At 57.2% G+C, this 57,671-nt stretch carries 48 protein-coding genes and 1 tRNA gene (2 of these 49 only partly in view); 23 read left to right on the top strand and 26 right to left on the bottom strand.

Annotated features, from left to right (window positions below; translation table 11 throughout):
• The 3 genes from AU182_RS09965 to AU182_RS09955 form a co-directional block, all read left to right on the top strand.
• Window positions 1–622, top strand: the 3' portion of a protein-coding gene (locus AU182_RS09965; RefSeq protein ID WP_227718208.1) for an ABC transporter permease. It extends 1,775 nt beyond the left edge of the window; the window shows 622 of its 2,397 coding nt (coding positions 1,776–2,397); its start codon lies off the left edge, out of view; it ends in the stop codon at window positions 620–622.
• An 83-nt stretch (window positions 623–705) separates the two neighbouring features.
• Complete coding sequence (locus tag AU182_RS09960; RefSeq protein WP_066964403.1) at window positions 706–1,932, top strand: efflux RND transporter periplasmic adaptor subunit; 1,227 nt, start codon at window positions 706–708, stop codon at window positions 1,930–1,932.
• Window positions 1,933–2,183: 251 nt separating this feature from the next.
• Complete coding sequence (locus tag AU182_RS09955; RefSeq protein WP_066964400.1) at window positions 2,184–3,059, top strand: mechanosensitive ion channel family protein; 876 nt, start codon at window positions 2,184–2,186, stop codon at window positions 3,057–3,059.
• Between the two features lie 15 nt (window positions 3,060–3,074).
• Here the strand turns inward: AU182_RS09955 and AU182_RS09950 are convergent, their stop codons facing one another.
• Both AU182_RS09950 and AU182_RS09945 read right to left on the bottom strand, forming a co-directional pair.
• Complete coding sequence (locus AU182_RS09950) at window positions 3,075–3,278, bottom strand: zf-HC2 domain-containing protein (RefSeq protein ID WP_227718310.1); 204 nt, start codon at window positions 3,276–3,278, stop codon at window positions 3,075–3,077.
• Window positions 3,278–3,988 carry an RNA polymerase factor sigma-70 gene (locus AU182_RS09945; RefSeq protein ID WP_066964394.1) on the bottom strand — a complete coding sequence of 237 codons (711 nt, stop codon included), beginning with the start codon at window positions 3,986–3,988 and terminating at the stop codon, window positions 3,278–3,280. The genes AU182_RS09950 and AU182_RS09945 overlap by 1 nt, the downstream gene beginning before the upstream one ends.
• A 301-nt stretch (window positions 3,989–4,289) precedes the next feature.
• Between AU182_RS09945 and modA the strand changes: the two genes are divergently transcribed.
• From modA to arsH, 9 genes are all read left to right on the top strand, one after another.
• Window positions 4,290–5,144 (top strand): molybdate ABC transporter substrate-binding protein, encoded by an 855-nt coding sequence (gene modA, locus AU182_RS09940; RefSeq protein WP_227718207.1) that lies wholly within the window; start codon window positions 4,290–4,292, stop codon window positions 5,142–5,144.
• Window positions 5,134–5,826 carry a molybdate ABC transporter permease subunit gene (gene modB / locus AU182_RS09935; RefSeq protein WP_066964386.1) on the top strand — a complete coding sequence of 231 codons (693 nt, stop codon included), beginning with the start codon at window positions 5,134–5,136 and terminating at the stop codon, window positions 5,824–5,826. The genes modA and modB overlap by 11 nt, the downstream gene beginning before the upstream one ends.
• Window positions 5,816–6,967, top strand: coding sequence for a molybdenum ABC transporter ATP-binding protein (modC, locus tag AU182_RS09930; RefSeq protein WP_082859347.1), 1,152 nt, complete (start codon window positions 5,816–5,818; stop codon window positions 6,965–6,967). Before modB ends, modC begins: the two co-directional genes overlap by 11 nt.
• Window positions 6,968–7,352: 385 nt before the next feature.
• The gene (locus tag AU182_RS09925; RefSeq protein ID WP_066964383.1) at window positions 7,353–9,455 is read left to right on the top strand and encodes a carboxy terminal-processing peptidase; all 2,103 of its coding nucleotides are present in this window, start codon (window positions 7,353–7,355) and stop codon (window positions 9,453–9,455) included.
• Window positions 9,456–9,573: 118 nt separating this feature from the next.
• Complete coding sequence (gene xthA / locus AU182_RS09920; RefSeq protein ID WP_066964382.1) at window positions 9,574–10,389, top strand: exodeoxyribonuclease III; 816 nt, start codon at window positions 9,574–9,576, stop codon at window positions 10,387–10,389.
• Between the two features lie 199 nt (window positions 10,390–10,588).
• Window positions 10,589–10,957, top strand: coding sequence for a metalloregulator ArsR/SmtB family transcription factor (locus AU182_RS09915; RefSeq protein WP_066964379.1), 369 nt, complete (start codon window positions 10,589–10,591; stop codon window positions 10,955–10,957).
• Between the two features lie 17 nt (window positions 10,958–10,974).
• Entirely contained in the window at window positions 10,975–11,451 is a 477-nt protein-coding gene (locus tag AU182_RS09910) for an arsenate reductase ArsC (RefSeq protein WP_066964375.1), read from the top strand.
• A gap of 2 nt (window positions 11,452–11,453) precedes the next feature.
• Window positions 11,454–12,494: an ACR3 family arsenite efflux transporter gene (gene arsB / locus AU182_RS09905; RefSeq protein WP_066964372.1), complete on the top strand. Its 1,041-nt coding sequence runs from the start codon at window positions 11,454–11,456 to the stop codon at window positions 12,492–12,494.
• 4 nt (window positions 12,495–12,498) lie between these two features.
• Window positions 12,499–13,203, top strand: a complete 705-nt coding sequence (gene arsH / locus AU182_RS09900) for an arsenical resistance protein ArsH (protein WP_066967859.1) — start codon at window positions 12,499–12,501, stop codon at window positions 13,201–13,203.
• 88 nt (window positions 13,204–13,291) lie between these two features.
• Here arsH and AU182_RS09895 read toward each other — a convergent pair whose 3' ends face one another.
• The 16 genes from AU182_RS09895 to AU182_RS09815 all read right to left on the bottom strand — a co-directional run bounded on the left by AU182_RS09895 (window position 13,292) and on the right by AU182_RS09815 (window position 29,344).
• Window positions 13,292–15,496 carry a hybrid sensor histidine kinase/response regulator gene (locus AU182_RS09895; RefSeq protein ID WP_066964369.1) on the bottom strand — a complete coding sequence of 735 codons (2,205 nt, stop codon included), beginning with the start codon at window positions 15,494–15,496 and terminating at the stop codon, window positions 13,292–13,294.
• A 56-nt stretch (window positions 15,497–15,552) separates the two neighbouring features.
• Window positions 15,553–15,759 (bottom strand): DUF2788 domain-containing protein, encoded by a 207-nt coding sequence (locus AU182_RS09890; RefSeq protein WP_066964366.1) that lies wholly within the window; start codon window positions 15,757–15,759, stop codon window positions 15,553–15,555.
• Between the two features lie 433 nt (window positions 15,760–16,192).
• Complete coding sequence (locus AU182_RS09885; protein ID WP_066964363.1) at window positions 16,193–16,462, bottom strand: acetyltransferase; 270 nt, start codon at window positions 16,460–16,462, stop codon at window positions 16,193–16,195.
• A gap of 266 nt (window positions 16,463–16,728) precedes the next feature.
• Window positions 16,729–17,217 carry a type II secretion system protein GspM gene (gene gspM, locus AU182_RS09875; RefSeq protein WP_066964357.1) on the bottom strand — a complete coding sequence of 163 codons (489 nt, stop codon included), beginning with the start codon at window positions 17,215–17,217 and terminating at the stop codon, window positions 16,729–16,731.
• Between the two features lie 56 nt (window positions 17,218–17,273).
• Window positions 17,274–18,632, bottom strand: a complete 1,359-nt coding sequence (gene gspL, locus AU182_RS09870; RefSeq protein WP_066964354.1) for a type II secretion system protein GspL — start codon at window positions 18,630–18,632, stop codon at window positions 17,274–17,276.
• The gene (gene gspK / locus AU182_RS09865; RefSeq protein ID WP_255359345.1) at window positions 18,633–19,598 is read right to left on the bottom strand and encodes a type II secretion system minor pseudopilin GspK; all 966 of its coding nucleotides are present in this window, start codon (window positions 19,596–19,598) and stop codon (window positions 18,633–18,635) included.
• Between the two features lie 29 nt (window positions 19,599–19,627).
• The gene (gene gspJ / locus AU182_RS09860; RefSeq protein WP_082859346.1) at window positions 19,628–20,461 is read right to left on the bottom strand and encodes a type II secretion system minor pseudopilin GspJ; all 834 of its coding nucleotides are present in this window, start codon (window positions 20,459–20,461) and stop codon (window positions 19,628–19,630) included.
• A complete protein-coding gene (gene gspI / locus AU182_RS09855; RefSeq protein ID WP_066964348.1) occupies window positions 20,458–20,883 on the bottom strand; it encodes a type II secretion system minor pseudopilin GspI in 426 nt (141 codons plus the stop codon). Before gspI ends, gspJ begins: the two co-directional genes overlap by 4 nt.
• On the bottom strand, window positions 20,873–21,502 hold the full coding sequence (locus AU182_RS09850) for a type II secretion system protein (RefSeq protein ID WP_066964346.1): 630 nt from the start codon (window positions 21,500–21,502) through the stop codon (window positions 20,873–20,875). Before AU182_RS09850 ends, gspI begins: the two co-directional genes overlap by 11 nt.
• 23 nt (window positions 21,503–21,525) lie before the next feature.
• Window positions 21,526–21,954 carry a type II secretion system major pseudopilin GspG gene (gene gspG, locus AU182_RS09845; RefSeq protein WP_066964344.1) on the bottom strand — a complete coding sequence of 143 codons (429 nt, stop codon included), beginning with the start codon at window positions 21,952–21,954 and terminating at the stop codon, window positions 21,526–21,528.
• 61 nt (window positions 21,955–22,015) lie between these two features.
• On the bottom strand, window positions 22,016–23,233 hold the full coding sequence (gspF, locus tag AU182_RS09840; protein WP_066964342.1) for a type II secretion system inner membrane protein GspF: 1,218 nt from the start codon (window positions 23,231–23,233) through the stop codon (window positions 22,016–22,018).
• Between the two features lies 1 nt (window position 23,234).
• Window positions 23,235–24,713: a type II secretion system ATPase GspE gene (gene gspE / locus AU182_RS09835; RefSeq protein ID WP_066964340.1), complete on the bottom strand. Its 1,479-nt coding sequence runs from the start codon at window positions 24,711–24,713 to the stop codon at window positions 23,235–23,237.
• Window positions 24,713–26,677, bottom strand: a complete 1,965-nt coding sequence (gene gspD / locus AU182_RS09830) for a type II secretion system secretin GspD (protein ID WP_082859345.1) — start codon at window positions 26,675–26,677, stop codon at window positions 24,713–24,715. Before gspD ends, gspE begins: the two co-directional genes overlap by 1 nt.
• Before the next feature lie 90 nt (window positions 26,678–26,767).
• A complete protein-coding gene (locus AU182_RS09825) occupies window positions 26,768–27,451 on the bottom strand; it encodes a type II secretion system protein N (protein WP_066967854.1) in 684 nt (227 codons plus the stop codon).
• A 214-nt stretch (window positions 27,452–27,665) separates the two neighbouring features.
• Window positions 27,666–28,595: an electron transfer flavoprotein subunit alpha/FixB family protein gene (locus tag AU182_RS09820; RefSeq protein ID WP_066964338.1), complete on the bottom strand. Its 930-nt coding sequence runs from the start codon at window positions 28,593–28,595 to the stop codon at window positions 27,666–27,668.
• Window positions 28,595–29,344, bottom strand: a complete 750-nt coding sequence (locus tag AU182_RS09815) for an electron transfer flavoprotein subunit beta/FixA family protein (RefSeq protein ID WP_066964335.1) — start codon at window positions 29,342–29,344, stop codon at window positions 28,595–28,597. The genes AU182_RS09820 and AU182_RS09815 overlap by 1 nt, the downstream gene beginning before the upstream one ends.
• A gap of 458 nt (window positions 29,345–29,802) precedes the next feature.
• On the opposite strand from AU182_RS09815, the gene AU182_RS09810 reads away from it, so the two are divergent.
• Complete coding sequence (locus AU182_RS09810; protein WP_227718309.1) at window positions 29,803–31,425, top strand: electron transfer flavoprotein-ubiquinone oxidoreductase; 1,623 nt, start codon at window positions 29,803–29,805, stop codon at window positions 31,423–31,425.
• Between the two features lie 165 nt (window positions 31,426–31,590).
• Here AU182_RS09810 and AU182_RS09805 read toward each other — a convergent pair whose 3' ends face one another.
• The 4 genes from AU182_RS09805 to AU182_RS09790 form a co-directional block, all read right to left on the bottom strand.
• Complete coding sequence (locus AU182_RS09805) at window positions 31,591–34,314, bottom strand: TonB-dependent receptor domain-containing protein (protein ID WP_066964328.1); 2,724 nt, start codon at window positions 34,312–34,314, stop codon at window positions 31,591–31,593.
• 110 nt (window positions 34,315–34,424) lie between these two features.
• Window positions 34,425–36,080, bottom strand: a complete 1,656-nt coding sequence (locus tag AU182_RS09800; protein WP_066964318.1) for a serine/threonine protein kinase — start codon at window positions 36,078–36,080, stop codon at window positions 34,425–34,427.
• Window positions 36,081–36,422: 342 nt separating this feature from the next.
• The gene (locus AU182_RS09795; RefSeq protein WP_153039204.1) at window positions 36,423–36,977 is read right to left on the bottom strand and encodes a DUF1285 domain-containing protein; all 555 of its coding nucleotides are present in this window, start codon (window positions 36,975–36,977) and stop codon (window positions 36,423–36,425) included.
• A complete protein-coding gene (locus AU182_RS09790; RefSeq protein WP_066964315.1) occupies window positions 36,970–37,668 on the bottom strand; it encodes a TetR/AcrR family transcriptional regulator in 699 nt (232 codons plus the stop codon). The genes AU182_RS09795 and AU182_RS09790 overlap by 8 nt, the downstream gene beginning before the upstream one ends.
• Before the next feature lie 574 nt (window positions 37,669–38,242).
• Here AU182_RS09790 and AU182_RS09785 point away from each other — a divergent pair.
• Window positions 38,243–40,693 carry a M9 family metallopeptidase gene (locus AU182_RS09785; protein WP_066964312.1) on the top strand — a complete coding sequence of 817 codons (2,451 nt, stop codon included), beginning with the start codon at window positions 38,243–38,245 and terminating at the stop codon, window positions 40,691–40,693.
• A 159-nt stretch (window positions 40,694–40,852) separates the two neighbouring features.
• Complete coding sequence (locus AU182_RS09780; RefSeq protein WP_082859343.1) at window positions 40,853–42,658, top strand: collagenase; 1,806 nt, start codon at window positions 40,853–40,855, stop codon at window positions 42,656–42,658.
• Window positions 42,659–42,752: 94 nt separating this feature from the next.
• Here AU182_RS09780 and AU182_RS09775 read toward each other — a convergent pair whose 3' ends face one another.
• Entirely contained in the window at window positions 42,753–45,707 is a 2,955-nt protein-coding gene (locus AU182_RS09775; protein ID WP_066964308.1) for a TonB-dependent receptor, read from the bottom strand.
• Between the two features lie 142 nt (window positions 45,708–45,849).
• Here AU182_RS09775 and AU182_RS09770 point away from each other — a divergent pair, with 142 nt between their 5' ends.
• A complete protein-coding gene (locus tag AU182_RS09770; RefSeq protein ID WP_082859342.1) occupies window positions 45,850–47,262 on the top strand; it encodes an MFS transporter in 1,413 nt (470 codons plus the stop codon).
• 27 nt (window positions 47,263–47,289) lie between these two features.
• A complete protein-coding gene (locus tag AU182_RS09765) occupies window positions 47,290–48,387 on the top strand; it encodes a Xaa-Pro peptidase family protein (protein ID WP_066964302.1) in 1,098 nt (365 codons plus the stop codon).
• Here AU182_RS09765 and AU182_RS09760 read toward each other — a convergent pair.
• Together AU182_RS09760 and pepQ are read right to left on the bottom strand one after the other, a co-directional pair.
• Window positions 48,371–49,636 (bottom strand): FAD-binding oxidoreductase, encoded by a 1,266-nt coding sequence (locus AU182_RS09760; protein WP_066964299.1) that lies wholly within the window; start codon window positions 49,634–49,636, stop codon window positions 48,371–48,373. The two genes, AU182_RS09765 and AU182_RS09760, sit on opposite strands and share 17 nt — an antisense overlap.
• Before the next feature lie 87 nt (window positions 49,637–49,723).
• Window positions 49,724–51,106, bottom strand: a complete 1,383-nt coding sequence (gene pepQ, locus AU182_RS09755; RefSeq protein WP_193754323.1) for a Xaa-Pro dipeptidase — start codon at window positions 51,104–51,106, stop codon at window positions 49,724–49,726.
• Window positions 51,107–51,310: 204 nt separating this feature from the next.
• On the opposite strand from pepQ, the gene AU182_RS09750 reads away from it, so the two are divergent.
• The 3 genes from AU182_RS09750 to AU182_RS09740 all read left to right on the top strand — a co-directional run bounded on the left by AU182_RS09750 (window position 51,311) and on the right by AU182_RS09740 (window position 54,851).
• Window positions 51,311–52,210, top strand: coding sequence for a dihydrodipicolinate synthase family protein (locus tag AU182_RS09750; RefSeq protein WP_066964294.1), 900 nt, complete (start codon window positions 51,311–51,313; stop codon window positions 52,208–52,210).
• Between the two features lie 4 nt (window positions 52,211–52,214).
• Window positions 52,215–53,810, top strand: a complete 1,596-nt coding sequence (locus tag AU182_RS09745; protein WP_227718205.1) for an aldehyde dehydrogenase (NADP(+)) — start codon at window positions 52,215–52,217, stop codon at window positions 53,808–53,810.
• 69 nt (window positions 53,811–53,879) lie between these two features.
• Window positions 53,880–54,851 (top strand): proline racemase family protein, encoded by a 972-nt coding sequence (locus AU182_RS09740; RefSeq protein WP_066964291.1) that lies wholly within the window; start codon window positions 53,880–53,882, stop codon window positions 54,849–54,851.
• A gap of 57 nt (window positions 54,852–54,908) precedes the next feature.
• On the opposite strand, the gene AU182_RS09735 is transcribed toward AU182_RS09740, so the two are convergent.
• Window positions 54,909–55,781: a GntR family transcriptional regulator gene (locus AU182_RS09735; RefSeq protein WP_066964289.1), complete on the bottom strand. Its 873-nt coding sequence runs from the start codon at window positions 55,779–55,781 to the stop codon at window positions 54,909–54,911.
• A 103-nt stretch (window positions 55,782–55,884) separates the two neighbouring features.
• Between AU182_RS09735 and AU182_RS09730 the strand changes: the two genes are divergently transcribed.
• From AU182_RS09730 to AU182_RS09720, 3 genes are all read left to right on the top strand, one after another.
• Window positions 55,885–56,733 carry an acyl-CoA thioesterase II gene (locus tag AU182_RS09730; RefSeq protein ID WP_066964286.1) on the top strand — a complete coding sequence of 283 codons (849 nt, stop codon included), beginning with the start codon at window positions 55,885–55,887 and terminating at the stop codon, window positions 56,731–56,733.
• Between the two features lie 154 nt (window positions 56,734–56,887).
• Window positions 56,888–56,964: transfer RNA gene (locus AU182_RS09725), tRNA-Pro, on the top strand.
• Between the two features lie 343 nt (window positions 56,965–57,307).
• On the top strand, window positions 57,308–57,671 hold the beginning of the coding sequence (locus tag AU182_RS09720) for an ornithine cyclodeaminase family protein (protein WP_066964283.1). It continues 614 nt past the right edge of the window; the window shows 364 of its 978 coding nt (coding positions 1–364); the start codon lies at window positions 57,308–57,310; its stop codon lies off the right edge, out of view.

The raw sequence follows: 57,671 nt of genomic DNA, 5'->3' as shown, positions 1-57,671 counted from the left end.
CGGGATCGTGAAGACCTATATGGGCACCAGCGCCTACATGGACCTTGCAGAAATGAACCGGATGATGCGCGACGACGCAATAATTTCCGGCACCTACCTGCTTATTGACCCTGAACAGACCGATGCGTTTTACCGCGCACTCAAGAACACCCCGGTGGTCGCCGGGGTCAGTTTGCAGGAACAGGCGCAGGATGCGTTTTACGAAACACTGCAGGAAAGCCTCGGCACCTTTGTGTTTTTCAATACCCTGTTTGCAGGCCTGATCGCGCTTGGGGTGGTGTACAACAGCGCACGGATATCGCTCTCGGAACGGGGGCGGGAGCTCGCCAGCTTACGGGTGCTTGGACTGACCCGCGGGGAGGTTTCGTATATTCTGCTGGGAGAACTGGCATTACTTACGGTGTGCGCCCTGCCGTTGGGGGCGCTGCTGGGCTACCTGCTCGCCTGGACGCTGGTGCAGTCGTTCAGCACCGAACTGTTCCGAATTCCGTTGATCATCAGCCCTTCTACCTATGGGTATGCCGCGCTGGTGGTGCTGCTTTCGGCGCTGGCCTCGAGTCTGCTGGTGCACCGACGTATTCAGCAGCTTGACCTGATCGCGGTACTGAAAACCCGGGAGTAAGCTAGCGGTGCTTTGTAGCGGGACGGTAAAGAATCAGGCACCCGGCAAAAAAGTAGGACCAAGGGGGAAAACACAGAAGCGCTATGGGCCACAAACTGTTCAAACGTATCACCGGTCTGCTGATTGTACTCGGCCTGCTGGCGTTCTTTATCTACGCATTTTCCCCCAAACCGGTACCGGTCGATATGACCGAGGTCTCCCGCGGGCCGATGCAGGTTGCCGTTTCCGATGAGGGCTACACCCGGGTGCACGATGTGTTTGTGGTGTCGGCACCGGTCACCGGCTACCTGCTGCGCATACAGCGCGAAGTGGGCGATGCAGTAGAAACCGGCGCTACACCACTGGTGGAATTACTGCCCACACATCCGCAGTTCCTCGACGAGCGTGGGCGCAGCCAGGCGCAGGCGGCAATCCGCAGTGCCGAGGCGGCTCTGAAGCTTTCCAGCGCGGAGCGCCGGGATGCGGAAGCCCGGCTTAATTTTGCCCGCGCTGACGCCAGGCGCGCGCGCAAGCTGGCGACCAAGGGTCACATATCCCAAGTGGAAGTCGAGCGCATTGAGCTGGCACTGGACAGCGCCGAGGCTGCCCGGGATACCGCCCGCGCCGCCGAAGGGGTAAGTCAGAGCGAGCTCGAAAATGCCCGTGCGGCCTTGATCGAGCCCCAGCCGGGGGCACCCTTGATGCGCAAGGAAAAGCTCGTCCAGGTTACCGCCCCGGTTTCCGGGCGTGTACTGCGGCTGCTGCAGGAAAGTGAGCGCGTGGTACCGGTGGGCACACCGCTGCTGGAAATCGGCAACCCCGCTGAACTGGAAATTGTCATCGACCTGCTCTCCCGGGATGCCGTGCGCGTGCAGCCGGGCGCACCGGTCAAGATCACCAACTGGGGGGGCGATGCGCCACTGCATGGGCGGGTGCGGCTTATCGAGCCCTTTGGGTTTACCAAGATCTCGGCACTGGGTATTGAAGAGCAGCGGGTCAATGTGATCGTGGATTTTGTGGACCCGAAAGACACCTGGTCACGGCTGGGACACGGTTACCGGGTGGACGCTGCCATTGAAACCTGGCGCGCTGACGATGTGGTACAGGTACCGACTGGCGCCCTCTTCCGCCACCAGAAATCCTGGGCATTGTTTCGGGTCATCGGTGGCCGCGCGGTGCGCACGGAAATAGAGGTTGGCCACAATAACGGGCAAATGGCCGAAGTACTGTCGGGGGTGACCCCCGGCGAAGTCGTCGTCCTCCACCCCAGTGAACGGATTGCGGACGGTGTGAAGGTGGCGCGGCGCGCGCAGCCAGGGTCGGCGTTGTAATATCAGGATAGTACCGCTGCATTATCGCGCCGCCGCTTCCGTTGGGTCCCCCGGCCCGGGGTTGATCCACAAAACAGGTCGCTCCCGGTTGCGGCAATTTCATCGACTCGGATACACTCCCGCCAAATTTCACCCGGACCTGGTTCCGGCACGCCATAATTTTCAAAGATTCCGCCGTTCGGGATACCCGCGAGCCTGCGCTTGGCGCGGGCGATAACGGCCGTCCCCTGCACAGCATTACCGAGCCCCCGATGAATACTGAAGTCTTGCGCCAATTCCTCGAAAACAAACTGGCCTGGAGCCTGCTGCTCCTTGTGGTGGTTCTGGTGTTTCGCTACCTGCTGGCGTCCCTGTTTCGCCGCTCCAGCTGGCAGCGGCAGGATATTCGCCGCCGGGTGCATATGGTGCACAACTTCGCCAACCTGGCCATTGTCATCGGCCTGTTTGCCATCTGGGTTTCCGAGCTGCGCGACTTTGCCTTATCCATCGCCGCATTCTCCGTGGCGATCGTGATCGCCCTACGGGATGTGGTGGCGTGTCTGGTCGGGGGTATTTACCAGGCGAGCATGCGCTCGTTTACCATCGGCGACTGGGTGCGTATCGGCGATCAGTTTGGGGAGGTCATCGACAATAATTGGCTGAGTACCACGCTGCTGGAAATCGACCCGCACGGTCTCGGTAACGGCTATACCGGTACCACACTGTACGTGCCCAACAATGTGTTCTTTACCCAGCCGGTGAAGAACCTAAACTTTATGCGGCGCTATATCGAGCACAAGTTTTCCATTGTGCGCGAGAGCAAGGGCAAGAATCCGTTCGACATCAAACCGTTTATTACCGAGCGGGTGCTGGAGCACTGCGAATCGTTCAAAGAGGTTGCCGAGCGTTACTGCAAATTGATCGAAAGCCGTATGGGGGTCGACCTGGCAGGCACCGAACCCAAGATCAAAGTCAGCACCAGCGAGTTAGGCCACGATGTACTGACCATTACCCTATTCTGTCCGCGGGAAGACGCCTCAGAAATCGAGCAGAAAGTGACGGAGGATTACTACCGGTTCTGGTACGGGGATGCCGACCAGAGCCTGGAATCCTCCGCTGGCATCAAGGCGGGTGCCAAGGCCGGGTGAAAACACGGTTTCCGCTCAGTGCGATTCACGGTCATCGGATGCGGGGGGCTCGCCTTTGGCATAGCGCCTGGAAATCGTGCGCAGGGAATCCATCTGTGTCGAAAAGTTCCTGCACGCTTTGCACAGCATCAGGTGAAACCGCAGGCTGAATTTTTCTCGGCGGCTCAGTGGGCGCTCCTGCTGCAGGGACAGTAGCTGCGTCGCCTGTTTACAATTCATCACTGGCGCTCTCCTTGTTTCGTTAGGCCGGTGTCGCTTGCCTTCCCGCTGGCCGACGCCTGGAACCAGCTGTTTTCCAGACACTCCCGCAAACGCAGCCGCGCGCGATACAGCAATACGTGAAGATTGCTGGTGGAAAGGCCCAACTGATCGCAGATCTCATGGGACTCCAGCTCGATGAACTCGCGCATCATAAATACGCGGGCCTGCTTCTCGGGCAGCCCGTTCAGGCAAGCATCAAACACCCGCCAGAAGTGGTCGCTCTGAACACCGCCCTGCGGACCGCTCCAGCTGGTGGGACGCTCGGCGCGGTGCCAGTGCCCATTGGCGTTGAACAGGCCATCCATCATTGCCTGATCCTGCTGCTCGGTGTCGCCCAGCTCGCTGGTGGCGATGACCCGCTGACGGTAGCGCAAGATGTCGGCAATCTTGTACTTGAGAATTGAAAATACCCAGGTGCGCAGGGCCGACTGGCGAGCGAACGAATCTGCATTCTTGAGCGCCCCCGCGAGCGCTTCCTGTACCGCGTCTTCCGCCTGGTGCTCATCGCGCAGCTGGAGCGTGGCAAAGCGGATCATCTGATTGCGTAACGCCTCCAGAAATTGCGGATCGGAAAGCGACTGGGCATCGGCATTCTGGGCAGCCCCGCCGGCAGAGTTTGCTGAACGGTCGGGCGCGGAGCTACCGGGCGCAGAAGAGTTGTCGGGCATCGTTTGTTGGCTCAGTCAATACGCAACAATATCCATGCACGGCTCTAAGGCCGCATATAGATGGCGACGATAAGGATGAGTCGATCGACTCGCGGGTTTCTTACAACCCGCGAGCCGTGACTTACCTCACCGGGATGCGGGCCATTAAAACCCAGACACTTTCCCACTGTAAACCGCGCAGGCAGCTGTTCCATGACACGTGCAAACAGCGGCGCGCAGAGGTTGCGAACTGCCGGCGCATCGTCAACCATAGAGCCAATGCCGGGTGCACCGGCTTCTCTTGTGGTCAATGAGTAGATCGATGGATAGGCAGCTCCACACCCACCGACGACGTCCCTTGTGGGGCAAGCGCAGCATGAAAGCGCGAATGGTAGCCTTGGTTGCCGGCGTGTTAACCATGCTCTCCGCGGCTGCAGCCCACTCGCGGGAAGTGACCATCGCGGTCGCCTCCAATTTCACCGCGCCCATGCAGGCCATCGTCGCGCGCTATGAGGCACGCAGCCAGCAACGGATAAAACTGGTCTTTGGTTCTTCTGGCAAAATCTACGCGCAGATTCGGTATGGGGCACCGTTCGATGCATTTTTCTCCGCCGATCAGGAGAAGCCCGAGCGTCTCATTGATGAGGGGCTGGCGGAACCCAATTCGCGCATCACTTACGCCGAGGGGAGACTGGCGGTGTGGTCCCGGCATGAGAACCTGCCAGAAAACATTGAGGTACTCCTGAAAACCGCGCAATTTGACAGGCTCGCCCTCGCCAACCCGAAACTCGCGCCTTATGGAACCGCAGCCCGGCAAGTACTGCACAACCTGCAGCTGGACGCGCGCACTCGCAGCCGCTGGGTACAGGGGGAGAATATTTCCCAGACCTACCAATTCGTCGCCAGCGGCAATGCCGATCTTGGGTTTGTTGCACTGTCTCAGATCATGCGCGACGGTGAGATAGTCGTGGGTTCTGCCTGGGTGGTACCGCAATCGCTGCATACACCCGTCAGGCAGGACGCGGTCATTCTCACGCGCGCGGCCGACAACTCCGTGCTGGCCGATTTCTGGCGCTATATGCAGGGGGCTGAGGTGGAGACTCTGCTGGCTTCTTACGGATACGCGAGGCGTCAGGCGGCAACGCCTTCTCGGAAGGAAGACACCTATGCTGAGTGAGTCTGACCTGGGTGCGATCTGGTTAACCCTGCGTCTCGCTACCACCGTCACTATCCTGTTACTGCTGCTGGGCACACCGCTGGCGTTATGGCTGGCCCGAACCCGTTCGGTAATACGAGGACCGGTGAGTGCGCTGGTGGCATTACCTCTGGTGCTACCGCCCACCGTACTGGGCTTTTACCTGCTGGTCTTTATGGGCCCCGATGGGCCCATGGGAAAACTGACCGAAGCGCTCGGGCTGGGTACGCTGCCATTCACTTTCTGGGGGCTGGTTATTGCTTCCCTGCTCTACTCGCTGCCGTTCGTTGTGCAGCCTATTCAAAATGCCATCGAGGCACAGGGGCAGCGCCACACGGAGGTGGCAGCAACATTGCGGGCCGGGCCATGGGATACCTTCTGGCATGTCACCCTGCCCCTGGCAAGGCCGGGCATCATTACCGCAGCCGTGCTGGGCTTCGCGCACACCGTGGGTGAGTTTGGCGTCGTACTGATGATCGGCGGCAATATTCCCGGCAAAACCCGGGTGGTTTCAGTACAGATTTACGATCACGTGGAAGCACTGGAATACACCCAGGCACACTGGCTCTCGGCCACGATGGTCGGATTTTCCTTTGCGGTGTTACTCCTGCTGTATCTGCTGCAGCACCGCAACGCTGCCCGGGGATTGCGCTATGGCGTCTGAGCCGATGTCGAGCAGAGGGATTCGCGGGCATTTTCACCTGCCACGGGACGCCGGTGGCGGCCGCGCGCCCTTCTCCCTGAATGTGCAGCTGAATCTGCCGGGAAGTGGCGTAACCGGGATCTTCGGCCCCTCCGGTTGCGGCAAAACCACCCTGCTCCGCTGTATTGCGGGGCTGCAACCCTGCGCGAACGGCAGTCTTGCCGTTAATGGTGAGGTATGGCAACCCTCGGACAAACCAAAGGAGGCGCTGCCGGTGCACCGCCGGCCACTGGGATTTGTGTTTCAACAACCGAGCCTGCTCCCACATTTGAACGCCGAACAAAACCTGCATTTCGCGCGCAAGCGTGCCTGGCAAACCGTATCCGATGCCGAGTACCGCAACACTATTGATCTATTGGGGATTGAACACCTGTTGTCGCAGCGACCGGGCGCGCTGTCTGGCGGCGAGCAGCAAAGAGTCGCCATTGCCCGCGCGCTGTTGATCAAACCCCGCGTACTGTTGATGGATGAGCCGCTGGCTTCTCTCGACCAGATGCGCAAGCGGGAAATTCTCCCCTATCTCGAAAAGCTGCACCGCGCGCTCGACATCCCGATTCTGTATGTGAGCCACTCGATCGAGGAAATCGCGCGGCTCGCCGACCACCTTTTACTGATGGATAACGGAACCATCACCGACGAAGGCCCGGCCACTACGTTGCTGTCCCGCGAGGATTTTCCGGCACCGCTCGGAGACGATCTGGGTGTGCTGCTGGAAGCCAACATCGCGCAGCGGGACCGCCAGTGGAATCTGCTCAGGGCAGATTTTGACGGCGGTAGCCTGTGGCTGCGGGATAGTGGCGAAGCCGTTGGGGATTCGATTCGGGTGCGCGTGCTCGCACGGGACATCAGCCTGACCCGGGGCGAGGATACGCAATCCAGTATCCTCAACCGCTTGCCGGTAGAGGTAGAGGAGATCTCTGCCGATCGTGATCCAGCTTTGGTACTGCTTCGTCTGAAACCACAATCCACCTCCCCAGGGCCCAGCGAAGCGGCGGTATCACGCCTGATCGCACGCATCACCCGCCGTTCCGCCCATCAGCTGTCCGTATACCCCGGAAGTCGATTGTGGGCGCAGATCAAATCTGTGGCCATCGTGCGTTAATCAGTCATCAACAGAAGCCAGCCTCACCTCGATTGGCCCATGGTGACTCGTCGGACTCGGGCTAGAGCGCGGCTATTGAGCGCAAAATAGGGGCAATTGGCCGCTATAGCCGGTGACTGTCCGTTTTATGAGCGATTTTTTGTTTCACCTGTTGCGGGCATTCGGCAACCAGTGATTCGGTCATCGTAGTTTGACGGGTAAAGCATCCTTAAAGTCACCGCATTGAGGGCACCTTTCGCCTTGTTAATGAAGCAATTCATGCCTTTCGGAGCTTTCAGCCTTTATACTTGTCCTAAGCTATAAGTCGCCACTGCTCCGGAAGACCACGTCCGGCCGAGAATAAACAGTGGGACGCCTTGATGTAGGACGTATAAAGAGACTCCTTATGCTTAGCAATCGAATAGCCGCACTGATTTCCGGCCTTTCCTTCTCTCTCCTGGTACTGGTTTCGCCAGTTTCCCTGGCCGACAACGAAGATCTCAAGCCGCACGAAGACCATGGTGCCACGGCCCGTGAGATCGTCAGCAAGCTCGAGATGCTGCACTACAACAAGCTCAAGGTGGGCGACGAAATGTCCACCGGGCTGTGGGACGAGTACATTGATGGTCTCGACCCGACCAAAAGTTACTTCCTGTCATCAGACATCAGTGAGTTTCGCCAGTGGCGCAACAAGCTGGATGACGATCTCAAGGCCGGTAACGTGGACCGCGGTTTCGAGATCTATAACCGCTACCGCCTGCGCATTTCTGATCGCCTGAACAACATTCTCTCGCAACTGGAAAACGGCCTGCCGAAGTTCGACTTCACCAAGGACGAGTTTCTGGAGCTTGATCGCGAAAAGAGCGAATGGCCCCAGTCCATCAGTGCCGCGGACGACCTGTGGCGCAAGCGCCTCAAGTCGAGCGTGCTGAACCTGCGCCTGACCGGTAAGAGCGATGACGAAATCGCCGATTTGCTGAAGCGCCGCTATAAAGGTCAGCTCAAGCGCCTCAGCCAGCAGAATTCGGACGATGTGTTTGAGTTGTATATGAACTCCCTCACCCGCCTGTACGACCCGCACAGTAATTACCTTTCCCCGCGCTCGCTGGAAAACTTCAACATGAGCATGTCGCTGTCCCTTGAGGGCATTGGCGCTGTATTGCAGATGGAAGATGAATACACCAAGGTTGCGCGCCTGGTGGCTGGCGGACCGGCGGATCGTACCGGCAAAATCAAGCCGAACGACAAAATCGTGGCCGTTGGCCAGGATGAAGAGGGTGAGATGGTGGATGTTGTGGGCTGGCGCCTCGACGACGTGGTCGACCTGATTCGCGGCTCGGCGGGCACGTTTGTACGTCTTGAAACCATCCCCACCGGTGGCGATGGTACCCATCGCACCATCCTGATCAAGCGCAGCAAGGTAAAACTCGAAGACCAGGCGGCAAAGAAAGCCATCTTTGAGTTCTCCGACGGCGAGGAAAACTTCAAGGTGGGGGTGATCAATCTGCCGACCTTCTACATCGACTTTGAAGCCTACCGACGCAGAGACCCGAATTACAAAAGCACCACCCGCGACGTGGCCCGGTTACTGGACGAACTGCAGAAAGAAGGCGTGGACGGCATTATTCTCGACCTGCGCAACAACGGCGGCGGCTCCCTGCAGGAAGCCACCATGCTCACCGACCTGTTTATTGACCAGGGCCCGGTGGTGCAGATCCGGCACGCCAACGAGCAGATTTCCCGCCACAACCGCTCGCGCTCGCGCGCCATGTACCGCGGCCCCCTGGTCGTGCTGATCAACCGCCTCTCGGCGTCGGCTTCGGAGATTTTTGCCGGTGCCATTCAGGACTACAACCGCGGTCTGGTGGTGGGCAATCAGTCTTTCGGTAAAGGTACGGTGCAGACCATGGCACCACTGAAAGACGGCCAGCTGAAAATCACCCAGTCCAAGTTCTATCGCGTATCTGGCGACAGCACCCAGCACGCGGGCGTATCGCCGGACATCAGCATGCCCCAGCTGATCGATAGCGAGAGCGTCGGCGAGAGTGCGTACGACACCGCTCTGCCCTGGGATCGTATTCACGCCGTTCGCCACGCGAAATATTTCAACCTGAAAGAAATGGTGCCGGACCTGGTGCGCAAACACGACAAGCGCACCGAATCCGATCCAGATTTCATCTACCTGCGGGCACAGTTCGATCATCAGACCGAGCGCGCCAATCGCAAGTCCGTTTCCCTGAATGAACAAGCCCGTATTCAGGAGCGGGAACAGATGAATCAGGAAATGCTCGCGCTGGAAAATCGTCGCCGTGAAGCCAAGGGGCTCGAACCCTATGAGAGCTTTGAGGCGCTGGAAAAGAGCGAGTCCGAAGATGTAGAGCCTGTCGGCGGCCCCGTGGAAATCACCCTAGAGGACGACCCGGTGTTGAATGAAGCGGGCTACATCATGGCGGACTTTATCGGCCTAAAAAAGCGCGCTAGCTCACCGCAGGTTGCGAACTTCGACTAACCGCCTGCGCTGAGCAAACTACAGGCCGGTCACTTTACTGGCCAATAATGATTGCAAACCGAGCCCGTTATTTCCTGGAATAGCGGGCTTCGGTTTTTATGATTTCCGGGGAGGGAAAATGAAAGTAGTATCCTTTAACGTCAACAGCATTCGCGCACGCTTGCACCAGATGGAAGCGCTGGTCGAAAGCCAATCTCCCGATATTATCGGGCTACAGGAAACCAAGGTCACCGACGAAGACTTTCCTGTCGACGTCATTCGCGACCTGGGCTACGAAGTCATTTACTTCGGCCAGAAGACCCACTACGGGGTTGCCCTGCTCTCCCGTTATCCGTTTATCAAGAAGCAATACGGTTTCCCAACTGACCCGGAAGATGCACAGCGTCGCATGGTGGTCGGGCAGTTTGATATCGGTGCAGACCAGCCGCTCACCGTGCTGAACGGCTACTTTCCCCAGGGGGAAAGCCGGGAGCACCCGATTAAATTTCCGGCCAAACAAAAATACTACGCGGATCTCGAAAGCTACCTGAATACCGAGTGCGACAATCAGGCACCCGTGCTGTTAATCGGCGACATGAATATCTCGCCTACGGATCTCGACATTGGTATCGGCGAGGCCAATCGCAAACGCTGGCTGCGCGATGGCAAGTGCAGCTTCCTGCCGGAAGAGCGTGAGTGGCTGCAAAAAATCCACGACTGGGGGCTGGTGGATACCTTCCGTGCCCAGAACCCGGAGACTGACGACCTGTTTAGCTGGTTCGACTACCGCAGCCGCGGGTTTGACCGGGAGCCGCGCCGCGGCCTACGTATTGACCTGATTATGGCCTCGAAAGTACTGGCCGATAAGTGCGTTGCCACTGGGATCGATTACGATATCCGCGGTATGGAACGCCCTTCGGACCACGCACCGGTATGGGCAGAGTTCGACATCTGACCCCTTTCGGGTCCATACCCTGTTGAGGCGGATCGTCGATCCGCCTCGGCGCCTTCTCTCAACACCAGCCTCGCCTCCCGCCAAACCTGCGTCCCCCTCCAATAAGCCCCAGCGTCCCGGGCCAGACACAAAAAACATACGATATTCCATATATTCGATTTTTCGAATATCATGCCGCTGGACCAACCGGAGCCACGCTTTGAATCCTGTCGCCTTTTACAAATGTCTCGCAGATGACACCCGTCTACGCAGCCTGTTGCTGATCGCCCATGAAGGGGAGCTGTGCGTTTGCGAGTTGATGGAAGCCCTGTCGCTAAGTCAGCCAAAGATCTCGCGGCACCTGGCGCAGTTGCGGCAATGCGCACTGTTGAACGACCGGCGGCAGGGCCAGTGGGTGTTCTACAGCCTCAACCCATCACTACCAGAATGGGCCCGGCAGGTGCTGGAAACCACCCTTGCCGAAAACGTTACCTTTATTTCCGATAACGTCCAGGCCCTGGCACAGCTACAGCAACGCCCTGCGCGGGAAGCGCGGTGCTGCCCATCGAGAGAGAACAATGAACAATGAATGAACACGGGAAATCCATGAAGCTTCTGTTTATCTGCACCCACAACCGTTGCCGCAGTATTCTGAGTGAGGCCATCACCAATCACTATGGACAGGGGCGACTGGAAGCGCGCAGTGCGGGCAGCCAGCCCTCCGGTGAGGTACACCCCCTGTCCCTGCAGTTTCTCGCAGAGCAAGGCATTCCTACCGACGGTCTTGCCAGCAAGTCGTGGGACGACCTCGATGGCTGGACACCGGATGCGGTCATCACCGTGTGCGACAGCGCCGCAGGCGAGGCCTGCCCGATCTGGCTCAACGATACCGTTAAAGTGCATTGGGGATTGTCCGATCCTTCCAAGCTCGAAGGCAGTGATGCGCACAAGGCCGAGGCGTTTCGCCAAACCATTGGAAAAATTAAGCACCGTGTAGAACGGATGCTGGGCGCACGCGTCGATGAGCAACGAGGTAATAAGTTGCGTGAAGCACTGACCGGACTGTCAACAGAGGAAGAGTGATCGTGGGTATTTTTGAACGCTATCTTTCCCTCTGGGTTGGCCTTTGTATTCTCGCAGGGCTTCTGCTCGGCAATCTTGCGCCCGACGTATTCCAGTCCATCGCAGGCCTGGAAGTCGCCCATGTCAATCTACCCGTGGCTATTTTTATCTGGCTGATGATCTACCCCATGATGGTGCAGGTGGATTTTTCCTCGATCCGCCATGTGGGCGACAAGCCGAAGGGCCTCGCGCTCACCCTCGTGGTGAACTGGCTGATCAAACCGTTCACCATGGCCGCGTTGGGCTGGCTGTTCTTTCGCGTCATTTTTGCCGATCTTGTGGATCCGCAAACGGCGCAAGAGTACATCGCCGGCATGATTCTCCTGGGGGTAGCCCCCTGCACGGCCATGGTATTCGTGTGGAGCCAGCTTACCCGGGGTGATGCGAACTACACCTTGGTGCAGGTCTCGGTCAACGATGTGATCATGATCTTTGCGTTTGCACCCATCGCAGCGCTGCTGCTGGGCGTCAGCGATATCACCGTACCGTGGGATACCTTAGTGCTTTCTACGGTGCTGTACGTTTTGCTTCCGCTGATTGCGGGTGTACTCACCCGCCGCGCACTGGATTCCGCCAATGATCACAGCCGGTTGAATGCATTTTTGGCGAAAGTAAAACCGCTCTCCATCGGAGGGCTGTTAGCGACGGTCGTACTCCTGTTTGGGTTCCAGGCGCAGACCATCATTGAAAACCCACTCGCCATCGTACTAATCGCCATTCCATTATTGATACAGACGTATGGCATTTTTGCCATCAGCTATGCAGCAGCGCGCAGTATGCGGCTCCCGCATAACATTGCGGCACCCGCCTGCATGATTGGCACATCCAATTTCTTTGAGCTCGCCGTCGCCGTCGCCATTTCCCTGTTTGGCCTGCACTCGGGCGCGGCGCTCGCGACAGTGGTTGGGGTGCTTGTTGAGGTCCCGGTCATGTTGTCGCTGGTCGCTTTTGCCAATCGGACGCGCCACTGGTTTAAACAGAGTGAAGAATCCTATGAACACTGACCAGATGCCAAATCTTGATAACACCTGTTTCCACCTTACTGATCACGAGCAGTTGCAGGCACCCATTCGCGATACGCGGCCGAAAATTCTGCTGCTGTATGGATCCTTGCGAAAGCGCTCGTTCAGCCGCCTGGCGGCGGAAGAGGCACAGAGAATTCTCGAAGCACTCGGCGCGGAAACCAAGATTTTCAATCCGTCTGGATTGCCACTGCCGGATGATGCCGATGCGGAACACCCGAAGGTAAAAGAGTTGCGTGAGCTCGCCAGCTGGAGCGATGGTATGGTGTGGTCATCCCCGGAGCGGCACGGTGCCATGACCGGGATCATGAAAACGCAGATTGACTGGATCCCACTGGCGCTGGAAGGTGTTAGGCCCACCCAGGGAAAGACACTCGCGGTCATGCAGGTGTGCGGTGGCTCCCAGTCGTTCAATGCGGTTAACCAGATGCGCATCCTCGGTCGCTGGATGCGGATGGTTACCATCCCCAACCAGTCATCCGTGCCCAAGGCGTGGCTGGAATTTGATGATGATGACCGAATGAAGCCGTCCTCCTTCTATGATCGTATCGTGGACGTCATGGAGGAACTGATGAAGTTCACCCTGCTTTTGAAAGACAAGCGAGACTACTTCACTGATCGGTATTCCGAGCGAAAGGAAACCAGTGACGAATTCCGCAAACGCATCGACCAGCGTGCGCAAGAGAAATAAAAAAAGGCCTGTCGATCGACAGGCCTTTTGATTTTGTCCCTCTAGCGCGCGTCAACAGCGCGCCCTGCTCAACCGTCGCGCCCCCAGTCTACTCTCCCAACCATCGCTCGAGGGTTTCCGCGAGACTGTCTTTACTCAAGGGCTTGGTGAGGTAGTCGTCCATACCCGCAGCCAGGCAGCGCCCTTCAAACTGTTCTTCCGTGGTACTGGTCAAGGCTACAATCGGCAAGCGATCGTCCGGAGAATACTCACTCTCCCAGTGCCGCAGCTGCTCAATAATTTCTGCGCTGTGTACGGTATTCTGCTGGCAATCCACCAGCAACAGGTCGTAGCTGTTATCCGGCAGGCGGACCAGCGCATCTTCTACTGCCGCGACAACTTCCACCTGATAACCAAGTGTCTGCAGCATTTCTTCCGTCACGCCGAGGTGCTGCCGGGATTCCTCAATCAGCAGGAGCCTGCGCTTGCGGTTCACTTCTGCGTTAGAGCCCACAACCCGGCGACTGGCCTTCTTGATGCCGCCGAACAAGCGGATTACCACCGCGTCATGGACCTCCTTGCGAGTTACCGGGCGCGCCAGATACTGCGCTTCAGGCTCAACCGCCGCCAGTGGGCCAAACTCCAGTTTGTGGCCATAACCACCCAGGCACAGCAGCGGGAATTTCTTGGGTGCACTTCCCGTCGAGCTGATCACCTGGGTAACGCCACTCAGCATACGGCCGTCGCCCATCGCGGGGGCCAGCACAACAAGCTGCCCACGGTCCATCGCTTGCAGGAGGTGATCCATGGGCTCGGTACTGCCGTCATCCCAGTGCTTGCTGACCACTTCCATACCGAAGGACTGAAGCATCTGCACGATACCGCTAACAAACAGTCCCTTTTGGTGAAGAACCAGAACCTCAGTGTCCTGCAACCGGCGATCGGGTTGCAGGTAAATGCGCTGATTGGGCTCAATCGCAAATTTAATCACCGCCTGATAGCGGTTGCCGTCCGCAGAAGAGTGCAGTTGCAGATACCCGCCCATCGCCTCTGCGAGCCCCTTGGCGATGTTCAGCCCAAGACCGGTTGTGACCTGCGTGGTGTCCATGCGCGAGAAGGCACCAAACAGTTCGGATTCATCCGGCAGAATCTCACCATCACCGCTGTCCACGAGCTTGAGTGTGAGCTGCCCTTCTTCCGCGCTGAGTGGCTCAAAACTGGCTTCGCCCCAGAGCTCGCCACTTTGCGCGATGACTGTAGCGGAATCTACCAGGTTACGAATCAGCTGCGCGGTTTTGCGATTGTCCCCGGTGACCATTACCGGCAGGTCGTCACTGATCTGGAAATTGAATTCCAGGCGCTGTCGCTGGGCGGAACGCGCGGCAAACTTGAACGCTTTTTCCATGGTGCGCACCAGATTGAATGGCGCGTGGCGCAATTGAATGTCCTTGCGGGCAACCCGGGTGAACATTCCCACGTTATCGACAAGCTTCAACTGCTGGTTGCTGGCATTCTTCGCAAGACGCACCCATTCCCGCTGGCGATCCGAGAGCCGGTCACCCTCCAGCAGCGCCAGCGCGCCCAGGGTATCGGATAGCTGACTGCGGAACTCCTGGCCGACGTTGGCCAGAAACTCATTCGTCACCTCAACCGCGGCCTCCGAGTGCTTGCGGGCAGCCGCCAGATTGCTGGCCTTCTGCTGCAACGCCTGCATCGCCGCCACCCGGTCCCAGTAGTTTTCCGACTCGCGCCGCGCCTGGTGGGCCATCAACCAGACAAATGCCAATGTCAGTGCACCGTAAATGGCACCGAGTATGTCAGCGGTCAGGAATCCCTGTATTGCGGCTGGGACCAGTGATCCGGCAAGGAACCAGGTGAGAAAACGGTGATAGGGGGAAAACACCGAAGCCACACTTGCGCAGAAAACAACCGTATAGATCCACAAAAACTGCGTTGCCGGCGCAAAACCGAGCAGGAAAACGTGACAGAGCAAAATCAGGCCCCACCACACCGCGCCCAGGGTGGACGCCAGGAAATAGCGATGGCGCCAGCGCTTGGGGCCGGTCGCATACAGGTTTTCAAAGCGAAAAACGTAGTAACCCCGCACCATGGTCAGGAGTACCAGCACGATAGCCAGCACCAGAACCAACTTGGGGTGTGTGGTACGGAGATCGCTGATCGCGATCGCTACCGCGAAGGCCACCAGGCTGAATAACATCCCACGACGCGAATACTTGGCAATGCGCGTATCCGTGTTGCGACAGACCCGCCGATCCTTCTGGACCTTGAGTTCGGGGTGATCAAATAACGGCATAAGAAATTCCGGCAAACGCTCCCTGTGACCGATGGGCTTGAGGAGGTGCTGCGGGCTTACTGGCCCAATCCCATGATTTCGACCAGAACGGTTTTAAAAACAAAGCCCAGCAAACCTAGACCAAGGGCGATAAACAGAATGAAGGTACCAAAGCGGCCGGCCTTGGACTCTTTCGCCAGATCCCACACGATAAACACCATGAACAGGATCAGGCCACCGATGCCAAGTACCAGGGAATACTCTTCAAACGTCTCAAAACTCATGACACAAGTCTTCCACTGCTGCATTTACCGGCGCCCCAAAGCAAGTGAGCCCTGCCCCGGCACTTCCGGTGAAAAATTGGCGCGTATTGTATAGGAGGTTAGGAGGTATTGGTACGAAACCACGAATTAGGGGCCGCACACTCTGCGACCGGGCCTGCCGCGGGGAATGTGCGGCGGCGCCGCTAGCCAGATTGCTCGTTCAGCGGGGAATACGACACAAGGCCAGAGCTCGGCCTTGCTGATCGCCCGGGCGCTTTGGACCGCGGAGGGCAGCGGACCAAATACCCTGCTCGCTTCAGCACCCCAAGCCCTTAATATCGAGAGCCATGATGGGCCTTAAAGCGATCGCATCTGCACCCAGGCTCGCGAGACGCCTCGCAATCAGGCGGCCCTACCGCACTTGGCAAGTAGAAGCCACGTCAGCCTCCCACTCTCAGGCGCCCTGATAGTAGTCGCTGTCTTCGATGCGGGTTCCGCACTTGATACGGCGAACTTCCCGGTCACGGTAACGACTGTCGTGCCAGCAGCGCGGTAGCGCCTCACCGGAGAGGAATTCCAATTGCGCCTTGTCGAACACCTCCGGATCCTGCACTTCCTCACCCCAGAGAAATCGACCGACCACCGTCAGCTCGTAAGGGTTGGCAAGGGTAACGATGTCGGCGACATCAATCAGGTGTTTACTCTCGGCATCGCGAAGCAGCATGTTATCGCCCCTGTTTCTTCTCAATACCCTTGAGTATAGGGAGAAAATGACGCCATTCATGTGCGGATTTACCGCCGCGGTGGATGCCGGGAAGACGCCGGCACAGGCGTTACCCACGACAGATTTCGATATTCACACTTTAAACGCGAGATTTTTCCCGAAAAATATCGGAAAAATAGAATAAAAGAGCAAAATTCAGTCTAAACATATCGAATCGTTTGGCGCAGCGGCATTGACTGCGTTTGCCCGGGGCAATCCCGCCCCCATCACCGCTCCAGAGTCAGCCGCGCGGACACCATCCCCTCTTCGCCCAGCGCATCGACACTGACCGAACGGATGATGAAACGCTGCTGCAGCAGGGTGTTCAACCAGGGCTGCAAGTCCTGATAGCGCGCCTCATCAATCCACAGACGGATACGACCATCGCCCTCCGGCTCGAACCGCTTGATGGTCACCTTGTGATTGTTCGCCGCGGCAGTGACCCGCTGCAAGAGCGTGCCCTGTGCCTGCGACTGCCCCCCCATATTGCGCTGCACGCGCTCAAGCTGGGGACGCTGCTGTTCGATCCAGGTGACGAGTTCCCGGGACTGTTGCGCTTCTGCGCGGGCGTTGTCGAAATAGGCCTGCGCCGGCTTGAACAGCCCGAAGACAATAAAGATCGCTCCGAGAAACAGGGCCAGCATAGCCAGTGCACGCTGGTCGCTGGGAGGGAGCGCCACCCATTTCTGACGCCACTGTTCGATCGTTTGCTTCATAGTATTGGGTGCATTTTCTCTGGTTATGCCGCTGCTGGATTGCAATTGGAGTCGACTCATCGCAGCCGGATCCGCCCGGAGACGCCGTCTTCGAGCTCATTGGCCGCCAACAGCTCTGCCTTGAACTGGCCACTGCCCAGCTTTCCGACCACCGCATCGAGCTGACCGAGGTTGGCAGCACGCAGCTGCAACACCAGTTCGCCCCGATTACCGTCAAACCGCAGAGACTGCAGCTTGAGTTCACCGGGCTTTGCGGTCGTCCAGACCTGGCTCAGCTGTTGTAACTGGCCGGCAAACTCTCCGCCACCACCGGATGTTTGATTCAGGTAGCCCATGATCTGGCGACGTAAATCGGCACTGGGGCGATCGCCTGGGAAAATCTCGCTAAACAGGGCACGAGCGGACTCGTCGGCGTACCCGGCCTGCACTTTGTAATAGGTGCCCGCACCGACATAAAACAGCAGCTGCAACACAAAACACGCCGCAACGGCAATGGCCGGCTTTCTCCACCAAGGGCCGGCGCCCGACGCGAGAGTGATCTGGTAATCCCCGGTGAGCAGGTTACCCGGCGTCTTTGCGACCAGCGGTGGGTTAAACAAAGCCTCCGGCGCATCATTGACCGGCTCGAGCACGGTCAGCTGTTCCAAGGTGGCCAGTTCGAGCGCGGTGGGGTCACCGTACACGCGCAGCGGTGCGACCTCCTCTGGCTGTGCTGGCCCTGCCTCTTCCGATTCCGCAACATCCTCGGCAAACAGACTCTCTGCAATAACCCCAGCCAGCGGTCTTGCTACCGAGAGGCCTTTCCCCACGGACAGCCAGAAATGCGCGCGCTCGCCCTCAAACCACACCGCCGAGGTAGCGCCGGCATCGCCGAGAATCCGATACTCCGGTAAGGCGGCCACCACCGGCCACCCGAGGCGATCTATCTGCCCCTTCAGTGCGGCGAGCTTGTCACTGGCGATGGCCATCACGCTGCACAGGTCACCGGCAACGGGCTCGCAAACAAAGTGCAGCTCGTCCACGTCATCCGCGAGCTGCTCCTCCACCATGTACCCAACCGCGCTGCTCTGACGGCGCGCGGCACGGGGTACGTTCTCAAGTCCGTTCCACACCCAGCTGCCGGGCAGCAGCAATACCACACGATCTTGCGGGGCGAAGGTCAGGGCATCCGCGTCCGGGCCATCTGACGCCGCTGGGTGCTCGCCGTGGCCAGGGTACGGCATAGACTCCCCGTAGCCAGGCTCAGAGATACCATTGCGAAATGCTGCCTGGAAACCCGCATCCGTGGCCACCGCGTGCCAGGCGTTATCGCGCCAGCATTGCAACAGCAGGTTGCCGGCTGTCTGCACCTGGTCGCCACTGTGGGATCCCGCGACAGGCTCACGCAGCCTTAGTAATTTCAATTCCTGGCTCAATTAATCCCCCAGTAATTCCTGCAAATATTGCCCGGAAAATTCGCGCCGCTGACGCTGAATGACCTCCACCGCACCGGTGGTGGTGTCAAGCTTGAGCATCGATTCCCAGTACTGTCTGTTTTCGAGGCCCAGCTGCACCGCTATATGCGCCACATAATACGCGCTGTTGAAATCCAATTCTGCACCCCCGGTGATACCAAACGCGGAGAGGTCACCCATCTGGACAAAGGGTGTGCTCTCGCGCTGACTGATGAGCCCCGGAATATTCGCCGAGGGGTACATTGCTGAGAGCAGTTCCTGGGAAGCCGTATTCACGTTTATTTTCGTTCCGGACTCCGGCAGCGCACAAAGCTCCGGCGCTATTGCGCTCCATTCTTTTGGCTCGATACCCTGCCCCGCACTGAGCTCGGAAATGTCGGTGATAAAGGTATCCGGCGTACGGTGGGCCACTTCCTGGCCCAGGTAGCCCGTGTCCTCAGTGCCGGATGAAAGCGGGGTATCCCCCGGGTCCACCCAGTCCTCGATCGCCAGCGCAGTTTCCCGCCTGCCCCCGAGATTGCGTACCAGCCGCTGTAGCACTTTGCTATCGGTGGTATCCGCCTCGGCGGAGGCCCCGCCCGAATCGCCTCCCGCCCTGCCCGTGGCAGCTAAATTATTTACGTTAAAACAGGAATTTAAGTCTTTGATTTGAATGCGAATTTTTCCGTTATCCGGATTAAACTCCACCAACTTTTGCGCCCAGGCCTCGAGCAAATTGTCACTGGCCGAGCTCGCGGTGCGGTCCTCCTCGAAATCCTTCTCCAGCGCGATAATGGCCCAGGCCTCGGCACCGTGCACGAATTCCGCGAGCTGGGTGTTGGCCAGAATGGCACTGGTCCGGGAAATGGCCAGGCGATTGCGGGTAACCGCATGGGTCACGGCAGCCACGGCTATGACCATGACCAGCAGCACCGTGATCAAGGCCACTCCTCGCTGCTGCGGTAAACCGACCTTGCTCATCGGTCACCGCCCCGGCTGCGATCATCAGAGCCACTGCTGCCACCTCGATCGTCGCCGCTGCCGTCGTCGCCACCCCCGTCATTCCCAGAGCCGTCATTCCCAGAGCCGTCGTCCTGGCCTCCGCCGCTACTGCTCGAACTGCCACCACCGGCAACCACGGTATATTCGGGTAACGAAAACACTCGGCGTATCTCGCCACCGGTGCGTGTTACCAGAGTCACCTCCAGCGCTCGGGGCAGGCGAAGATCGACTGCCCCAGGAGTGGTCGCAGACGAGGCCGGAGGCCACTGGGCGAGCCAGGCCTTGGTATCCCGGTCGTAATAGCGAAAATTGAGATCAATGACCCCATCGAGTATCGGCTCCGCGATGGGTTCGGAATCGGGCCCCCGATCCAGCACTTGCCAGCGGCTGCGCAATAGCAGGGCAGTATCGTCGTCAATAGCAGGGGCAATCCGGCTGTCTGAATCCTCGTCGGCGTAGCCAATTCCATAGCGCAGACGCTGCACGTTGCCACGAGGCTCGCCCGTCAGGTTTGCCGCGCCCAGGCGGGTAAATTCAAACTCGCTGGTTACCCCAAGGAAAGCAGGCTCGTAGCCGCTGTAGGCATTTTTGACCGGTCGTACGGTGAGCTGGCGCAGATCATCGTCCATGCGGTACATGGCCATGGAAAGGCGGCGCATCTCATCAGCCCGCGCCGTGAGCACCCGATCGGTGGTAAAGAAGGTTTCGAGCAGGGAATAGGAGCCGATGCCGATGATTGAGACGATCACCAGCACCACCATGATTTCGATCAGGGTAAAGCCCGCGGCAGGTTGTTGTGGGCGCGTCATGACCGCCCTCCCCCAGCGCGTGCACTGGCAGACTGCGCCATCCAGGAGTCGATGGTGAGAATTGGCTGCTCCGCTTCCGGCCAGCCTACCTGCACGATAATGTGCCGCATCTTCGGCTCATTGGTGCTCTTTACTTCAGCGGTGACCTGCCACTCACGGTCACCCAGCAGTACTTTTTCCGTCTTTTTGCCCAGCGGCGGCCAATCCGTACGCAAACGGATTTCGGCCAGTGCCTGCTGCGCCACCCAGTTTGCGGTGAGGCGCTCTTCCAAGGCGACCTGCTGGCGCACACTGTCTTGAAGGGTTTTCAGTACGCTGGCGGCAATCACTCCGAAAATCACCAGTGCTACCAGCACCTCGACCAGGGTGAACCCACGCTGGCTGCGCAGGCGTGAATGGTGTGCGCGAGTATCAGTACTCATCGCTCTGCCACTCCAGTTGCATGCCGTAGAGGCTGCTGTAAGAAATGATCGCGGCGCGTGCGATATCGCCGTTTTTCATCAGGAAGAAGCCGATTTCGACCGGCAACACCTCGCCGCTGGAGAGCGCCGCAAACTGGGGAAGAATTTCTTTATCAGCGCCATTACCGCCCTTGCCCGAGCGGGCGCGATCCCCCTCAGCGCCGCGACCGGCACCGCCAAAACTGCGGTCGTCGCCATTGGCACCGGGCAATTCGGTCTGCGAGAGGACCTCAAGGCGCATGATCGGAGGAAGCTCGTGGGCCGTAAAGCGGCGGGCATTGGCCCCCGCGGGTTGACCGGAAAAGTCCATTTCCTGCCACTTCATGCTGCCGGAATCGTAACGGACTACCTGGTAGCCACTTTCTTCGAACACCACTCCGTAGTGGGCCTTGTCGATCAGGGCACGGTCGGCCACCAGCTGCAGAAGATTCGCCAGGCGCTGTACCTCACCGGTCCAATTGCGGCCATCGGTATTACGCAGAGACAAAGTCGCCATGCCTGCCAGTGAGGCGATGATGACCATCACCACCAGCAGTTCGATCAGGGTAAATCCCCGTTGGCGGTGCGCTGCTCTACGCATATCAGCGGTGACCTGGGCCTGCCTCAGAGTTCAGAAGCAAAAAGATCGGCGGCTTCGCCTTCACCACCCGGCTTGCCATCAGCACCCAGGCTGAACAGATCATAAGGGCCGGAGCTGCCCGGGCTGATGTACTGGTACGCGTTGCCCCAGGGATCCTTCGGCGCTTTTTTCAGGTAGGGTTCATTCCAGTTTTTGGCTTCCGGGAAGCCAGAGGGTTTGGTTACCAGCGCTTCCAGCCCCTGATCGGAACTGGGGTATACGAAATTGTCCATGCGGTACATATCCAGGGCAGTGGAAATCGCACGCAGGTCCACGGTGGCCGCTTTCACACGCGCCTCACCGGTACGGCCCATGATATTGGGAACCACCAGTGCGCCCAGCACGCCCAGAATCACGATGACCACCATGATTTCGATCAGGGTAAAACCCCGACTGTTATGTAGTTTTTTCATCTTGCAACCTCACAAAAAGAGTTTGGGGCCACTGCCCTCAGTCGTTTACCAACCGTTGTCATCAAACAACCAGCTGGTTCATATTCATAATTGGCATCATGATGGCCATCACGATAAACAGCACAATACCTGCCATCACCAGCAGCATGATCGGTTCAAACAGGCTCACAAATGCGGTGACGGCACCTTGCAGATCCCGCTCCTGATTTTCCGCTGCCCGAACCAGCATCTGGTCGAGGGTGCCAGAAGATTCACCGCTGGCTACCATATACGTCATCATCGGCGGGAAGTATTCAACATCTTCCAGCGCCCGCCGCAGGCTGCCCCCTTCACGCACAAACTTCTGTGCAATCTGCAGGCGCTCCTTCAGGTAATCGTTGCTCATTACACCACTGGCAATACCCATGGCCTGCACCAGCGGGACGCTACTACCGGTGAGAATCGCCAGGGTTCCCACGTAGCGGGCACTCTGCCCTCCCCGCACCAGCCAGCCGATGGCGGGCATGTCCAGCAAACGGTGGTGGAACCGGTACCGAAAGCCCGGTCTGCGCAGCAGCAGTATCCAGCCAATCGCCAGTGCCAGGATCGCCGGTGGGATCAACCAGCCCCACGCCGCAATAAAGTCACTGATCGACACCAGTATCCGGGTAGCCAGTGGCAACTGCTGCCCGGTACCGGTAAAGACCTCGATTACATCCGGCACCACATACACCATCAGGCCGGTGACCACGAGTACACAGATCACCACCAGCACCAGGGGATAGATCAGGGCCAGCTGGACCTTTTGCCGAAAGACCTGCTGGTTTTCGGTGTAATCCGCCAGGCGCTCCAGAACATCATCCAGGTGACCGGAGTGCTCGCCGGCTTCCACGGTCGCGCGGTACAGTTTGGGAAACGCCCGTGGGAAACTGGCGAGGGCCTGGGCAAAGCTGTGCCCTTCCAGCACTTTGGCACGCACCGCCAGAACGATACGCCGAACTTTCTGGTTGCGGGATTGATTGGCAATAGCGCCGAGGGTTTCTTCCAAGGGTATACCGGCGCGCAACAAGGTGGCAATTTGCCGGGTCAACAAGGCAAGCGCCTTTACGCTGAGCCCCGGGCTGCCGGACAGGATGCTGGCACTGCCGGCGCTGCTCGATTCGGAGGCGGCATTGACTTCCAGCGGGATCAACCCGCGGGCGCGCAGTTGCTGGCGGGCCGCTTTGGCACTGTCGGCCTCTAGCGTTCCCCGATTCTTGCGCCCACCACTGTTGAGCGCGGTGTACTCGAAAGCACCCATCTCAAGACTCCTGGGTTACTCGAAGCACTTCTTCCAGTGAAGTGATACCGGCAAGGACCTTGGCCATACCGTCGTCGCGAATACTGGGGCCGAGCGTGCGGGCCTCCTGGACCAGCGCACTTTCCGATGCGCGATCATGAATCAATTGACGCAGCTTCTCATTCACGGGCACCAGCTCATAAATGCCGACGCGCCCGAGATAGCCGCTGTGATTGCACTTCTCGCAGCCACCGGGGCGATAAATGGTTGCCCCCTCGCGCTCGTCCACGCCGAGCATTCTGCACTCGAAGCTGTCGGCCGCATGGGCCTGGCGGCAGTCCGGACACAACACCCGCACCAGGCGCTGGGCGAGCACACCGATCACACTGGACGACAGCAGGAAGGGTTCAATCCCCATATCCACAAGGCGCGTAACGGCGCCGAGGGCAGTATTGGTGTGCAAAGTGGAGAGCACCAGGTGGCCGGTCAAACTTGCCTGAATGGCAATCTGCATGGTCTCCAGGTCACGGATTTCACCCACCATGACCACATCCGGGTCTTGCCGGAGAATGGCTCGCAGGCCGCGCGCGAACGTCATATCCGCTTTCGTATTCACCTGGGTTTGGCCGACACCTTCCAGGTTGTATTCCACCGGGTCTTCGACGGTGAGAATGTTCTTTTCGCGGTTGTTGATACTGGCGAGGCCCGCATACAGGGTGGTGGTTTTACCGGAGCCGGTCGGCCCGGTCACCAGCAAAATGCCGTGTGGGCGGCCGAGCAGCTCCGTCATGACCTTCAGGTCGCCTTCGGCCATTCCCAGCTGCCGCATATCCATCTTGCCCGCCTGCTTGTCCAGCAGACGCATCACCACCCGCTCGCCGGCGGAAGATGGCATGGTTGAAACACGTACATCCACCTCACGGCCGCCCATCAGCAGGGAAATACGCCCGTCCTGCGGCACGCGCTTCTCGGCGATATCGAGCTTGGCCATTACCTTGATACGGGAAACCAGCAGTGGCGCCAGCGCCCGTCGTGGCTGCAGCACTTCGCGCAGTACACCATCCACGCGGAAGCGCACCACAAGGCGCTTTTCAAAGGTTTCAATGTGAATATCCGAGGCGCCCTGCTTGAGCGATTCGGCAAAGATGGCGTTGATCAGCCGGACGATGGGTGCATCGTCTTCCTGTTCCAGCAGATCCTCTGTTTCCGGCAGAGAGTCAGCGACGGCAGCCAGGTCCAGGTCATCCCCCAGGCCTTCCACATCGGACAAGTTACCGCCCTCGCGGTTCTCGTACTGGCGCTGCAACGCTTCCTGAAAGGCTTCCGCTTCAACCGCGGCAATTCCCAGCGGCATTTCACACAGTCGCTGCACTTCCGCCAGCACCGTGGGGTTCAACGGTGCCACGTACTGGCACACCGGCGTGCCATCCACCTCAGCCAGCAGCACCTGGTGGCGCTTGGCGAACGCGTAGGGCAAACGTTTGACCGCGAGATCCGTCATCACTTGACGTCCTCAGGCTCCATGGGAAGAGGCTCCGCCTCTGGCTCGATGGCCGTAGCAGGCGGCAGCAGATCCGGTAGGGTTTCGCCGCGGTTCCAATCCCAAATCCGGCTGGTGTTATCGCGCAGATGCAGCTGTTTTTCCTGCATGTCGCGGTAGCGCTTGCGGGTCTCCTCGTAACCGGCGATCTGGTTACTGAGGATGCGCGGGCGCAGGAAGACCATCAGATTGGTTTTGTCGACGTCTTTCTTCGAATTGCGGAACAGGCGGCCGATGCCGGGGATGTCGCCGAGCAGCGGCACCTTGTCATTGATCTCCGTAACCTTGTCTTCAATCAGGCCGCCCAGTACCAGGATGGCACCATCGTCGATCAATACCTTGGTGCGGATCTCGCGCTTGCTGGTAATGATGTCCGCTGCCTGGCCGGTAACCGGCAACACGTTTTCCACTTTCTGTTCGATTTCCAGTGTCACCGAGTTGTTATTGTTGACCCGGGGGGTAACCTTCAGGGTCGTGCCTACATCCTGGCGCTGGATGGTGGTGAATGGATCGTTGTTGCTGCCGGAAAGCAGCTGCTCACCGGTAATAAAGGGTACGTTCTGGCCAACGAGGATTTCAGCTTCTTCGTTGTCGAGGGCCATAATGGTCGGCGTCGAAAGAATATTCGCATTGTTTTCACTGGCCATGGCATTGACCGCCACGCGTACATCCGTGCCACTCAGAAAACCCAGGTTCAAGCCGGAGCGGACCAGGTTGGCAGGATTCAGGGAAAACGGATTGACTTCCGACAACACGTTGCCGTCATCATCGATGATCGGTGTTTCCGCAAAATCGTTGTCAAACCCTGCAAAGACATTGTCATCGTTGCCGGCAATCCACTTTACGCCAAGGTTGTTGCCGGTGCCTTCAGTGACTTCCACAATAATCGCTTCAATGAGCACCTGGGCACGGCGCACGTCCAACTTGGCAATCACACCTTTCATGGTCTCCAGCAGGGAGGGCGGTGCGGTAAGCACCAGGGCGTTCAGCTCCTCGTTGACCTGGATGCTGACCTCAACATCGGCGATCTGCTGGTCTTTTTCCGTTTTTTGAATACTGCCGCTCATGCCCTCGAGGATCGGTTTCAGATCCGTGGCGCTGGCGTACTGCACGTAAACTACGGCGGTATTGCCCTCACCAGCCAGAGGCTGATCAAGGCGCTCGATTACTTTCTTGAGCTGTTGGCGGGTAACCGGGTCGCCGGTCAGCAGGATACTGTTAGAGCGCTCGTCCACGGCAATACGTAGCGGCTGGACATCGTTCCCCGCCTGCTTGCCACCGCCCTGAAGCAACTCATTGATCACCTGCTTGACCTCTTTTGCCGAGGCAAATTCCAGGGGTACCAGTTCAATGTCAATCGCACCGGCGCGGTCCAGTTGCTTGATCAGCAGCACGATCTGGTCGATGTTGGCAGCGCGGTCTGCGACGATGAGGGTGTTGGTGTCCGCATAGGCGGCGAGATGGCCCGTCTGCGGGATGAGTGGGCGCAACATCGCAATCAGTTGTGCCGCGGAGATATTCTCGACACGAACGGTGCGGACCACGAGCGCTTCGCCGCGGGCACGCGTCTGGTCATCAATCACCGGAATTGCCTGTTGCTTGGCCAGCGCGTCCGGAACCACTTTCCAGGCATCGCCCTGCTCAACCAGGCTGAAGCCGTTCACCTGCAGCACCGACATGAAAACGTCGAAGGCCTGTGCATGGCTCATCGGGTCGCCGGCGACAACCGTGACCTTACCTTTGACATTCGGGTGGACAATGATGTTTTTGCCGGTGAAATCCGCCGCCCAGTTAATCAGGTCGCGAATATCGGCATTGTCCAGAGACAGAGTAACCCTCTCCGGGGAAGACTGAGCCAGCACCGAAAACGACAACAAAAAACCCAGGGCGGCTGCTACCAGCCGTCGGTGAAACACGCTCATCATTATGTAATTGGCTCTAATTCTTATTTAGTCAGTAACTATTTAGGTCTTGGAAGCGCACCCTTCCCCCGGTGCACACAATACATCCCCGCGTCAGCGCTGGTTACCCCCCTGGCGCTGGCGTGCCATTTCGCGTAGCTGCTCCAGGCGCTCACGAATTGATTCCTGCTTTTCGGTGCGGCTAGCGCCCGAATTGGCGCCAATGACCTTGGCAGCCTGCCGAGCATAATTTGCGTACTGCTTAGGAACCGTCGGGCGCCCATCTGCATCCGGATAGGTCAGCTTTTCCATCTGACCGTTGCGTCGAAGGATAATATGATCCACCTCGACAGAATAGACCTCTGCCCCGCCGGGTAGTTTCTGGCCAACAAACACGCGCTCGGCCGGTTTGCCGCGCTCGGCCACCAATGCGCTGGCTTTGTCATCCACACTGCTGCTGAGAACACCGGACAGCACAAGATTCAATTGAGTAATGGGGATATTGGCGAGATCGATTTCGGGCTCCGCCGCAGGTTTGACCGCAGCCACACCAAAAAATGCCGTGGAAGGAAGCGATACCGCCTGACTGTTGCCCGCGGTATTGCGGTTGCTCCGCTCTGCGAGAAGGCCATCATCTGGCTCCCCAGGAGCGATCAGCGGCCCGTAGGCCATCGCGTTCACCGCCAGCCAGCCAGCCACGACCGCAAGCGTCGCCATCAGGCTACGTCGTGCCGCAGTACCACCCGGGGCGACCGGGGCCTGCAGAGCGGTAGATAAAGTGCGCTTTACCAAAGACATGATGAAATCCCGTCCCGGCTGTACCACAGACAGCATGTTTCTACTTATTGGGGCGCCTATTCTCGGGGCTTGCACCGGGAAAGGCAATGTTATCGACCGGAAAGGTTAAAATTTAACCGCCACACCGGCGTCACCCGGTGCCGATCACCGCGCCCGAGGCACAAAAAAGGCGGCTTGCGCCGCCTTCTATTCCCTACCGCATATTACCTGCAGCTTACAGCTTTGCGTCCAGCTCCGGAACGGCATCAAACAGGTCGGCCACCAGGCCGTAATCCGCCACCGAGAAGATCGGTGCTTCCTCATCCTTGTTGATGGCCACGATGACCTTGGAGTCCTTCATGCCTGCCAGGTGCTGGATCGCGCCGGAGATGCCAACAGCAATATACAGGTCGGGGGCCACAATCTTGCCAGTCTGACCAACCTGCATATCGTTGGGAACAAAGCCAGCATCCACCGCGGCGCGGGATGCACCAACCGCAGCGCCCAGCTTGTCCGCAACCTTGTTCAGCATCTCGAAGTTTTCGCCGTTTTGCATACCGCGACCACCAGAAATGACCACGCGCGCTGCGGTCAGCTCAGGGCGGTCAGACTCTGCCAGCTCCTCGCCCACAAACTTGGATAGCGCTGCATCATCCACAATGTCTACGGTTTCCACAGAGGCGCTGCCACCTTCGCCTGCCACCGGATCGAACGCAGTGGTGCGCACAGACGCCACTTTGATGGCATCCGAGCTCTGAACCGTGGCGATCACGTTGCCGGCATAGATTGGCCGCTTGAACGTATCCGGGCTTTCAACCGCGAGAATATCGGAAATCGGTTGCACGTCGAGCAGTGCCGCGGCGCGCGGCAGCATGTTTTTGCCGGTGGTAGTCGCCGGAGCCAGGATATGGCTATAGTTCTTGCCCAGGTCAGCGACCAGCTTGGCCACGTTTTCTGCCAGCTGGTGTTCGTAAGCGGCATTGTCTGCCAGCAGTACCTTGTTAACACCCTCCGCCTTGGCCGCTGCTTCGGCAGCCGCAGCACAGCCACTACCAGCCACCAGTACGTCGATTTCGCCACCGATCGCCTTGGCTGCGGCAATGGTATTCAGGGTCGCGCCTTTCAGCTCGGCGTTGTCGTGCTCTGCAATTACAAGAATACTCATCAGATTACTTTCGCCTCGTTTTTCAGTTTTTCGACCAGTTCCGCAACGTCAGACACCTTGATACCCGCCTGGCGCTCGGCTGGCGGCTCAACTTTCAGGGTCTTGGTGCGCGGTGCGATGTCGACACCCAGCTCTTCCGGCGTGGTGGTATCCAGCGGCTTCTTTTTGGCCTTCATGATGTTGGGCAGGGAGGCGTAGCGCGGCTCGTTCAGGCGCAGATCGGTGGTGACCACCGCCGGCAGTTGAAGCTCGACGGTCTGCAGGCCACCGTCAATCTCACGGGTAACCTTTACCGAGCCATTTTCGACGTTCACTTCGGAAGCGAAGGTGCCCTGCCCCATGCCGGTCAGCGCGGCGAGCATCTGCCCGGTCTGATTGTTGTCACCGTCGATAGACTGCTTGCCGAGGATGACCAGTTGCGGCTCTTCCTTCTCGACGATGGCCTTCAGGCACTTGGCGACCGCCAGGGGCTGGAGTTCGGCATCCGACTGAACCTGGATACCGCGGTCGGCGCCCAGCGCCAGCGCGGTACGAATTTGTTCCTGACACTGTTTCGGGCCCATGGATACAGCGATGATTTCACTGACCACACCCTTTTCCTTCAGGCGCACCGCTTCTTCTACGGCGATTTCACAGAAGGGGTTGATGGACATTTTGACGTTGGCAGTGTCCACGTCTGAACCGTCCGCCTTTGGGCGAACTTTCACGTTGTAGTCAACAACGCGCTTCACAGCTACAAGAACTTTCATGAAAATCCCGTCTCAGTAGTCTATTTGTAAGTCGCTGCCCTATCGCCAGAGTGGCTCCGGGGCGCCATGGGTAACTCGGGCAGCCTCCCAGCCGAGTGCTGTGGCGGATCTGCCAATCCCCGCGTCTGAGCGGACATTCGTCGGCAGCTGATACCGGCCACAAGTTCAAACAGTTGTTTGAGCGGCGTGTATGTTGGCCCTTTCACCAGGCAAAATCAATAGTTGAATAGCAAGCGTAGCAGCCATTCACAGGATCAATTTCAGGCCATAAGCACACCCTATTCCGCCAGCAAAAATCCGGGGATTTGCGCCGCTTTTGCCAGCGGAAATGAAAACTTCCGCAATTGGTTCAGTCACGCAATGCCCGATATAATCGAGAAATCTAAAAATTACCTGTCATAATTCGGCCGGTGAATAATCAAACACACTTTGAGGAGAGACCTGTGGAACGCGAGTCAATGGAGTACGACGTAGTCATCGTCGGCGCGGGCCCTGCCGGACTTAGCGCGGCGATCAAACTGCGCCAGATCAACGAAGACATTAGTGTATGTGTCGTAGAAAAAGGCTCTGAAGTCGGCGCACATATTCTCTCCGGCGCGGTGTTCGAACCCACCGCACTGAACGAGCTGTTCCCGGACTGGAAGGAACGCGGTGCGCCGCTGCAGACCCCGGTTGAAGGCGATGACATCTACGTCATGCGCGGCCCGGAAAGTGCCCTCAAAGTCCCCAATATGCTGGTCCCGAGCACCATGCATAACGATGGCAACTACATCATCAGCCTCGGCAATCTGTGCCGCTGGCTGGCCGAGCAGGCCGAAGCACTGGGTGTCGAGATTTTCCCAGGATTCGCCGCGGCAGAAGTTCTGTACAACGAAGACGGCTCTGTCAAAGGTATCGCCACTGGTGATATGGGCGTTGGCATCAATGGCGAACACAAAGACAGCTACATGCAGGGCATGGAACTGCACGCCAAGTACACCCTGTTTGCGGAAGGCTGTCGTGGCCACCTGGGCAAGCAGCTGATTGCCAAATTCTCCCTCGATGCCGACCGCGACCCACAGCACTACGGCATCGGCATCAAGGAAATATGGAAGGTCGACAGCGCCAAGCACAAGCAGGGCCTGGTGGTGCACACCGCAGGATGGCCACTGGACGAATCCGGCTCGTTCGGCGGCGGCTTCCTGTATCACCTGGAAGACGACCAGGTCGTGGTCGGCCTGATCACCGACCTGTCTTACAGCAACCCCCACGTGAGCCCGTTCGACGAGTTCCAGCGCTACAAGCACCACCCGGTGATCAAGCAATACCTCGAAGGCGGCCAGCGCGTGGCCTATGGCGCGCGCGCAATTACCAAGGGCGGCCTGCAGTCCCAGCCGAAGATGACCTTCCCCGGCGGCCTGCTGATCGGCGACGACGCCGGCACCCTGAACTTCGCCAAGATCAAGGGTAACCACACCGCGATGAAGTCGGGCATGGTGGCGGCGGAGTCTGTGGCGGAAGCCCTCTCCGGCGAACGCGCCAGTGACGAGCTGACGGATTACAGCGAACGCTACAAGAACAGCTGGGCCTGGAAAGAGCTGCACACGCAGCGCAACTTTGGACCGGCGCAACACAAGTGGGGCAATATCCTTGGCTCCGCCTACGCGTTTATCGATATCAACCTATTCAAGGGCAAGCTGCCCTGGACCCTGAGCGACAGCAAGGCGGATCACGCGCAGCTGAAGCCCGCGGCGGACTGCAAGAAGATCAACTATCCGAAACCAGACGGTGTGCTGAGCTTCGATAAGCTTTCCTCGGTGTTCATCTCCAACACCAATCACGAGGAAGATCAGCCCTGTCACTTGACCCTGAAAGACAGTGACATTCCACTGAACCACAACCTGCCGATTTACGACGAACCCGCGCAGCGCTACTGCCCTGCCGGGGTATATGAGGTAGTTGGCGAGGGCGACAGCAAACGCTTCCAGATCAACGCACAGAACTGTGTGCACTGTAAGACCTGCGACATCAAGGACCCCACCCAGAATATCGTCTGGGTCACACCGGAAGGTGGCGGCGGCCCCAATTACCCGAACATGTAATCGGGAACAGTCAGTTTTCAAGGGCACCTGTGGTGCCCTTTTTTGTTCCCCGAATACCAGAACGAAAAAACCGGACACTGATTCCAGTGCCCGGCTGATCACGTGATGCCCTGTTGGTTTGGTCGCTCTGCTGCGTCGAGGGTGCTTACGTTGTGTGATAACAGGTTAAAACGTGTACTGGGCACTCAGCGCAAAGGACTGACCGGGCTTTTCCTCAAACACGATCACATTAGCGCGCTTGATTTCAATCGCCTCATCCAACAGGTTCTGCATCTTCGCCTTGATAGTAATCTCCTCGGTCGGATACCAGGCGTAGGTCAGATCCAGAGAATGGAACGGAAGCTCGTAAGCATCCGGCGCGCCGTTGCGGCCAGCCAGGTACAGCCGATCGCCGAAAACGTTGTAACCGAGCGTTGCAGAATGCGCACCATCCGGTGAGTCAAACCCAACCAACATGTTCACGACATAATCAGAAGCGCCGGACATATTCCGTACCGGGTTGGTTGGCGCGTCTGCTTCAGTGCCAGCGACCAGCTCGGTTTCCTGAACAGTCAGATTGCCCTGTACAAAAAAGCTATCCATGAATTGCCCCAAGAAACCAAGCGCCTTCAGTGCCTCGAGTTCAACACCAGTTATCTCACCAGATTCCGCATTAATGATTTCGCGGGCTGTATTGGTATCACTGGAGGCCAATTCAAAAAATTCGATCGGATCCATGATGTCCTTGTAGTACGCCGTTAGCGTCAAGCTGTCGCCATTGTCGAAGTACCACTCACCGCGAACATCGAAGTTGGTGATTTCAGATGGGCGAGCATTGGGGTTCCCCTTAATCTGCTCGTCAGTAATCGGGTCGATATAGATTGCGTCAGTAATCTCACGCAAATCCGGGCGCACAGCGGTTTTACTCGCGCCGAAACGCAGCTGGAACGTTTCCGCCCACAGAGACCCCATATAGGTCAGAGACAGCGACGGATAAACCGCGTCATCCGTATAGGTCGCGTCCAGTAGTTCGTCGGCATCGCTGGTAATCTGCGGATCATCCAGAGTATATCCGTAGGGGTTCCAATCCAGTGCCACCTGGTTGTACTCCTCCCAACGGGCACCGGCAGACATGCGCCAGGTCTCATTCAGGGTCCAGTCCACCTTACCGAAGGCAGCATCCGTTAACGTTGCTGCAATGTAGCTCTGGTTGTTTGCGCCAGCGCGGTCAAATATATAGTTGTTGTCCGGGTTGGTGACCTGGCTATCGCCGAAAACATCGCCCAGGCTCCCCCCCAGGCTGCCAGCGTCATCCGCAGACAGCACGCCAAGGCGGAATTCTGTCTGCTTATAGGTGCGCGCCTTCTCGGTGCGTGCGAAGCCACCACTCAACTCGAGTGTCGAACGGCTAAATACCAGAGGAAGCGCGGTACTCCAACCGTAATTGAGCACCTGATCTTCAAGCTCGGTAAATCGGAATCCGGAGCTGTTAACACCTGTGCTGACACTGGACGCCAGGGTTTCTCCCTGCGCATTGGTCACTGTATCTGCGTTAACTGTCACCTCATTCGGAATGTCAGTCTGCGCAGTAGCATCCGAGTAGAACCAGTCAATAGTCAGCGCTTCAGGTGCCCAATTGAGCAGGCCACCCGGAATCAGTGCTTTGGTGGCGGGACCAACGGAATGGCGACCCTTGGCCTGGTGCACCAGCAGATCGCGCTCTTCGTATTTAATCGTGTATTCACGGAAGCCGCGGCCATCGGATACCTGACGGTTCTCGTTGAAGAAATCCCGAACCGCGGTGTCGTCGTCCGTATTACGCAGGTACAGGTTGGTTAACGAGACCTCCTGCTCATCCGCAAACCGGATTCCCACATTGACGTTACCGCTCAAATCAACGGAGTAAGTAGAGGTGCTTTCTACGTCAACAACCTCTTCTGGCAAACCGTAGGAGCGCTTGGTGGTCTCTTCTTCACGCCAGCGATTCTTGTAAGAAGCGCCCGCCAGAAAACCAATTTCCCAGTCATCCCCCATGTAGAAGCGGTTACCGACACTGCCTTTCACATCCAGGTCAGGGGTACCGGATTCTTCCTCGATGGCAATGTCACGATTGAGGTTTAATGCCAGCTCGCGATTCAACCGTTGTGCAGCGGAAATTGCTTCGGCGGCAGACCCGAATTCATTTCCCTCCAGCTCCAGCACGTTACGAATATCCTGTACGCCGAGACGGCCCTTGAAGCGCTGCAGCGCTCGCTGGAGTTCCGTGGGCAACGCACGGGTACCGTCGTCGGTGCCGAAGCTGTCGTCGCCACCGCCGTCATAGGACAGAACATCACCTTCGGTTTCCGAGTTCATGCCACTGCCAATTTCGATGGAATAGGTCAGCGCGTCAGGGATACCCTTGGTACGGATATTTACATTACCGCCACCAAAGGTTGCTGCCTGGTCGGCGGAATAGGATTTCTGTACGGCGAGGGAGTCCACGACAGACGTCGGGAAAATGTCCAGCGGAATCACATTGCGCGTCAAATCCGGTGACGGTACGGTAGCGCCATTCAATGTGGTGCTCGAATAGCGTTCGCCCAGGCCGCGTACGTAAACAAATTTATCGCTGATCAGGGAAAGGCCAGACACACGGCGCAGTGCGGCGGCAACGGTGGAGTCCCCTACCCGACCAATCATTTCGGAACCGAGGATGTCGGTGACCACCTCCTCTTCCAGGCGCTCGCTCACCAGCATTTCTGCTGCGTCCTTCAGGCGCCCCTGGACCAGTACTTCTTCAAGCTGCTGAGCCTGCGGCCCAGCAATCGTATCCATTTCTACCTGTGCAATCGCGTTAGGAGCAATGACGGAGGCCGTGGCGATAGCCAGTACCAGCGGCGCTCTCTGAAACATTTCATTCTTTTTCATTCCCCAGGCCTCTTATCGTTCCTGAACTCAAAATCAAGCAGGGCGCCGACTCCAGATTGTGAAGGCGGCGCCCCTCAGGTCAGGTGCTAAACCCCTGACCAGCCAAGCACTTACTGCTGTTCGAACCAGAGCGGCTGCGCACGGCTGCCTTCATGCAGTCCATAGGTCCAGCCAACTGTCCAGTCGGTGTCACCGGCACTCAGGGCACCGAGGTAGGCGCGCTCGATCGGGGAAATACCAACCGCAGCATCGTTCACCATCATGCTGGCGGTATCGATGGAGAATACAGACAACGGGCCCTCCAGCAGCTGCAGGCCGGTATCAGCGGCAGCAGTCGGGTTCAAGGCAACGTCACCGGGAACATTAGCGAAAAGGTTGCCATTGGCAGTTGCCCAGGTTTCCAGATCATCTGCGCCGATCGGACCGCCCTTGGTCTTGTCGGCACAAGCGAAGATGTTGGAAGTAATGGCGGCTTCGGTACCCGCCTCCAGCGCTGCAGCAGTTTCTGCACTGTCAACGCGCAGGCAGTAGTTGCTGCCTTCCGCACCGTTTTCGTCGGCGGCGAAGGAACCAATAACCATAGAATTGGTGATCATCGGGAAGATGCCGTCGCGGAAGCGCCAGCCGGCGCCCGGGTCGTGCGTACCTGCAGACTGGGCAGAGATGATGCAAGTCAGACCATCAATGACCGGGCGGCTGTTCAGGCCAGCAGCGATGAGCGCCGTGTAATCGTTGGTGTCTTTGTAGGAGCCGATGCCGTCAGATTCGATACAGTGGTTGCCATCGGTTTCGCTCTGGATTACCAGGGCATTGGTGATGGAGCCACTCCAACCTTCATCGATATCAATGGAATCGTCACGGACGTACATAGCCAGATAATTTTCGAAACTGACCGCACCACCAAACATTTCGATGCCGTCGTCGTACGTCGAGTAAACCTGCAGGTTTTTCACAATGGTACCGGCACCAACAGAGCTGAAGGTGATACCGTTCAACTCGTCACCGTTAGCAACTTCCGCGCCGGTGTGTTTAACACGTACGTATTCAAGGTGACCAGAGCTATCGTCGTTGTTATCACCGCCGTAGTTCGACTGGTCTTTACCGGCAGCCCCTTCGGCGAGTACGTGGCACTCGGAAGTTGTCATTTCAGCGTCGTAGGCACACTTGTTGGTGATACCAAAGCCGTTGATCACCATCCCGCCCCACTGCTGAACGTCTTCAGGTCCAACAGTGCCTTCCACATCGGACAGAGAGGTAAAAGTAATTGGGTCCTGGGCCGTGCCTACCGCATTCAGCTGAGAACCGCGGTTCACAACCATGAACTTGGTGCTGTTGGGGAACGCCAGGGTAACGCCAGCCTGCACGGTCAGCTTCGCGCCGTCACCACCCTCGGCGATACCGGCGGCGGCCATAGTGGTGTCATCGTCGTAGTTGTTACCTACGAACAGGCTGCCTTCGAAAATGTGTGCTCCACCATTTTCAAGTGCCGGGATAAACAGATCTACCGTAAGAGGATTTCCAGAATCAACAAACGCTGCCGAATAGGTGCAATGGCCTGTATCAGCATCGAATTCGCCTTGCTTAACGGAGCCGGCCTTTTCATAGGAGGCGCAAGGATTACTCGTAGCCGGCGGCTGTCCAGGTACTGGGTTGGTGACTGAATTGTCGTTGTTTTCCGGAGCAATATTGATACCGCCGCTGTCACAACCAGCCAGTACCGCAGAGATCGCAGCTGCGAGCAGCAGCTTGTTGGATGCAAGTTTCATGAATCCCCCTAACAAGGATGAAGTATTGTATTTCGCAATTTAAAAATTCTTATGCGCCAAGGTGTTTCGGCGAGGGGGAGTCTAGGAAGCGACTATTTCGAATATGTTACAAAATATTTCAGGGTGCGCAAATGGCAGGAAAATCGACCAATGAGCTTGCAATATGAAGAATTTATTTCTGAAGCACTGCAGGTTTATTGCAATGTGGAAGTAGTTTTTTGGTGACTGCAGGTATATGACATGAATGGTGTACCGCACGAAAGCAGGACGGGCGGCACCAACCGCGGCAACTGACTCTGAGAAAGAAATTTCAAGGGATAGATAGGCGCGGCCGAACGGCCATCAATACTCGCCGAGCAAGAACTCTTCCCCGTCACTTTTCAACCACATTTGGCACAAGCGTGCGGGTGGCTCTTGCGGGGATCGGGGATCTGCCCAATCGATCAGTTGGTAGTACACATCGCGAGACATGCGCGCGAGCAAACCGTCGCGCACTTCAATATAGGGAATTGGTTGGGGAGGGTCGCCGAAGGGTTTGAGTATCAGTGGGTGTGCCTGGTTGAGAGCAACAATATCACCGGTATTGGTCGTAAACAGAATTTTGTCGTCTTCACGAGCGGCCTGGGTAATCAAAAACGGCACATCCTCGACACGGATGCGCCACTTCTCCACTGGGGTGACCAGGTAATAGTGGCGCCCTTCCCGCTTGAGAATACTGGCAAAGAGATTGACCAGCGGCTGGCGCTTGATCTCTGTGCCCTCATGGATCCAATGGCCATCGGCCTGTATCACCAGATCCATATCACCACAAAGGTCAGGATTCCACTTGGCCACCGGCGGGTGGCCACGGAATTCCTGCTGCAACTGTTCAAGCTGTTTGAAGAGTGGTTCAGCCAAAGCTGCTACCCGGTGTATTGGATGGCGCCGATGACTGCTCTTCTACGGGGGATGAGCCCGTTGCCCGGCGCCCGGACATGTCGCCAATATGTACACCCACGTCCATGATGAATTCCATCAATCCTTCACGATCTTCAATGACGTCTGCGAAAGACTTGGAGTGGTAAAGCTCGACCGCGCCCTGCACCAGGGCCCAGTAGGTGGAATAGTAATAGTAGGCAGGTACCTTCTTCAGTACCCCCTGCTCCATCCGTCGCTCGAACACTCGATTAAGCGCCGACGCATTGGAGTTTCGCAGTGCGTGCAGCTCGGCAATCATCTCCGGCGCAAGGTTCAGGGCAATGATCTTCTCTTCAAGGCGCTGGAACAGCCGATCCCGTGCCGGGTCAGCCATGCGAGACTCAAAATAGGCGCGCGCGGGAGCGGTAATATCGCCTTGCTCTGCGGTAGCCACCGCACTTTTGAGGCGCTCGGTCAGCGACTTCTCATAGTCCATCAGCAGTCGCATGTAGATCTCGGTCTTGGAGATAAAATGCTTATAAATGGTGCCTTTACCGATGTCCACCCGCTCAGCGATCTGTTCCACGGTTACCTTTTCTTCACCGTGTTCCAGCAGTAGCTCCAATGCCGCATCCAGAATACGCTGCTCTCTGGCGCGAAAACGCTGAACCTTCTCTTTTGCCTTATCCATACTTCCGACCTTAGCTGTCCGTGAATTTGTAGACTGAAATTGACCGTTCATTCATGAATGATAGGCAATTCCCCCGGAATGGAAAAGGAATTCCATAACTCAACAACGGACTTTGCGCCTAAATAATGCACAAAATTGGCGCGTCAGGCCCCACCAACTGCCACTGGCGGCCGGTGTAACGACTTTTCACAGGAATCCTTGCGCGCGCCTGCCTCACCCCGTCAGTCCACCCCCTGCTCACTTCTTACCCACCCGCGCCACATCGGTGGGGCGTTCCCACTTAAACAGGGCTTATCACGCCAGTCGCCACCGAAACTGTGCACTGCAGCATAAATCTTATTGACGTCAATGTTATGTTTTTGCACGCACAATAATAAATGGAGGCAGGATGACGGAATCGGCCTAAAAGGCCAGCAACACACTTTATGAAATCTAAAACAGCCACAGCGCTGAAAAATTCTGATAACGAAGGGAAAATATGAAAAATAATCACCCGAGACCATCGATACACCGTATCGCTACCGCATTTGCGGTCGCACTATTTGCGACTGCCGCACAGGTAAATGCTTCACCCATGCCAGCCACCCCCGCCCTCAGCACGGCTGACAGGGCCACGGTAATCGCGCCGGTTGAACCAAAATTCAACCCCCAGAACAATACCCAGGACAACAGTCAGGACAACACCCAAAAGAATACACAGGTTTCGCCCTTACTGTTTTCGTCCATGGCCGTAGAGCCGCTGGCGACCTGTGACACGGAAGGATATGCACAGAAAAGCGGCCAGGCACTGGTCGATCACATATTGACCCTGGAGGGCAGTTGCATCAACGACCTCTACGACGGCAACAGCACAAGTTTTGCAAGCTTTAGCCCACAAAAAATGGTTACTGTCGCCAATGCGGCGCAGCAGATGGCGGCAGACTACCGTGCGTCGAATGGTGATACCCGCATTAACAAACTGTTCTACTTTCTGCGCACGGGCTATTACCTCGAATATAACTATCCCAACGACGTGAGCATCCCCAGTAATGCACACGCTTCTGTTGTGAATGCGCTGGATACTTTCGTTGCCAATCCGGATTTCTATGTGATATCCAGCAGTAATGGAAGTGCCACCGTCGATGCGATTGTGCTCATCGATAGTGCGGAAGAAAACGCCCGTTACCTACCCGTGGTCAAGGAGTGGCTCCAGCGATGGAATCAGCAGGCGGCAGCCATCTCCAGCATGCGGGCGTCCGTTAATGGCATTTTTACGGTACTGTTTCGCGGTCATTATTCGAGCAGCTTCATCGAAGCCACAAAAAATGATACTGAGTTGATGCAGCTACTGGGCAATTTTGCCCGCTCTGACTGGATGCTGGAATCCGATGCCCTCTTCATGCAGGAGAACGCTGCGCGTGAGCTCACACGGTTCCTCCAGCACACCACAAGCCCGAGCTACAACACCGTCGTAGAAGAAACGCAACAGGTGCTTAACCGCTACGACATGCAGGGCACCGGTCAGAGTGTGTGGATCGAAGCGGCGCAGAACGCCGACTATTACGGTGATTGTGCTCAGTTTGGTATCTGCGGATTCAAGGAAGACCTGCAACAAAGTGTCCTTGCCGATCGCCATACATGCAGCAGCACTGTGAAAATCCTTGCCCAGGATATGAATTCATCGCAGTTTGCGGACTCTTGCAGCCAGCTTTCCGATCAGGAAACCTACTTTCATCAGCTACTCAACACCAATTACAACCCCGTTGCTGACGATCTGAATGCGGATCTTGAGGTAGTGGTATTTGATGACTGGAATGGGTACAACACCTACGCTTCACTGTTTTACGGTATCGATACCAATAACGGCGGCATGTATCTGGAGGGCAATCCAGCCGTCGAGGGTAACCAGGCACGGTTCATTGCCCACGAGGCGGACTGGTTGCGCCCAGACTTTGAAGTGTGGAACCTGACCCATGAATATGTGCACTACCTCGATGGCCGTTACAATCTGTACGGCGGCTTCGGCGATGCCAGGACGGGTAGCCACAAAACCGTGTGGTGGATTGAGGGACTTGCCGAGTACGTTTCCAAAAAGAACGACAACGATACCGCAATAGAAATCGCGCGCACAGGAGCGTTTAACCTCAGTGAGATATTCGCAAACACCTACAGCAGCGGACAAGATCGTGTCTATCGCTGGGGTTATCTCGCCGTGCGCTTCATGTTCGAAAAGCACCACAGTGAGGTGGTACAGATTCTGGCTTACCTGCGTGCGGGCGACTACGACGCCTACCTGAATTACATCAACAGTATCGGCACCAGTTATGACAGCGAATGGCAATCCTGGCTACAAACCGTGGAAAGCAATACTGACGGTGGCGGCAACACCACCCCAGTCATTCTCAACAACCAGGAAATTAGCGGAATCGGAGTCGCTACCCAGGGAGATGACACTCTTTACTATATCGACGTCCCTGCGAATACCGACAGCCTCAGTTTTGCTATTGAGGGTGGTACCGGTGATGCAGATCTGTACGTACGCCACAACGAAGCGCCGACCGATAGCGCGTACGATTGCCGGCCCTACATCGGCGGGAACGTGGAGCTCTGTGATATCGCTAACCCGCAACCGGGTCGCTGGTATGTTCGCCTCAAGGCCTATCGCCCATTCTCCGGCGTAAGCCTGCTCGCCAGCTATACCGTAGCGAATACGCCAAGCTGCACAGGGTCACCAGTGGACTATGGCAATCTGGAGCTCAACGCAAGCACCTGTATTACGGTCGGCGGCACGATCAGCTACTTCTACACCTACATACCAGCAGAGACCAGCACATTGACGGTCACACTATTTGGTGAAGCGGGTAATGGTGACTTGTATCTCAATGACGCGACCTGGGCAACCGAGAGCGACTTTGATCAGCGCTCAACGAACGATGATAGCAACGAAAGCATTACAGTAAGCGCCCCTGAAAGTGGCTGGTACTATATTTCCGTCGTCAACAGCGGTGGATTTACCGGCGGCGGGATTCAGCTGATGACCAACTGATCGAGCCTGTCACCCAATCCCGGCCCACAGGGCCGGGATCCAGGGCCGCTTCGTCCGTGCGCTCTGACGTGGGGGGGGGGGCGAGATTCCCATATGTCTGGCTACACGCAGGGGTAAACTTTTGTTATTGTGCGCACAATAACAAAAGGAGCACTGCGAATGCCAAACAATCACCGACCCAGAATCCGCACACTCACCCTTTCCATTGCCGCGGCCATTACGAGTCTTACACTCACCAGCGGGTGTATGCAGAAACCCGAAGCCACAATACTTGGCCAGCTGACCAGCCCGGATACCGAACTCTGGGCGACCGGTGACCTGCATCAGCCACAGGTATTCATGGACGCCCTGGACCAGCTCCTGATGCTATCGGCCGATCAAACGACGGACGCCCGCGATCTGGATGCCCTGCTCTACTACCTGCGTGCGTACAGCTATTTTGGTTCGCTGCAGGGTATCGACGACTTACATTGGTTTAAGCTCGATACCGCTCTGACCCAGCTGCGACAGCACCACCTGTTTGCGCAGCAAGGCGATGACGCGGCACGCTTGCAAGAGCACTTTGTGGTGACGCTCTACCGTTACTACAACCGAGCGCCGCTGTCGGCAAGGGTTACACCCCATCTCGATTCACTGTACGCCATCCTGAATCGTCACGGTGCCCCTGAGGCCGTCATGGAATTGAGCCCGCAGGCGCAATACACGCTCTGGGAAAGCTACCGGGCCGTTGGCTTTCTTGCTTACGAGGCGCGCCACAAGCCGCTGATAAAACAGGCGCTGTTCGCCAACAAGCCATCGACCGAGGTACTTGTTCGCAATGCCCAAGCCACACCTGCCGATGCCAATACCGGCGAATGGCGGTTACAACATGCGCTGTGGGCACTGGGGAATCTTCATGTACTTGAAGAGGATGACGAAGCACGCACAGGACTGGACGAAACCGTTTGGGATCTCTTATCAAAAGACCTTCCCTTTCTCTCTCCAGAAGACCAACGAAAGCTTTACACCCGTCCTTACCTCGTTACCTCTTTCCGTGGTAAAAGCGCCTGTGAGGAAACCTTTCCGGGAAGATGTCACTTTCCCGCGGAGGAAATGGCACTGCCTGTAGAACACAGTTGTTCGCCTTCCTTGCTCATTCGCGCCAACAGCATGAGTGAGCCCGCGCTGCACAAGGCCTGTAAAACCCTGCTCGCCCAGGAGGGAGACTTTCACCTCAAGCTACAGAGCGGGCAAGAGCCGGTCGCGCAGGATTACAACGATCAGCTGGAGGTGGTGGTCTTCGACAACTACAGTCAGTACAACGAATACGCAGCACTGTTGTTTGACATCAACACCAATAACGGCGGTATGTTCCTCGAGGGTGACCCCGGTGAGCAAGGCAATCAAGCCCGCTTTATTGCTTTTGAGGCCTTCTGGAAAGACCCGGATTTCAGCATCTGGAACCTCGAGCACGAATACGTGCATTATCTCGATGGCCGCTTCAATAAATGGGGTGGCTTTGGCCACTTCCCCAGCCACATGGTCTGGTGGTCTGAAGGTCTCGCCAATTACATCGCCCAGGGAGAGCGCTATGACAGCGCCGAGCGCGACCTGAACAAAACCCGCCCTTCGGAATACCCTACCCTGGAACAAATCTTCGCGACCACCTACGACGACGGTGGTGCGCGGGTGTACTCCTGGAGCTATCTGGCGATTCGCTTCCTGTATCAACAAGATCCCGACAGCCTCGCGCAGCTGGCATCCCACTTGCGAAAGAATGACTTTGATGGGTATCGCAAGCAACTTGATCAATTCGCCGGCCAGTGGCAAGAAGCGTTCTTTGTCTGGCTGAGCGACATCGCATCATCGATAGATAGCGCTCCGGCGGAACAAACAATCCCTCGCACGCTGTATCGCTACCTGTATCGGGACTACCTGCAACCAGCGGATCTGCCAGAAACAGCCCGCCACCGCCACTGGCACTGAAGCTTCCGGCAGCGCGTCAGAGACGCTACTTCCAATAAAAAATCCCGGCTTGTGGCCGGGATTTTTTGTATTACCTGAGAGATATGGTCAGGCTTTAGAAGTCGTAGCGCGCCACGAGGCTAAAGTAGCGCGCCCGGCTGCGCATTTCCGTCAAACCATAATCCGGGTTCACCACCAGTCCATCGCTACCCTGAGTAGAACGGATTTCGTTCACGTCCAGGGCCGCATCATCATTCAATGCGTTATAAATGGTGCCTTTCAATACCAGGTCGCCCTCAAACAACGGCATCCGGTACGCCAGGGAAAGATCGAGTTGCTTCGTCCATGGCAGGTTGCCAACAGATCCCCGTGGTGTGGGATTGCCCTGCTCATCGTAGAAGGAGACCTCACCATAGTACTGACTGATACAGTCGCTCCATGGGCTACCCTCGGCACAACTGTCTACACCAACCGGATGAATACTGAAGTAGTTTTGCGGGCGACCGGATACGAGCGAGGTCACAAAGCCAAACGTCAGGTCATCGGTAAGGTCGTAGTAGCCGTTCAGCTTGAAGGCATGACGGTGGTCGTTGGGCAAATCGCCGTAGCCGTGATCCATCAGATCCGCATAGTCGTAGGAGGTCGTCCAACCCGGGTCCGCCTGATTGTTGTCGGTTCTTACCAGACCCTCGGTATTGCCGTAACTGTGCGACCAGGTGTAAGAGGCATCGAGGAATAAGCGATCGGTATACTGACCGCGCAGTGATGTCTCCAGTGCGAGATAACGTCGCGATGCCCTGGGTAGGGCAAGCTCTTCGCTCGACAGGCGCACGTCATCCACCTGACCATCACCGTCGAAATCGTAGCGGATGTTAACGTCTTCACCCGGGTTGAGCAGTACGTAATAGCTGCTCTGCCCCACATTGTCCTCGATACCATTGGCCTCCAGGTAATTCTGCAATACTGGTCCGATATCCGTGTCTTCCACAGAGCGCTTCAAATCGCGGAATACACCGCGAATACCGAACACCATTCCGTCCAGCACCAGTGTTTCCATACCCAGGGTGAACTCGTCCGAATACATGCCCTCCAGATTACTGCTGGCAATCAATTCCGGCTCAACAATACCCTGCTGGCGGACCCAGCTATGCAGCAATTCACCGCGGCTGGGGGATCCATCGTCGTTCAGCAGCACCCGGTCATTGGCATCCGTGGCGCCCGGCGCATAGTAGTCGAAGGTTTCCCGCGAGTAGGATCCCTGGGTGATATTCATGTTGGCGGACACTGGCTGGTAGTAGCGGCCGAAGGTCGCAAACAGCTTGCTGTTGCCGTCGCCGTTGAAATCCCAGATCGCCTGAATGCGCGGTGAGAGTCCACCGTTTTCAACAAACGCCTCGCCTCCGGTTACCGTGTTTTCAAACTGCTCGTACCGGGCGCCCAGATTGAGCGTAACGTCATCGGTAACGGACCAGGAATCCTGCAGGTAGAGCGCCGTTGCACTGACCGTAGAATCGGTGCCGCGCACCCGAATCCTACGCTGTACCAGATTGGTGCCTTCCGGCTGCAGAGACGGGTCGTTTACTGACGCCAGGCGTTGCTGCCACCACCCGCGGGCATCCCCTTCACCATTCTGGTTTTCCTGATAGAACACATCCACTTCACTGTAATCCACCCCAACCTTGATGGCATGGTCAAGCAGGTCATAGCTCACATCCAGGCGCACCTGGTCCCGTACATAGTCCTCATCATAGATCGTTGAATCACTATGATTACTGAAGCTGACACAGGTCGCACGGCAATCGTACACCGAGGGCAAGCTATTCAGCGCGGAGTTGTACACCGTTTCCTGCGTACGGCCCGCCGTAATGTCAAGAATCAGATCATCAGTCAACCGACCGTTATAGTGGGCACCAAAAACCTGCCCACCCTCACGACTTTTGGTTTTTCCCAGTCCACTACCGACTGCGTTGCTGCTGGGATCATAGGCAAAGCTGTTGTACTGGCCGTTTTCTTCGTTATTGATCGCGGTAAAATCGACTGCGTGATTCTCGTTAATAAACCAGTCGAGCTTGACCAACCAGCGATCTTCTTCGCGGGTGCGGTCATAAAAGCTTGAGCCGCTTGCCCAGGTATCGTCTGTTTTTCTTGGGCTGTACAGTGCATAGAAGAACGCCTTGTCGGGCACAATGGGGCCGCTTGCCCAGACCTGTGCCTCCTGGAAGTCCATAGCACTTTGACGGGTATTGATTGTGTACTCGCCGGCTGCATTGGTTACTGAGTCGTGCTGGCTACGGAGCGAGTCGGGGTCCATTCGCAGCTGAGAGCCGAAATTGAATTCATTGCCACCCGATTTTGATACGGCATTGATAATCCCCCCCAGTGCCCCGCCGAATTCCGGGTCAATTGCGCCAGTTTTTACCTGCGTCTGGCTGATGGCCTCCCATGGCAGGGCGATTGAACCCAGGCCCGTCTTGATATTGGAGACGTTCAGTCCGTTCAGGTAGTAGCCGTTCTCCGCTGAGGAAGCCCCACCGAAACTGGAGGCACCATTAAAGTTGCTGCCACCGGGCGTAACCACACCCGGGGCCAATTGTGCCATCGCCTCAAATCCGGTGTTCACCGGGAGCAACTCCAGTTTATCCTGGGTAATTACCACACCCGCGGTTGAGGATCCGGTATCTACCGGACGTTGCATGCTACCGGTGACTTCCACAACCTCCAGCACCTCTCCCGGTACCCCCAGTGTGGTGTCATACACCACGGCCTGGCCGACCTGCACGAGAACTTCAGGTGCCATAGCGCGGCTATACCCGTCTTTCTGAAAGCTCAACGCATATTCACCCACCGGAAGATTGCGCAGGTTATATTCGCCCTTCTCGTTACTAGTTACCGTTCTGGTAAACCCCTTGTCGAGGTGCGTGACCGTAATCTCCGCACCGGCCAGTGCTTTGCCTGTCGCACTGACTACCTGTCCTTTCAATGTCCCGCCGGAAGTATCTGCAGCCAGAACGCTGGTGCTGGCCAGCGCTGCACTCACGGCGAGTGCCAGCAGCTTTTTCTTGATTTCCATGGTCTCTTAGCCCTTTTCCTAGTTGGCATTATTATTACGCGCCAAATATCATTGCACGCAATGTCAACTTAAACATATAGTGTGTACAATAACAATATTGCCTAAGGGCTAGATCGATCAAAACAACAAGAAGAGACGAAAGATGGCGCAAGTATCAACAGTTCCGGGTGGGTCAGAGTACTCAGACCTAATTTATGAAGAAAACCCATCAGTCCATGACAGAAAGTTTTTTCCACAAAGTTTCTATATCGCCAATGTCATGGAAATTTTTGAGCGGCTGGCCTGGTATGGGTTCTTCACTGTCTCCTCTCTCTATATGAGCAACAGCCAAAGTCAAGGTGGACTTGGCTTCAGTGACGCCCAGCGGGGTACCATTCAGGGCGTTATCCCATTTCTTTTGTATCTACTGCCGGTATTCACCGGCGCACTGGGAGATCGCCACGGTTACAAGCGCATGTTTTTTATCGCGTTCGCAATCATGACCCCGGGCTATTACCTGCTTGGTCAGGTATCCGGTTTCTGGCCCTTTTTTGCAACCTTACTTTTTGTCGCTGTGGGAGCGGCGATTTTCAAGCCGCTTGTAGTTGCCACCGTGAGTAGAACCACCAATGACCGTAATCGGGCAATGGGTTTTGGTATTTTTTACACGATGATCAATATTGGCGGCTTTGTGGGAGCGATGGTAGCGGGTGTGGTGAAGGGTATCAGTTGGGATTATGTATTCACCGTTGCGGCCTGCTGGATTGCGGTAAATTTTCTGCTGCTGCTTTTTTACCAAGAGCCTTGCGCAGCCGCATCTACAAGGTCGCAGATCGTTTCCAAAGCATCTCAGAAAAGTGTGTTTAGGGATATTGCATTGGTGCTTAAGAACCGGCGCTTTGTCATTTATCTGCTGATAATGTCAAGCTTCTGGGCCTGCTACAACCAGTGGTTCCTTACTGTGCCACTCTATATTCGCGACTTCGTCGATACAGCACCACTACTCGCCCTTGTTGCGTCGTTCAGCCCGGCGGTCGCCAACGCCATCAGCAAGGGAAGTCCGGGTCAGATTAGTCCCGAGTTCATTACCGCCTTTAACTTCTTCAGTATTCTGGTGCTGCAGATCGCCATTAGTCACCTGAGCAGACGGTTCGTATCACTCCACGTGATGATTGCCGGAACCTGTGTCATGGCAGCCAGCTTTTTGTGGATAGGATTTGGCCCGCTGTTTGGTGGTTTTGGCATCGTGCTCGCCGTAGTGGCGTTTTCCATCGGAGAAATGCTTACCTCCCCGAAAAGCCAAGAGTATGTGGCGGAGTCCATGCCAGCGTCACAGGCGGCACTCTTTATGGGCTACTACTTCCTGTCGATGGCACTCGGCTTCCTGCTGGCCGGGCTGCTATCGGGGTGGGGCTATGGATACCTGGCTAAAACCCTGGGTAGGCCCGACTGGATGTGGGCGGGTTTCGCCGCTTTGTCTATTGGTTGCGCCGTTGTCCTGAGCCTGTATCACAGAACGCTCTCCCGTTTTGATAAACGCGCAAGCACCGCCAACACCAAGAATATTGCATCTTAATTTGTCCTCGTTTCGGAAGAACACACCATGACTCGCTTGAACCAACTGCAAACGTCCTTTCCTGACCTCGGCATTGACGGCATCCTGATAACCAGTATGCCGAACATCCGTTACCTGTCTGGATTCTCCAGTGATGAGGCCGGGGTTGCGAGTCTGCTGGTGACAGACACCGCTGCATTTCTCATTACCGATTACCGGTTTGATGAGCAGGCGCAGGAGCAATGTGCCGCGAGCGGTACGGAAGTAGTGGTCAGAGATCGTGCCCGCGAAACTCTCGGCGCAGCCATTCGGCGATTGACCAGTGATGCCGGCACAACACGGTTGGGCTTTGAGCAGGACCGGCTGAGCTACAGCCAATGGCAATCCATCACTCAAGACCTCAATTCGGGCACGGCAGGTTTTCATCCGCTCAGTGGCGTAGTGGAGATGTTGCGCCGGAAGAAGGACCCGACCGAACTCAAGTATATGCGCAAGGCCGCGGCCCTTGCCGATGCCTCTCTCGATCAGCTGATTGGCTTACTTCGCCCCGGCATGTCTGAGCGGGAAGCCGCCGTTGAGCTTGAGTACGCCCTGATGAAGCGTGGCTCCGAAGGGTTTGCGTTTCCAACCATCTTCGCATCCGGCCCACGCAGTTCCCTACCCCACGGCATGCCCAGCAACCGGGTCCTGCAAGCGGGTGATATGGTCACCATTGATTTTGGCGCTGTGGTTGAAGGGTATCGCTCCGACATGACCCGCACCCTTGTGATCGGCAAGGCGAGCGCCCAGCAAAAAGAAGTCTATGCACTGGTACAGGAAGCGCAGCGGTTGGGCGTGGAGTCCGTGGCCGCCGGCATCCCCTGCTCCGAGCCGGCGCAAATTGTGGCCCGCTTCCTGGGCCAGAGTCCGTATGCACGCTTTGCCGGCGATGGTCTGGGGCATGCCATCGGGCTGGAAACCCATGAGCGCCCCTACTTCACCGACACGGAAGAAACTGTTCTGGAAGCCGGGTTTGTGATGACCGTTGAACCCGGAATCTATATTCCGGGCTGGGGGGGAGTACGTATCGAAGACGATATCCTGGTGCAGGCGGCGGGAAGTGAAAGCCTGACAACCTTCACCCGCGAGCTTATCGAAATCTCGTGATAGCGTATGGGGAAAGGTCAACTTCGGGGGCCTTTCCCTGCAGCTGATCCGCAAGCAATTCGGCAGTGATGGCCGCCTGTGTCAGCCCCAGGTGCTGGTGGCCAAAGGCAAACGCCACGCTCGGATTATCCGCCGCAACCCCGATTACCGGCAGTGAATCCGGCAGGGACGGCCGGAACCCCATCCAGCGGGTAGCCCCCTGCTGCGAGATGCCCGGCAGCAGGGATTTCGCATGGTCAAACAGTACATCGGCGCGTGCGTAGTTGGGCTTCGCCTCAAGTCCACCGAGTTCCACTGTGCCCGCAAGGCGTAACCCCTCTTCCATTGGCGTCATGACGAATGAACGCTCAAAAGACACCATCGGCCGGGTCAAGTCACATCCCGCATCGGGCAGCATCAAGTGATAACCGCGTTCGGTATCCAGCGGAACACGGTATCCCAGCTGGCCTGCCAGTGCCTTTGACCATGCCCCGGCAGCAATCACCAGCTGCTCCGCCGATAGGACCCGGCCACTGGAAAGCCGGACATTTATCTTCGACCCTGCGGGTTCGAGGCCCACAACCTCCTCTCGCAGTATGCCTCCACCAGACTGCACGAATTTCTCAGCCAGTGCAGTAACCAGGCGATAGGGGTTAGCGGTATGTGCAGTGCGGGGAAAGAATAGCCCCCCGGCGATATTCGGGCCCAGCACGGGCTCAAGCACGCGCAGCTCATCGCCCGAGAGCGCTTCGATCTCAATACCATATCCCCTGAGGAGATCGACGGTGGACTGGTTTTTACGGACGGAATCCAAACGCTCGTAAATAGTCAGGGCACCACGACTGGTCATCAGATCACCCAGGCCCGTACGCCCCAGCAGACGCTGATAGCTTTCTATAGAACGACTATTGAGCGCCCGTAAATGTCGGCAGGATTTTTCTACATTCCGCGGCAGTGCCGCCACGCCAAATCGCATCAGCCAGGGCAATATCTTGAGTAGATAACCCCAGCGTAATGACAAGGGACCGAGAGGATCCATGAGCAACCGGGGCACAGAAAGGATCGTTTTCATATTCGCCAGTGGCAGCACAACATCCGTTGCGAAATGCCCGGCATTGCCAAACGAACAGCCGTGACCGGGTGACTCACGATCAATCAGCGTGACGCGGCGACCGCGGTGCTGCAGTTGCTCTGCGACCGCGACACCGACAATCCCGGCTCCGATCACGACCACTTCTTGTGCTCGCTCTTGCGGGGAGTCTGTTGACATATGGTATACCCGTTGGATTATTTTCTTCGGCGATTTCATATGGGGCCTGCAGCCGGCCCCGATGTCACTATCAGCTACGTCCGCTACTCAGAGAATTGTCTCCGTAGGGTTTACCACCAATCGACTCACATCCTTGCCACCCGCCGCGAGTGCAGCAAACGCGTCTCGTGACTGGTTTTCCACCCGGTTTTCATGCACCAGAATACAGTCTTCCACTCTCACGCCGCCATACGGTCTAAATGCATCAATTTTATCCCAGTTGACTTTGTAGCTGTGCTTACTTCTCGAAAGTTCGCGTAACAGCATATCCATGAAATAAATGCCCGGCTCAATGGTCAGTGCCTGCCCCGCTTCTACCTTTCTCGCCAGACGCAGATAAGGAGCACGCGGGTCGCGTAATTGTGGCCGCTCCCGCGGGGCCATCAAATACCCACCAACGTCATGCACCTGAAGGCCGATAAAATGACCAAGCCCGCAGGGGAAGAACACCTGGGTAATACCCTCGGACACCATATCTTTGGGCGACATCATGACGAAGTCGAAGTCCTGCAGGATTCCCGCAATCAGCGTATGGGCGCGCCAGTGTAGATCCGAAAATTTTTGCCCAATGGTGACCTCGCTCACCAGGGTCTGCTGCGCCGCGTCCAGCGCCCCGAGCAGCTCAGCGTACTCACCGCGACGAAAAGCGTAGCTGCGCGTGATATCACTGGCATAGCCCAGGTAGTCCGCACCTGCGTCAATCACCAGCGAGTGTACATCTGCCGGCGACATACGAATCCGGTCTGCGCCGTGGTAATGCAGTACCGAGCTGTGTTCATTAACGGCGACGATATTGGCATAAGGGAGTTCGGCCTCCAGCACACCTGCTCCCCTGAGGTAGGCATGGTGGATATCAAGCTCCGTGCCGCCCGCCAGAAATGCGGCCTCTGCCTCGAGGTGACCGGCCGCGCTCATGCGGTTGGCCCGGCGCAGGCACTCTGCTTCGTAGTCGGTCTTGAAGGCGCGATGGTAGTGGAGTTCGTCAACCAACCCCTGCGGGTTTAGCTGCGATTTTGGCAGTGACGGCAGGCAGCTGGACTCGTCACCAATGAGCGCGCAGCCACTGACATCGCCATCGAGTGCGTGCACGACGTCTTCAAACGAGGTAGCCAGCTCAATGTCGAAGGCCGCCGTCCAGTAGCCTTCCGGATCCGCCGGGGGCTTGTGCCAGTAATCTTCAGGCTGGAAGTAGATCAGGCGAGGTTTCTCACCGATACGGAAATCGATCGCACACTGGGGATGCTCCAGCAGCGGCACCCAGTGCTTGAAATGCGGGTTCACCTTGAAGGTGTAGTGATTGTCATCGAGAAACGGCAGCTTGAGCGCGCCGGAATACACCACCAGCCGGCGGTAGCCATGGAACTCCATGGCGCGCGTATGCCGCTGAATGATTTCCTCAATATGCTGTTCGTACAGGTTTGACAGTGCCATCAGTCGCTCTCCCATGTCATCGTTCTTGTGTACTGGTGTCACCGCCGTGCATCTCGCGCCCCACGGGGGCAAAAAACAAAATTACGGTTGACAGCCCGTGAAAACTTTATTTATTGTACACAATAACAACTAAACGCAAAGGGCTTTCTGCATAAATTGGAAATTGCTCCCCCCTTTGCCCCAAGACCATGATGAGGAAGTCACATGCAAATCAACTGGAGCGGCGTATTCCCCGCAGCAACCACGCAGTTCAACGCCGATGAAAGTCTGAACATCCCCGATACCCTCAAGCACCTGGACGTGATGCTTGATGCGGGAATCAATGGGCTCGTCATGTTGGGTACGGTGGGAGAAAACTGCTCACTGAGCCAGGAAGAGAAAATCGAAGTGCTTGCCGCAACGGTCAAGCACGTCAACGGCCGTGTACCGGTACTCACCGGGGTGTCTGAATACACCACCACCCAGGCCTGTAATTTTGCGCGCGCCGCCAAGGAAGCCGGTGTGGATGGTCTGATGGTGCTGCCGCCCATGTCCTACAAGGCGGATGCCGATGAGATCGTCACCCATATCCGCGGTGTCGCCGCGGCCACTGACCTGCCGGTGATGGTGTACAACAACCCGGCCTGCTACGGGGTGGATGTGTCCGCGGAAGCCGTTGCCGAGCTGGCGCAGGTGCCAAATATCGTTGCGGTAAAGGAAGCCTCCGACGACCCCCGCCGCCTGACCGACATTGCCAATCTCGTCAGCGATGATTTCGTACTCTTCTGCGGAGTTGACGACCTGGCCCTGGAAAGCATCGCCCTGGGCGCACACGGCTGGATCTCGGGCCTGGTCAATGCGTTCCCACAAGAGAACCGGCTGATGTGGGATCTCGCCACCAGCGGCAACTATGAAGAGGCGCGCAAGGTCTACCGCTGGTACACCCCCCTGCTCCACCTGGACACAAAGCCCAAGCTGGTCCAATACATCAAGCTCGCCGTGCAGGAGTGTGGGTTTGGCAGTGAGCTGTGCCGCAATCCGCGCCTGTCACTGACCGGTGCTGAGCGAGAGTCCGTGCTCGATATCATTCGCACCGCAATCGCCAACCGCCCGACCATCCGGTAATACCATGAGTGGAGAATTCGCCATGTACACAGCTCCCGTACTGATCGCGGGCGAGTGGCGACAAGCGGCCGAATCCGGCCGCTTTCAGCCCACCAACCCAACCACCGCCACCGGTATTGATCGCTGGTACCCAATTTCCAGCTGGCGCGATTGCGACGCCGCTCTGGACGCTGCCACCACAGCCGCCGAAGCCTTGCGGACCTCCCCAGCCGAGGCCCGGGCACGCTTCCTGGAGTACTTTGCGGACGCGATCGAAGCGTCTGCCGAAGAAATATGCAGCCTTGCCCATGAGGAAACCGGGCTTCCCCTCAGCCCGCGCCTGTTGGACGTTGAGCTCCCGCGTACCACCGGCCAGCTCCGCGCCGCGGCAACAGCGGCCCGAGCGTCCAGCTGGGCCCGAGCCACCATCGACACCGCCAACAATATTCGCAGCATGCACGCGCCGATTGGACCGGTTTTGATCTTTGGTCCAAACAATTTCCCACTGGCTTTCAATGGCGTTGCCGGAGGCGATTTTGCCGCTGCCATCGCTGCGGGCAACCCGGTCATCGCCAAAGCACATTCTGCCCACCCGGGGACCTGCCAGCAGCTGGCGGCATTGGCTGCTGAGGCACTAGCCGAAGCCGGGCTCCCCGCCGCGACCCTGCAAATGATCTATGCAACCAGCCGTGAAGATGGCTATCGCATGGTGAGTGACCAGCGCCTCGGCGCAGCGACCTTTACCGGCTCCCGCACCGCAGGTCTCGCCCTGAAGCAAGCGGCCGACGAAGCCGGAATTCCGTTCTATGCAGAACTTTCCAGTATCAATCCGGTGGTGCTTCTACCCGGGGCATTGCGCGAACGCGGTAGTGAACTCGCCGAAGAGTTTGCCGGAAGCTGCCTGATGGGGAGCGGCCAGTTCTGCACCAACCCGGGCCTGGTGATTGTGCCCGCCAGTACCGAGGGCGAGCTGTTTATCGAGCGAGCCGGCGAGCTATTCGATGGCGCCACTCCAGGCACGCTGCTGAGCGCAGGTACCCTGCAGGGACTGCAGCAGGCGGTCGCCCAGCTGGAAGACGCCGGTGCTACGCGGGTGACGCGCAATACCGAAAGCGATGAACATCGCTTCTGCCTTCCCAATACGCTACTGCATGTCTCTGGGGAAACGTTCCTGCAGCATCCCACTGCCTTCCAGACAGAGGCTTTCGGTAACGCAGCGCTGGTCGTATCCAGCCAAAGCACGGAACAAACCGCCGCAATTCTCACACATCTCGAAGGCAACCTGACCGGCTGTATCTATTCCTCATTGGCCGGTGACGACGATGAAGACTATGCCCGTCTTGCCCCGGTGCTGCGCGCAAAGGTGGGCCGGCTGCTGAACGACAAAATGCCGACCGGGGTGGCCGTATCACCGGCAATGAACCACGGCGGCCCATTCCCGGCTTCGGGCCACCCGGGGTTCACCGCCGTAGGTGTACCGGCATCCATGATCCGCTTCAGTAAACTCGACTGCTACGACAATGTCCGTCCACAGCGGCTGCCACCGCTATTGAGTGACGCCAACCCACTGGACGCCTGGCGGTGTGTCGACGGGAACTGGACCCGGGAACCGATCTGCTGATGTGAACTCGCACCCTTCGCACACGGACAACATTGCCCGTAAACTATAAAAAGAATCTGGAGAATAACTGTGTACGGCGATAATAACGATCAACAGGTACAGGTCGTAGACTCCCATACTGGCGGTGAACCCACGCGGGTCATCGTCCGTGGTGGCCCCGACCTCGGCTCGGGCAGCATGGCCGAGCGGGTCAACGTCTTTCGCGAGAAGTTCGACTATCTGCGTGCCGCGCTGATCCGTGAACCCCGCGGATCCGACGTGATGGTCGGTGCGCTCCTGTGCGCCCCACAAAATCCAGACAATGCCGCCGGGGTGATCTTTTTCAATAATGTCGGCTACCTGGGTATGTGCGGTCACGGCACCATCGGCCTCGCTGCGACCCTGGCGCGTATGGGCAAGATCGCACCGGGCCTGCACCGCCTGGAATCCCCGGTGGGAGACGTCAGCTTTGTGCTGCACAACAACCACCGGGTAAGCGTGGAAAACGTACCAAGCTACCGCTATCGTAAAAGTGTGCCGGTCTATGTTGATGGAATTGGCGGGTTCAGCGGTGACATCGCCTGGGGGGGGAATTGGTTTTTCCTGATCTCCAATCACGGCCAGCATATCAGCCCGGACAATACCGACCACCTGACCGAGTTTTGCTGGCAGATCCGTCAGGCACTTCGCGAACAGGGTATTACCGGAGCCAATGGCGAAGAGATCGATCACATCGAGCTCTTCGCAAAGCCCTCGAACCCGGACATGGCCGATAGCAAGAACTTCGTGCTGTGCCCGGGAAAAGCGTACGACCGATCGCCCTGCGGCACCGGCACCAGCGCAAAGCTGGCCTGCTTATACGACGATGGCGTGATCAAGCCAGGCCAGACCTGGCGGCAGGAAAGTATTATCGGAAGTATTTTCGAGGGCAGCATTCAGCCCACGGCAGACACGAACGCCGGACTGAACGCAGTGATACCTACCATCACCGGGAGTGCCTATATCAGTGCCGAATCCACGATTATCTTCGACCCTGAAGACCCCTTTGCACACGGCTTCTGAAAAAACACCTGTGATGAAAAAAGGCTTGCCGGGATGGCAAGCCTTTTTAACGATCGGTTAGGCGTATTTTTTCTCATTCAGGTATTCGATCATGCGCGATACCGCCTCTCGCTGATCCCGAATATGATGACTGAGCGCCTTGCGCGCACCCTTCCAGTCTTTCGCCAGCAGGCACTCGACAATCTCGCAGTGTTCTTTTGCCATTTCTCGCTTCACACGTTCATCAATCACCGCGTAATTGAACAGTGCATTGTAAAACGGGCTGTAACGCTTGAAAAATTCCGCGATGTACCGGTTGCCGCAGCGCTCGATCCAGTAATCGTGCAAGTCGAAGTCAAGCTCTGACTTGGCACCACCGCGCCCCGGCTTGTTTGCCTTGAGCAGCTTTTGTAACTCGTCATCGGTGAAGTGGCCCCGCGCGAGGTCTAGCGCCTTCAGCTCGAGCATTTCCCGAATGTCCAGGTAATCGTGCATATCCTGTTCGCTGAACGGGTGTACACGCCAGCCACAGCGGGGAACATGCTCAATCAGCCCCGCCCCAGCCAGACGAGAAAAGATCTGCCGCACGACGGTGCGCCCAGCGCCATACTGCTCGGCGGTCGCATGTTCACGGAGGTATTCGGTATCTTGTTGCAAACTCCGCACGATGACATCCTGGCGGATGGTTTCGTACAGTTTTCGCTCGGTGGCATCTTCCTTGGGGGCCTCAAGCTTCATGCCCTTGAGCACTTCCGGCTGCGCCTCCAGTCGTCCGTTGTCTTTCCGGCGGATGACACCTTCCTCAACCAGCTCATCGACCGCGTGGCGAACCGGCGTCAGGCTAACCTTGTAGTGCTCAGACATAGCACCCAGAGTGAGCTTGTACGGTAGACGACCCTCCGCCTGGAGAACGGCTTTTACATCGGATTTGATAAATTCAGTAATGGTCATTTAGCCAGCGCTTGCTATTATTTTGTGCCCGCCTGGCAGCCTTAGGCCCCCAGGTAATACAGGTATCACGTAAAAATTTTACATAAGATAGGCAGTATCGCCCATGTTGGAAAAGTTGAGCAAGCTTCTCGACGTCGAACAGTTGGATACCAATCTGTTCCGCAGCCAGGCTCATGTCGAGAACTATCGCAAAGTCCTCTTTGGTGGGCAGGTACTCGGCCAGGCACTGATGGCCGCAGCACGCACGGTCGAGGATCGACTCCCCCACTCCCTGCATGCCTATTTCCTGCGCCCCGGCAGCAGCGAGAAACCGGTGATCTATGATGTCGACCCGATCCGCGACGGAGGCAGCTTTACCACCCGCCGCGTGGTGGCCAAACAGAACGGCAAGGCAATATTCAACATGTCCGCGTCGTTTCAGATCGACGAGCCGGGCTTCAATCACCAGGCCGACATGCCGACAGAAGGCGTGATTCAGCCGGAAGACCTGAAGAACACCCAGCAACTGGCGGAAGAAGCCGGCATGGAGGGGGCAGCACAAAACCAGCGACGCTATATGGTCGATTTTCGACCAGTCGACCCCATGAGTTACTTTGATAATGCCGTGCGCGAACCCCGTTGCATGTTCTGGTTCAAGGTTGACGGCAAACTCTCCGATAGCCCGATCGAGCATCGCAGCGCCCTGTGCTACGCATCCGATATGGCCCTGCTCGGCACCGCCCTGCAACCGCACCCCATCAGCCTGTTCGACCCACACCTGATGCCGGCCAGCTTGGATCACGCCATGTGGTTCCACCGCCGGTTTCGCGCCGATGACTGGCTGCTATACGTGACCGATAGTCCATCAGCCAGTGGCGCACGAGGCTACTGCCGCGGGCAGATCTTCTCCCGGGATGGCAGGCTGGTCGCCTCAACTACCCAGGAAGGCCTGATACGCCAAATCAAGGGCTGAGCTGGCACGACATTGCGCCCTTGGCACAAAGTGCTAAATTTAATGAAATCAGTGGTTTACAGAGGCGGTGCGGCTGCTATAATGCCGCCCGCTTCACCACGAAGCACAGAGCAAAACGTCTGTGGCAATCACAGAATTCACACGCTCAAACTGTCGGTGAGTAGCGCAGCCTGGTAGCGCACTTCGTTCGGGACGAAGGGGTCGGAGGTTCGAATCCTCTCTCACCGACCATTTCTTTTCTCTGCTCGTTTTTTTCGCTGCTGTCGCCACTATCCCAGTGAAAGTTCGGCACAAATTCCCCCCTCTTTTCACAGTCGCTTATGAGTCAGCTTTAGGCGCCCCACATTCTTTAGCGCTTGCACGACGGCTTTCGGCAATCCGTTCATTGCATCCAAAAACATTAATTGTTATTGTCGGCAAAGACATACTTTTGGCAACACTCCAATCTCAGCGCCCTAAGGTCCGCCAACAAACCAGGTTGGCAACACACCTGGGCTCTAAAAACCTCTCATCGAAATAAATACGATTTTATCGGATACCGCCGAAGCCAACCAATAACGTCAGTACAAGTACAATGAAGTTTATTACCGCCGAAACTATCCGCAGTGCCATCGAATACCCGCATTTAATTGCCGCCCTGCGGGATGCTTTTCGCAATCAAACCATTGAGGTGCCTCAGCGGCATCACCACCATTTCCGATATTCCAATGCACACCACAATGAAAACACGCTACTGCTCATGCCCGCGTGGCAGGCGGATGGGTTCCTGGGTGTCAAAACGGTGGTGGTTGCGCCCGATAACCGGGAGCAGCCATCTATTCAAGGGCAGTACGCATTGTTTGACGCTGCCACCGGTACGCCTCGGGCGATCATGGACGCTGCAAGTATTACCGCCATGCGCACCGCGGCCGCATCGGCGCTGGCCGCGGATTACCTGG

Origin of the sequence: Microbulbifer sp. Q7, assembly GCF_001639145.1 — a bacterium.
In the GTDB taxonomy this organism is placed as follows: domain Bacteria; phylum Pseudomonadota; class Gammaproteobacteria; order Pseudomonadales; family Cellvibrionaceae; genus Microbulbifer.
Note: the sequence above shows the minus strand (reverse complement) of the source record. Positions and strands in the feature narration are given on the sequence as shown.

Coding starts and splice junctions, on each gene's coding strand:
- gspG (WP_066964344.1), bottom strand. CDS start 21,954: ATGAAAAAACTACATAACAGTCGGGGTTTTACCCTGATCGAAATCATG.
- AU182_RS09945 (WP_066964394.1), bottom strand. CDS start 3,988: ATGCCCGACAACTCTTCTGCGCCCGGTAGCTCCGCGCCCGACCGTTCA.
- AU182_RS09955 (WP_066964400.1), top strand. CDS start 2,184: ATGAATACTGAAGTCTTGCGCCAATTCCTCGAAAACAAACTGGCCTGG.
- AU182_RS09910 (WP_066964375.1), top strand. CDS start 10,975: ATGAAGCTTCTGTTTATCTGCACCCACAACCGTTGCCGCAGTATTCTG.
- gspM (WP_066964357.1), bottom strand. CDS start 17,217: ATGAAGCAAACGATCGAACAGTGGCGTCAGAAATGGGTGGCGCTCCCT.
- AU182_RS09785 (WP_066964312.1), top strand. CDS start 38,243: ATGCCAGCCACCCCCGCCCTCAGCACGGCTGACAGGGCCACGGTAATC.
- AU182_RS09820 (WP_066964338.1), bottom strand. CDS start 28,595: ATGAGTATTCTTGTAATTGCAGAGCACGACAACGCCGAGCTGAAAGGC.
- gspD (WP_082859345.1), bottom strand. CDS start 26,677: ATGATGAGCGTGTTTCACCGACGGCTGGTAGCAGCCGCCCTGGGTTTT.
- modC (WP_082859347.1), top strand. CDS start 5,816: ATGGCGTCTGAGCCGATGTCGAGCAGAGGGATTCGCGGGCATTTTCAC.
- AU182_RS09810 (WP_227718309.1), top strand. CDS start 29,803: ATGGAGTACGACGTAGTCATCGTCGGCGCGGGCCCTGCCGGACTTAGC.
- AU182_RS09825 (WP_066967854.1), bottom strand. CDS start 27,451: ATGTCTTTGGTAAAGCGCACTTTATCTACCGCTCTGCAGGCCCCGGTC.
- AU182_RS09730 (WP_066964286.1), top strand. CDS start 55,885: ATGTTGGAAAAGTTGAGCAAGCTTCTCGACGTCGAACAGTTGGATACC.
- AU182_RS09815 (WP_066964335.1), bottom strand. CDS start 29,344: ATGAAAGTTCTTGTAGCTGTGAAGCGCGTTGTTGACTACAACGTGAAA.
- AU182_RS09885 (WP_066964363.1), bottom strand. CDS start 16,462: ATGCTGCTTCGCGATGCCGAGAGTAAACACCTGATTGATGTCGCCGAC.
- AU182_RS09735 (WP_066964289.1), bottom strand. CDS start 55,781: ATGACCATTACTGAATTTATCAAATCCGATGTAAAAGCCGTTCTCCAG.
- xthA (WP_066964382.1), top strand. CDS start 9,574: ATGAAAGTAGTATCCTTTAACGTCAACAGCATTCGCGCACGCTTGCAC.
- AU182_RS09760 (WP_066964299.1), bottom strand. CDS start 49,636: ATGTCAACAGACTCCCCGCAAGAGCGAGCACAAGAAGTGGTCGTGATC.
- gspF (WP_066964342.1), bottom strand. CDS start 23,233: ATGGGTGCTTTCGAGTACACCGCGCTCAACAGTGGTGGGCGCAAGAAT.
- AU182_RS09745 (WP_227718205.1), top strand. CDS start 52,215: ATGAGTGGAGAATTCGCCATGTACACAGCTCCCGTACTGATCGCGGGC.
- AU182_RS09960 (WP_066964403.1), top strand. CDS start 706: ATGGGCCACAAACTGTTCAAACGTATCACCGGTCTGCTGATTGTACTC.
- AU182_RS09775 (WP_066964308.1), bottom strand. CDS start 45,707: ATGGAAATCAAGAAAAAGCTGCTGGCACTCGCCGTGAGTGCAGCGCTG.
- arsH (WP_066967859.1), top strand. CDS start 12,499: ATGCCAAATCTTGATAACACCTGTTTCCACCTTACTGATCACGAGCAG.
- AU182_RS09890 (WP_066964366.1), bottom strand. CDS start 15,759: ATGAGTTTTGAGACGTTTGAAGAGTATTCCCTGGTACTTGGCATCGGT.
- gspI (WP_066964348.1), bottom strand. CDS start 20,883: ATGAGTACTGATACTCGCGCACACCATTCACGCCTGCGCAGCCAGCGT.
- AU182_RS09780 (WP_082859343.1), top strand. CDS start 40,853: ATGCCAAACAATCACCGACCCAGAATCCGCACACTCACCCTTTCCATT.
- AU182_RS09770 (WP_082859342.1), top strand. CDS start 45,850: ATGGCGCAAGTATCAACAGTTCCGGGTGGGTCAGAGTACTCAGACCTA.
- AU182_RS09765 (WP_066964302.1), top strand. CDS start 47,290: ATGACTCGCTTGAACCAACTGCAAACGTCCTTTCCTGACCTCGGCATT.
- AU182_RS09925 (WP_066964383.1), top strand. CDS start 7,353: ATGCTTAGCAATCGAATAGCCGCACTGATTTCCGGCCTTTCCTTCTCT.
- AU182_RS09950 (WP_227718310.1), bottom strand. CDS start 3,278: ATGAATTGTAAACAGGCGACGCAGCTACTGTCCCTGCAGCAGGAGCGC.
- AU182_RS09895 (WP_066964369.1), bottom strand. CDS start 15,496: ATGCCGTTATTTGATCACCCCGAACTCAAGGTCCAGAAGGATCGGCGG.
- gspE (WP_066964340.1), bottom strand. CDS start 24,713: ATGACGGATCTCGCGGTCAAACGTTTGCCCTACGCGTTCGCCAAGCGC.
- AU182_RS09790 (WP_066964315.1), bottom strand. CDS start 37,668: ATGGATAAGGCAAAAGAGAAGGTTCAGCGTTTTCGCGCCAGAGAGCAG.
- modA (WP_227718207.1), top strand. CDS start 4,290: ATGGATAGGCAGCTCCACACCCACCGACGACGTCCCTTGTGGGGCAAG.
- pepQ (WP_193754323.1), bottom strand. CDS start 51,106: ATGGCACTGTCAAACCTGTACGAACAGCATATTGAGGAAATCATTCAG.
- AU182_RS09750 (WP_066964294.1), top strand. CDS start 51,311: ATGCAAATCAACTGGAGCGGCGTATTCCCCGCAGCAACCACGCAGTTC.
- AU182_RS09805 (WP_066964328.1), bottom strand. CDS start 34,314: ATGAAAAAGAATGAAATGTTTCAGAGAGCGCCGCTGGTACTGGCTATC.
- AU182_RS09800 (WP_066964318.1), bottom strand. CDS start 36,080: ATGAAACTTGCATCCAACAAGCTGCTGCTCGCAGCTGCGATCTCTGCG.
- modB (WP_066964386.1), top strand. CDS start 5,134: ATGCTGAGTGAGTCTGACCTGGGTGCGATCTGGTTAACCCTGCGTCTC.
- gspJ (WP_082859346.1), bottom strand. CDS start 20,461: ATGACGCGCCCACAACAACCTGCCGCGGGCTTTACCCTGATCGAAATC.
- AU182_RS09850 (WP_066964346.1), bottom strand. CDS start 21,502: ATGCGTAGAGCAGCGCACCGCCAACGGGGATTTACCCTGATCGAACTG.